General features: G+C 72.3%; 52 protein-coding genes, 7 tRNA genes and 1 pseudogene (2 of these 60 only partly in view). 21 read left to right on the plus strand and 39 right to left on the minus strand.

Translation table 11 applies throughout. The features are described from left to right. Both ACWDZ4_RS17435 and ACWDZ4_RS17440 read left to right on the plus strand, forming a co-directional pair. Positions 1-99: the final stretch of an elongation factor G-like protein EF-G2 gene (locus ACWDZ4_RS17435; protein ID WP_451509266.1), read on the plus strand. The gene continues 2112 nt to the left of window position 1, outside the view; 99 of the gene's 2211 nt are visible here — the last part of the coding sequence; its start codon lies off the left edge, out of view; its stop codon occupies positions 97-99. 172 nt (positions 100-271) lie between these two features. After that, on the plus strand, positions 272-1927 hold the full coding sequence (locus ACWDZ4_RS17440) for a hypothetical protein (protein ID WP_451509267.1): 1656 nt from the start codon (positions 272-274) through the stop codon (positions 1925-1927). A 39-nt stretch (positions 1928-1966) separates the two neighbouring features. Here ACWDZ4_RS17440 and ACWDZ4_RS17445 read toward each other — a convergent pair whose 3' ends face one another. Then, on the minus strand, positions 1967-2527 hold the full coding sequence (locus ACWDZ4_RS17445) for an HIT family protein (RefSeq protein ID WP_451509268.1): 561 nt from the start codon (positions 2525-2527) through the stop codon (positions 1967-1969). 133 nt (positions 2528-2660) lie between these two features. On the opposite strand from ACWDZ4_RS17445, the pseudogene ACWDZ4_RS17450 reads away from it, so the two are divergent. Then, positions 2661-3070: pseudogene (locus tag ACWDZ4_RS17450) on the plus strand (potassium channel family protein); the annotation flags it as partial. A gap of 70 nt (positions 3071-3140) precedes the next feature. Here the strand turns inward: ACWDZ4_RS17450 and thrS are convergent. From thrS to ACWDZ4_RS17465, 3 genes are all read right to left on the minus strand, one after another. Further along, positions 3141-5117 carry a threonine--tRNA ligase gene (gene thrS, locus ACWDZ4_RS17455; RefSeq protein ID WP_451509269.1) on the minus strand — a complete coding sequence of 659 codons (1977 nt, stop codon included), beginning with the start codon at positions 5115-5117 and terminating at the stop codon, positions 3141-3143. A 90-nt stretch (positions 5118-5207) separates the two neighbouring features. Further along, positions 5208-6452, minus strand: coding sequence for a hypothetical protein (locus tag ACWDZ4_RS17460; RefSeq protein WP_451509270.1), 1245 nt, complete (start codon positions 6450-6452; stop codon positions 5208-5210). Beyond that, a complete protein-coding gene (locus ACWDZ4_RS17465; protein WP_451509271.1) occupies positions 6452-7018 on the minus strand; it encodes a DUF4365 domain-containing protein in 567 nt (188 codons plus the stop codon). The genes ACWDZ4_RS17460 and ACWDZ4_RS17465 overlap by 1 nt, the downstream gene beginning before the upstream one ends. A gap of 187 nt (positions 7019-7205) precedes the next feature. Between ACWDZ4_RS17465 and ACWDZ4_RS17470 the strand changes: the two genes are divergently transcribed. Further along, positions 7206-7934 carry an exonuclease domain-containing protein gene (locus tag ACWDZ4_RS17470; RefSeq protein WP_451509272.1) on the plus strand — a complete coding sequence of 243 codons (729 nt, stop codon included), beginning with the start codon at positions 7206-7208 and terminating at the stop codon, positions 7932-7934. Positions 7935-7983: 49 nt separating this feature from the next. Here ACWDZ4_RS17470 and ACWDZ4_RS17475 read toward each other — a convergent pair. Together ACWDZ4_RS17475 and ACWDZ4_RS17480 are read right to left on the minus strand one after the other, a co-directional pair. Next, positions 7984-8055: transfer RNA gene (locus tag ACWDZ4_RS17475), tRNA-Val, on the minus strand. A gap of 39 nt (positions 8056-8094) precedes the next feature. Further along, entirely contained in the window at positions 8095-8538 is a 444-nt protein-coding gene (locus tag ACWDZ4_RS17480; protein WP_451509273.1) for an SRPBCC family protein, read from the minus strand. Between the two features lie 93 nt (positions 8539-8631). Here ACWDZ4_RS17480 and ACWDZ4_RS17485 point away from each other — a divergent pair, with 93 nt between their 5' ends. Next, positions 8632-11097, plus strand: a complete 2466-nt coding sequence (locus tag ACWDZ4_RS17485) for an SCO7613 C-terminal domain-containing membrane protein (RefSeq protein WP_451509274.1) — start codon at positions 8632-8634, stop codon at positions 11095-11097. A 95-nt stretch (positions 11098-11192) separates the two neighbouring features. Here ACWDZ4_RS17485 and ACWDZ4_RS17490 read toward each other — a convergent pair. Together ACWDZ4_RS17490 and ACWDZ4_RS17495 are read right to left on the minus strand one after the other, a co-directional pair. Then, positions 11193-11264, minus strand: a tRNA-Val gene (locus ACWDZ4_RS17490). A gap of 68 nt (positions 11265-11332) precedes the next feature. Beyond that, complete coding sequence (locus ACWDZ4_RS17495; RefSeq protein ID WP_451509275.1) at positions 11333-11788, minus strand: TIGR02611 family protein; 456 nt, start codon at positions 11786-11788, stop codon at positions 11333-11335. 190 nt (positions 11789-11978) lie between these two features. Between ACWDZ4_RS17495 and ACWDZ4_RS17500 the strand changes: the two genes are divergently transcribed. Both ACWDZ4_RS17500 and ACWDZ4_RS17505 read left to right on the plus strand, forming a co-directional pair. Beyond that, positions 11979-12392 carry an SsgA family sporulation/cell division regulator gene (locus ACWDZ4_RS17500; protein WP_003987206.1) on the plus strand — a complete coding sequence of 138 codons (414 nt, stop codon included), beginning with the start codon at positions 11979-11981 and terminating at the stop codon, positions 12390-12392. Positions 12393-12583: 191 nt separating this feature from the next. Then, the gene (locus ACWDZ4_RS17505) at positions 12584-13141 is read left to right on the plus strand and encodes a CGNR zinc finger domain-containing protein (RefSeq protein WP_451509276.1); all 558 of its coding nucleotides are present in this window, start codon (positions 12584-12586) and stop codon (positions 13139-13141) included. Between the two features lie 4 nt (positions 13142-13145). On the opposite strand, the gene ACWDZ4_RS17510 is transcribed toward ACWDZ4_RS17505, so the two are convergent. Then, on the minus strand, positions 13146-13298 hold the full coding sequence (locus tag ACWDZ4_RS17510) for a hypothetical protein (RefSeq protein WP_167368049.1): 153 nt from the start codon (positions 13296-13298) through the stop codon (positions 13146-13148). 190 nt (positions 13299-13488) lie between these two features. After that, the gene (locus ACWDZ4_RS17515) at positions 13489-13947 is read right to left on the minus strand and encodes a hypothetical protein (RefSeq protein ID WP_451509277.1); all 459 of its coding nucleotides are present in this window, start codon (positions 13945-13947) and stop codon (positions 13489-13491) included. A gap of 156 nt (positions 13948-14103) precedes the next feature. Here ACWDZ4_RS17515 and ACWDZ4_RS17520 point away from each other — a divergent pair, with 156 nt between their 5' ends. Further along, positions 14104-14610: a DsbA family protein gene (locus ACWDZ4_RS17520; protein ID WP_451509278.1), complete on the plus strand. Its 507-nt coding sequence runs from the start codon at positions 14104-14106 to the stop codon at positions 14608-14610. 36 nt (positions 14611-14646) lie between these two features. Here the strand turns inward: ACWDZ4_RS17520 and ACWDZ4_RS17525 are convergent, their stop codons facing one another. From ACWDZ4_RS17525 to ACWDZ4_RS17535, 3 genes are read right to left on the minus strand one after another with little or no spacing between them, the layout of a single operon-like run. Further along, positions 14647-15486, minus strand: a complete 840-nt coding sequence (locus tag ACWDZ4_RS17525) for a GNAT family N-acetyltransferase (protein ID WP_451509279.1) — start codon at positions 15484-15486, stop codon at positions 14647-14649. Positions 15487-15538: 52 nt separating this feature from the next. After that, positions 15539-16360, minus strand: coding sequence for an aminotransferase class IV (locus ACWDZ4_RS17530; protein ID WP_451509280.1), 822 nt, complete (start codon positions 16358-16360; stop codon positions 15539-15541). Beyond that, positions 16357-17415: a chorismate-binding protein gene (locus ACWDZ4_RS17535; protein WP_451509281.1), complete on the minus strand. Its 1059-nt coding sequence runs from the start codon at positions 17413-17415 to the stop codon at positions 16357-16359. Before ACWDZ4_RS17535 ends, ACWDZ4_RS17530 begins: the two co-directional genes overlap by 4 nt. A gap of 144 nt (positions 17416-17559) precedes the next feature. On the opposite strand from ACWDZ4_RS17535, the gene ACWDZ4_RS17540 reads away from it, so the two are divergent. The 5 genes from ACWDZ4_RS17540 to ACWDZ4_RS17560 all read left to right on the plus strand — a co-directional run bounded on the left by ACWDZ4_RS17540 (position 17560) and on the right by ACWDZ4_RS17560 (position 18040). Beyond that, positions 17560-17632 (plus strand) — tRNA-Gly (locus tag ACWDZ4_RS17540). Between the two features lie 39 nt (positions 17633-17671). Beyond that, positions 17672-17745: transfer RNA gene (locus tag ACWDZ4_RS17545), tRNA-Cys, on the plus strand. Between the two features lies 1 nt (position 17746). Next, positions 17747-17818 (plus strand) — tRNA-Val (locus ACWDZ4_RS17550). A 38-nt stretch (positions 17819-17856) separates the two neighbouring features. Further along, a tRNA-Val gene (locus ACWDZ4_RS17555) sits at positions 17857-17928 on the plus strand. A gap of 37 nt (positions 17929-17965) precedes the next feature. Next, positions 17966-18040 (plus strand) — tRNA-Val (locus ACWDZ4_RS17560). A 53-nt stretch (positions 18041-18093) separates the two neighbouring features. Here ACWDZ4_RS17560 and ACWDZ4_RS17565 read toward each other — a convergent pair. From ACWDZ4_RS17565 to ACWDZ4_RS17575, 3 genes are all read right to left on the minus strand, one after another. Further along, on the minus strand, positions 18094-18384 hold the full coding sequence (locus tag ACWDZ4_RS17565; protein WP_451509282.1) for a TFIIB-type zinc ribbon-containing protein: 291 nt from the start codon (positions 18382-18384) through the stop codon (positions 18094-18096). A gap of 68 nt (positions 18385-18452) precedes the next feature. After that, entirely contained in the window at positions 18453-19469 is a 1017-nt protein-coding gene (locus ACWDZ4_RS17570) for a phosphotransferase family protein (RefSeq protein WP_451509283.1), read from the minus strand. 281 nt (positions 19470-19750) lie between these two features. Next, a complete protein-coding gene (locus tag ACWDZ4_RS17575) occupies positions 19751-19957 on the minus strand; it encodes a hypothetical protein (RefSeq protein WP_451509284.1) in 207 nt (68 codons plus the stop codon). 643 nt (positions 19958-20600) lie between these two features. Here ACWDZ4_RS17575 and ACWDZ4_RS17580 point away from each other — a divergent pair. Then, entirely contained in the window at positions 20601-22034 is a 1434-nt protein-coding gene (locus ACWDZ4_RS17580) for a protein kinase domain-containing protein (protein ID WP_451509285.1), read from the plus strand. A 19-nt stretch (positions 22035-22053) separates the two neighbouring features. Here ACWDZ4_RS17580 and ACWDZ4_RS17585 read toward each other — a convergent pair whose 3' ends face one another. The 9 genes from ACWDZ4_RS17585 to ACWDZ4_RS17625 all read right to left on the minus strand — a co-directional run bounded on the left by ACWDZ4_RS17585 (position 22054) and on the right by ACWDZ4_RS17625 (position 34720). Next, positions 22054-22872 (minus strand): TrmH family RNA methyltransferase, encoded by an 819-nt coding sequence (locus ACWDZ4_RS17585; protein ID WP_451509286.1) that lies wholly within the window; start codon positions 22870-22872, stop codon positions 22054-22056. Between the two features lie 92 nt (positions 22873-22964). Further along, a complete protein-coding gene (gene cobA / locus ACWDZ4_RS17590; RefSeq protein ID WP_451509287.1) occupies positions 22965-24239 on the minus strand; it encodes a uroporphyrinogen-III C-methyltransferase in 1275 nt (424 codons plus the stop codon). A gap of 537 nt (positions 24240-24776) precedes the next feature. Further along, entirely contained in the window at positions 24777-28430 is a 3654-nt protein-coding gene (gene cobT / locus ACWDZ4_RS17595) for a nicotinate-nucleotide--dimethylbenzimidazole phosphoribosyltransferase (RefSeq protein WP_451509288.1), read from the minus strand. A 340-nt stretch (positions 28431-28770) separates the two neighbouring features. After that, on the minus strand, positions 28771-30006 hold the full coding sequence (gene cbiE / locus ACWDZ4_RS17600) for a precorrin-6y C5,15-methyltransferase (decarboxylating) subunit CbiE (RefSeq protein ID WP_451509289.1): 1236 nt from the start codon (positions 30004-30006) through the stop codon (positions 28771-28773). A gap of 119 nt (positions 30007-30125) precedes the next feature. Continuing rightward, positions 30126-30773, minus strand: coding sequence for a GNAT family N-acetyltransferase (locus ACWDZ4_RS17605; protein WP_451509290.1), 648 nt, complete (start codon positions 30771-30773; stop codon positions 30126-30128). A 161-nt stretch (positions 30774-30934) separates the two neighbouring features. Further along, a complete protein-coding gene (locus ACWDZ4_RS17610; RefSeq protein WP_451509291.1) occupies positions 30935-31798 on the minus strand; it encodes a MetQ/NlpA family ABC transporter substrate-binding protein in 864 nt (287 codons plus the stop codon). An 81-nt stretch (positions 31799-31879) separates the two neighbouring features. Next, entirely contained in the window at positions 31880-32551 is a 672-nt protein-coding gene (locus tag ACWDZ4_RS17615; RefSeq protein ID WP_451509292.1) for a methionine ABC transporter permease, read from the minus strand. Beyond that, positions 32548-33609: a methionine ABC transporter ATP-binding protein gene (locus ACWDZ4_RS17620; protein WP_451509293.1), complete on the minus strand. Its 1062-nt coding sequence runs from the start codon at positions 33607-33609 to the stop codon at positions 32548-32550. Before ACWDZ4_RS17620 ends, ACWDZ4_RS17615 begins: the two co-directional genes overlap by 4 nt. Positions 33610-33997: 388 nt before the next feature. After that, entirely contained in the window at positions 33998-34720 is a 723-nt protein-coding gene (locus ACWDZ4_RS17625) for an HAD family hydrolase (RefSeq protein ID WP_451509294.1), read from the minus strand. An 88-nt stretch (positions 34721-34808) separates the two neighbouring features. On the opposite strand from ACWDZ4_RS17625, the gene ACWDZ4_RS17630 reads away from it, so the two are divergent. Together ACWDZ4_RS17630 and ACWDZ4_RS17635 are read left to right on the plus strand one after the other, a co-directional pair. Further along, the gene (locus ACWDZ4_RS17630) at positions 34809-35168 is read left to right on the plus strand and encodes a hypothetical protein (RefSeq protein WP_451509295.1); all 360 of its coding nucleotides are present in this window, start codon (positions 34809-34811) and stop codon (positions 35166-35168) included. 2 nt (positions 35169-35170) lie between these two features. Further along, positions 35171-35599 (plus strand): hypothetical protein, encoded by a 429-nt coding sequence (locus ACWDZ4_RS17635; protein WP_451509296.1) that lies wholly within the window; start codon positions 35171-35173, stop codon positions 35597-35599. A 96-nt stretch (positions 35600-35695) separates the two neighbouring features. On the opposite strand, the gene ACWDZ4_RS17640 is transcribed toward ACWDZ4_RS17635, so the two are convergent. From ACWDZ4_RS17640 to ACWDZ4_RS17650, 3 genes are all read right to left on the minus strand, one after another. After that, complete coding sequence (locus tag ACWDZ4_RS17640) at positions 35696-36199, minus strand: GNAT family N-acetyltransferase (protein ID WP_451509297.1); 504 nt, start codon at positions 36197-36199, stop codon at positions 35696-35698. Positions 36200-36236: 37 nt separating this feature from the next. Then, complete coding sequence (locus tag ACWDZ4_RS17645) at positions 36237-36800, minus strand: sigma-70 family RNA polymerase sigma factor (RefSeq protein ID WP_451509298.1); 564 nt, start codon at positions 36798-36800, stop codon at positions 36237-36239. Between the two features lie 87 nt (positions 36801-36887). After that, positions 36888-38048: a glycerophosphodiester phosphodiesterase gene (locus ACWDZ4_RS17650; protein ID WP_451509299.1), complete on the minus strand. Its 1161-nt coding sequence runs from the start codon at positions 38046-38048 to the stop codon at positions 36888-36890. Between the two features lie 250 nt (positions 38049-38298). Between ACWDZ4_RS17650 and ACWDZ4_RS17655 the strand changes: the two genes are divergently transcribed. Continuing rightward, entirely contained in the window at positions 38299-38970 is a 672-nt protein-coding gene (locus ACWDZ4_RS17655; RefSeq protein ID WP_069929641.1) for a lysophospholipid acyltransferase family protein, read from the plus strand. A gap of 72 nt (positions 38971-39042) precedes the next feature. On the opposite strand, the gene ACWDZ4_RS17660 is transcribed toward ACWDZ4_RS17655, so the two are convergent. From ACWDZ4_RS17660 to ACWDZ4_RS17675, 4 genes are all read right to left on the minus strand, one after another. Then, the gene (locus ACWDZ4_RS17660) at positions 39043-40593 is read right to left on the minus strand and encodes an MFS transporter (RefSeq protein ID WP_451509300.1); all 1551 of its coding nucleotides are present in this window, start codon (positions 40591-40593) and stop codon (positions 39043-39045) included. After that, complete coding sequence (locus tag ACWDZ4_RS17665; RefSeq protein WP_451509301.1) at positions 40590-41141, minus strand: TetR/AcrR family transcriptional regulator; 552 nt, start codon at positions 41139-41141, stop codon at positions 40590-40592. Before ACWDZ4_RS17665 ends, ACWDZ4_RS17660 begins: the two co-directional genes overlap by 4 nt. 159 nt (positions 41142-41300) lie before the next feature. Beyond that, positions 41301-42728 (minus strand): argininosuccinate lyase, encoded by a 1428-nt coding sequence (gene argH, locus ACWDZ4_RS17670; RefSeq protein WP_451509302.1) that lies wholly within the window; start codon positions 42726-42728, stop codon positions 41301-41303. 84 nt (positions 42729-42812) lie between these two features. Next, the gene (locus ACWDZ4_RS17675) at positions 42813-44006 is read right to left on the minus strand and encodes an argininosuccinate synthase (protein ID WP_451509303.1); all 1194 of its coding nucleotides are present in this window, start codon (positions 44004-44006) and stop codon (positions 42813-42815) included. Between the two features lie 343 nt (positions 44007-44349). Between ACWDZ4_RS17675 and ACWDZ4_RS17680 the strand changes: the two genes are divergently transcribed. Then, on the plus strand, positions 44350-45708 hold the full coding sequence (locus ACWDZ4_RS17680) for an NAD(P)/FAD-dependent oxidoreductase (RefSeq protein ID WP_451509304.1): 1359 nt from the start codon (positions 44350-44352) through the stop codon (positions 45706-45708). Positions 45709-45793: 85 nt separating this feature from the next. Here the strand turns inward: ACWDZ4_RS17680 and ACWDZ4_RS17685 are convergent, their stop codons facing one another. From ACWDZ4_RS17685 to argC, 6 genes are all read right to left on the minus strand, one after another. Beyond that, positions 45794-46060, minus strand: coding sequence for a hypothetical protein (locus tag ACWDZ4_RS17685; protein ID WP_451509305.1), 267 nt, complete (start codon positions 46058-46060; stop codon positions 45794-45796). A gap of 247 nt (positions 46061-46307) precedes the next feature. After that, positions 46308-46850, minus strand: coding sequence for an arginine repressor (locus ACWDZ4_RS17690; protein WP_069929634.1), 543 nt, complete (start codon positions 46848-46850; stop codon positions 46308-46310). A gap of 5 nt (positions 46851-46855) precedes the next feature. Then, on the minus strand, positions 46856-48013 hold the full coding sequence (locus ACWDZ4_RS17695) for an acetylornithine transaminase (RefSeq protein WP_451509348.1): 1158 nt from the start codon (positions 48011-48013) through the stop codon (positions 46856-46858). A gap of 38 nt (positions 48014-48051) precedes the next feature. Beyond that, a complete protein-coding gene (gene argB, locus ACWDZ4_RS17700; RefSeq protein ID WP_451509306.1) occupies positions 48052-48957 on the minus strand; it encodes an acetylglutamate kinase in 906 nt (301 codons plus the stop codon). Continuing rightward, positions 48954-50123, minus strand: coding sequence for a bifunctional glutamate N-acetyltransferase/amino-acid acetyltransferase ArgJ (gene argJ / locus ACWDZ4_RS17705; protein WP_451509307.1), 1170 nt, complete (start codon positions 50121-50123; stop codon positions 48954-48956). Before argJ ends, argB begins: the two co-directional genes overlap by 4 nt. Further along, entirely contained in the window at positions 50120-51148 is a 1029-nt protein-coding gene (gene argC, locus ACWDZ4_RS17710) for an N-acetyl-gamma-glutamyl-phosphate reductase (protein WP_451509308.1), read from the minus strand. Before argC ends, argJ begins: the two co-directional genes overlap by 4 nt. Before the next feature lie 612 nt (positions 51149-51760). Between argC and ACWDZ4_RS17715 the strand changes: the two genes are divergently transcribed. The 3 genes from ACWDZ4_RS17715 to ACWDZ4_RS17725 all read left to right on the plus strand — a co-directional run bounded on the left by ACWDZ4_RS17715 (position 51761) and on the right by ACWDZ4_RS17725 (position 53948). Then, positions 51761-51883, plus strand: coding sequence for a hypothetical protein (locus tag ACWDZ4_RS17715; protein WP_451509309.1), 123 nt, complete (start codon positions 51761-51763; stop codon positions 51881-51883). A 68-nt stretch (positions 51884-51951) separates the two neighbouring features. Then, positions 51952-52737: a VOC family protein gene (locus ACWDZ4_RS17720; protein WP_451509310.1), complete on the plus strand. Its 786-nt coding sequence runs from the start codon at positions 51952-51954 to the stop codon at positions 52735-52737. 53 nt (positions 52738-52790) lie between these two features. Further along, on the plus strand, positions 52791-53948 hold the full coding sequence (locus tag ACWDZ4_RS17725) for a methyltransferase (protein ID WP_451509311.1): 1158 nt from the start codon (positions 52791-52793) through the stop codon (positions 53946-53948). 26 nt (positions 53949-53974) lie between these two features. On the opposite strand, the gene ACWDZ4_RS17730 is transcribed toward ACWDZ4_RS17725, so the two are convergent. Then, positions 53975-54062 carry the 3' portion of an aminotransferase-like domain-containing protein gene (locus ACWDZ4_RS17730; protein WP_451509349.1) on the minus strand. Its footprint extends 1442 nt past the window's final position, so 88 of the gene's 1530 nt are visible here — the last part of the coding sequence; its start codon lies beyond the right edge, outside the window — the gene reads right to left on this strand; its stop codon occupies positions 53975-53977.

Genomic DNA, 54062 nt, shown 5'->3' on the forward strand with positions numbered 1-54062 from the left:
CACGGCACCGGACGCTTCAGCCGCTCGTACGTCCGCCACGAGCCGATGCCGCCCCAGCTGTCGGGCAAGATACGCGAACAGGCAGAAAAGGGATCATAATTCACCGGCCTCCCGTCCAATTGCCTTGCGGCGGGCGGCATTTCACTGTCCCATGACGGGCAGGAACACCCTGGACCCGCTGGATACGCTGGGGGCCAGCTCAGAAGGTGTGCCGGGCACGGCAGTCGAGGACAGGCCGCAGGATCGGTTGCGCGCGGCGATGGGGGCAGTAGTGGCGGATGACGGGTTCGACTTCTCACCGGGGGCACAGGTCCCGCTCCAGGGTTCCGCGGGCCAGACCGCCGCGACCCAGGCCCTCGCCTCGGCGGCGTACCGCGACAGCCCGGTGACCGAGATCCTCAAGGCCAACAGCGAATGGCACAAGTCCGAGGTCAAGAAGGGCAGACTCTCCCTGTTCGAACCGAACCTGGGTGAGGCCTTCTCGCGCGCCGTCCAGGTACGCATGCTCGGCGGGGCCCGCAAGGCGCTCATCCAGTCCTTCGGCACCGAGCCGCAGACCGTCGTCGAGCACTGCCTCGCCGCGAGCCGCATCCGCAAGGAGCGGGACGCCAAGCTCACCGGCGTCATGGCGCTCTTCGGCCTGGTCTTCCTGCCCGGCATGCTCATCTGGCTGGGCGTCTTCCAACTGCGCCGTACGATCGCCGGCTCCAAGGACAAGCGGGCCGGCGCCCTCGCCACCGCCGCCCTGGTCGCCTTCGGCGGGCTCGCCGTGATCGCCCTCCTCATGCTGCCCTTCGGCGGATTCTGGGCGGTCTACCTGCGGGCGATGCTCGTCGCCCCGGTCATCGGCTGGCTGTGGGCCAAGCGGATCAGCGAGTCCACGGCCAAGGACCTGCGAGCCCGCTGGGAGGGCCTGCTGTCGGGCGGCGGCGTGGGGGCCAAGATCCCCGAGGCCGTACCGCGCGACCCCAACGAGTCCGCCGCCGAGCAACTGCGCCAGTCCCTCGTCAAGCTCACCGCCGAGCAGCACAGCAACTCGGTCTTCTACGCGGGCCCCAAGGGAATACTGGGCATGGGCACCCGCTGGGGCAGCTGGCAGCTCGCCGAAGAGCTCGTCCCACGGGACCCCGGCAAGGAGATCCACGGATTCCGCAGCTGGGACGTCGTACGCGCCATCCACGACCAGCTCCGCATGCTGGAGCGCGGCCCGCTCCACACCGGCGGCTTCCCGACCCCCTCCGTGCGCCACTGGATCGTCGCACCGATCGGCGAGAACGCGGACGAGGTGTCCAGGCCCGGCGGCGAGAGCGTGGACGCCTTCCAGATCAAGGGCCACGAAATACAGCGGATCTGCAACGAGCAGCAGTTCGGCGCCGGAAACCGGCACTACCTGGGCGTGCAGTTCACCCTCTGGGACGGCCAGCTGGTCATCACCATGCTGATCACCGTCACCGTGCTGCACGAGACGCTGCGCATCGAGGTCACGGGCCACGCCCTGGGCCCGGTCCACTCGCTCTTCACCACCAAGCCCAAGCCCAAGACGGTGACGGTCAGCAAGACGGTCAGATTCTGGGAGACCGTCGACAAGCACCAGCCGCTCGTCGACGCCAACGAAGTGGTACGCCTGGCCGTCCGCGCGCCCCTCACCTGGTTCCCGCCGCTCCTCGACTTCTTCGGCGGCAAGATCGCGCTCCCCGAGCCCTTCGGGCTGCGGCACGCCTGGGCCGAGAAGCCCTGGCGGCACCGCTTCATGGCCGACGACGCGATGCGCGCGGCCACGCCCGTACTGCGCGTGGTCCACGCCGCGGCCATCCGCGTGCTCGACGACCACGGCGTGGACACCGACCGCTTCAGCAACCGCTCCCTGATCCTCAGCGGCCTGGTCCAGGACCCGGCGCCGAGGAAGGCCGACGTCTACGACGCGTAACGCTCGGGGGCGCCCGCCGCGGTCGGGGCGCCCGTGGGGTCAGGCGGTGGGCCAGGCGCCGGCCAGCAGCTTGCGGGTGTCCCCCAGCAGCTGCGGCAGCACCTTCGTGTGCCCCACGACCGGCATGAAGTTCGTGTCGCCGCCCCAGCGCGGCACCACGTGCTGGTGCAGGTGCGCCGCGATGCCGGCCCCGGCGACCGCGCCCTGGTTCATCCCGATGTTGAATCCCTGCGCCCCGGAGGCCGTGCGCAGCGCCGACATGGCCTGCTTGGTGAGCAGGGCGAGTTCGGCGGTCTCGGCGTCGTCCAGGTCCGTGTAGTCGGCGACGTGCCGGAACGGGACGACCATCAGGTGTCCGCCCGTGTAGGGATACAGGTTGAGCACCGCGTACACGTGCTCGCCGCGCGCGACGACCAGCCCGTCCTCGTCGGACTTCGCCGGGATCGAGCAGAACGGGCAGCCGTCCTCGGCCCCCGGACCGGTCGGCTTGTTCTCCCCCTGGATGTACGCCATCCGGTGAGGCGTCCACAGGCGCTGGAACGCGTCCGGCGTCCCGACTCCGATCTGCTGCTCCGGCTCAATCGTCATGGAGTGCAGCATATGACGTGGTACCCGCCGAACGTGTCGCCGGGGCAAGCCCGGCGGCCTTCCGGCCGTGCACGCGGTCCGGGTGCCGGTCCACGGCCTGCCCGCGGCCCGGCGGAACGCGTGCGCGGTGGTGATCCTGGTCCTGTGGAGCCTGTTCGCCGCCGACCACCCGGTGCGGTGGCGGCTGACGGGACGGCGGCTGGGTCTCGTCCGTACGCACTGGCTGGACACCCTCGTCCTGCTGGTGCCGCTGGTGCGCCCGCTGCGCATGGTGCGGGTCCACACGGCGGTGCAGAGTTGCTGGGCCTCGCCGGCGCGCTCGCCGTCCACCAGCAGGAACACGCGGCTCCCGGCGCCACGATCCGTACCTTCCCAGACGCCGTGTGGCAGGTCTGCCCGACGCTGACGGCGGTCGGGTACGGCGATGCGGCACCGGTGGCCTGGAGCGGGCGGACCGTCGCGGGCGGCCTGAGGGCGGGCGGCCTGGCGCTGCTCGGGGCGGTGACGGGTTCGTTCTCGTCCTGGCTGATCCAGACGTTCCGCCGGGAGGACGAGGACGCGGAGGGGCCCGCGGAGGGCCGGTGCCCGCCGCGGGCCCTCGAACCCCGCTCGCGCGGGGAACGCATCACACCTGCACGCGCCGCTCCACCACGTCGACGAGCTTCGCCAGCGCCTGGTCGCGCGGGATGCCGTTCTCCTGCGACCCGTCGCGGTAGCGGAACGACACCGTGCCCGCGCTCATGTCCTCGTCACCGACGATGATCATGAACGGGACCTTCTGCTTCTGCTGGTTCCTGATCTTCTTCTGCATACGGTCCGAGGAGGCGTCCACCTCGACCCGCAGGCCCTTCTTCTTCGCCTCGGCGGCGAACTCCTGAAGGTACGGAATGTGCGCGTCGCCGATCGGAATGCCGACCGCCTGCACCGGAGCCAGCCACGCCGGGAACGCGCCCGCGTAGTGCTCCAGGAGCACCGCGAAGAAGCGCTCGATGGAGCCGAACAGGGCGCGGTGGATCATCACCGGGCGCTGCTTGCTGCCGTCGGGGCCGGTGTACTCCAGGTTGAAGCGCTCGGGCAGGTTGAAGTCGAGCTGCACGGTCGACATCTGCCAGGTCCGGCCGATGGCGTCCTTGCACTGGACGGAGATCTTCGGACCGTAGAAGGCGGCGCCGCCCGGGTCCGGGACCAGCGGCAGGCCCTGCTTCTCGGCGACCTGGCGCAGGGTCTCGGTGGCCTCTTCCCAGATCTCGTCCGAGCCGACGAACTTCTCCGGGTCCTTGGTGGACAGCTCCAGGTAGAAATCGGTCAGGCCGTAGTCGCGCAGCAGGCCGAGGACGAAGGTGAGCGTACGGTCGAGCTCCTCCGCCATCTGCTCCTTGGTGCAGTAGATGTGCGCGTCGTCCTGGGTGAAGCCGCGGGCGCGGGTCAGGCCGTGCACCACGCCGGACTTCTCGTACCGGTACACGGTCCCGAACTCGAAGAGGCGCAGCGGCAGTTCACGGTAGGACCGGCCCCGCGCGTCGAAGATCAGGTTGTGCATCGGGCAGTTCATGGGCTTGAGGTAGTAGTCCGTGCCCTCGTCGAGCTGCATGGGCGGGTACATGCCGTCGGCGTACCAGTCCAGGTGGCCCGAGGTCTCGAAGAGCTTCCCCTTGGTCGCGTGCGGGGTGTAGACGAACTCGTACCCCTCCTCCTCGTGCCGGCGGCGCGAGTAGTCCTCCATGACCCGGCGGATGATGCCGCCCTTGGGGTGGAAGACCGCGAGGCCGGAGCCGATCTGCTCCGGGATGGAGAAGAGGTCCAGCTCGGAGCCGAGCTTGCGGTGGTCGCGCTTCTCGGCCTCGGCGAGGAACTCCAGGTGCGCCTTCAGCTCGTCCTTCGACGGCCACGCGGTGCCGTAGATGCGCTGGAGCATCGGGTTCTTCTCGCTGCCGCGCCAGTAGGCGGCTGCGTTGCGCATGAGCTTGAAGGCGGGGATGTTCCGGGTGGTGGGCAGGTGCGGGCCCCGGCAGAGGTCCTTCCAGCACAGGTCGCCGGTCTTGGCGTCGAGGTTGTCGTAGATGGTCAGCTCGCCGCCGCCCACCTCGACGTTCGCGCCGTCGTCGGTCGACGCGGAGCCCTTGATGCCGATGAGCTCCAGCTTGTACGGCTCGTCCGCCAGCTCCTCGCGCGCGGCCTCGTCGGTGACGACGCGGCGCGAGAAGCGCTGCCCGCGCTTCTGGATCTCCTGCATCTTCTTCTCGACGGCCTTGAGGTCCTCGGGGGTGAACGGCCTCTCGACGTCGAAGTCGTAGTAGAAGCCATCCTTGACCGGCGGGCCGATGCCGAGCTTCGCCTCGGGGAAGAGCTCCTGCACGGCCTGGGCCATGACGTGCGCGGTGGAGTGGCGCAGGATGTTCAGGCCGTCCTCGGAGGAGATCTCGACCGGCTCGACCTCCTCGCCGTCCGCGACGACGTACGCCAGGTCCTTCAGCTCGCCGCCCACGCGCGCGGCGACGACGGTGCGCTCGCCGGGGAAGAGCTCCGCCGCCGTGGTGCCCGTGGTCACCACGCGCTCTTCCCGCTCGGAATCGCGTTGGATGAACACATGGACGTCCGACACCGGTCACTCCTGTCTGAGGGGGTCGCGCATAAAGTATTGCGCGCGCAGTTTTTTAACTCTACCGAGCCCGGCACCCCCGACGCGAAACGGTTAATCCCCGCCGCACGCCCCCTCGAAAAAGTCCAGGTTCTCCTGGAGCGACTTCATCAGCCGGTCCCGTTCCGCGTCGTCCACCTGCACGGGCACCACGCCGTTCGCCCCGGTGAGCCGCCGGAAGCCGCCCCGGCTCTCCAGCTGCCCGTGGACCCTGATCGGCAGCCCGACCAGGTGCGCGTGGCCCGCGATCCGGTACGCCTCCTCGTCGAGCACCATCCGTACGTGCGGCACCTCCGCGCCCGCCAGGACGCGCAGCCGCACCGTGCCGGCCCCGCGCGGCCCCGAGCGCCGCATCCGTACCACCGCGCCCGTGATCCGTACCGTCACGGAGGGCTCGACGAGCAGGTAGCGCGCGCCCGCCGCGCGCAGTGCCGGCAGGTCGCCCGGCGAGAACTCCACCGCTTCGGGGTGCGCCGCGCACCCCTCGGGCACCCCGGCGGCGGGCGACCACTCCAGGGCTATGCGCGCGCCCTCCGATCCGTGGACCAGCGCGATCACGGCGTCCGTGAGTTCGCGGCTCACACCGGCCTCGACCGCCGTGTCGAAGGCGTCCATGCCGCCGGTCGCCCGCTGGTAGTCGACGGCCTCGCGGGCGGCGTGCAGGGCGTGGTGCAGCCGTACGACGACACCGCGTCCCGCCGCCACCGGTACGAACGCGGTGAGGGCGCGCCCGCCCGGCGCGGGTCCCACCAGTACGCCCTCCAGGGACGCCCGCGCCTGCCGCCGGTGCCGCGCGCCGTAGTACCCGGCGCGCCCGCGCGCGGCCAGCGCCGCGGCGAGCAGCGTCTGGCGCGCGGCCGAGCGCAGCCGTTCCTGCGCGGTCCACGAGACGGCTCCCGAGGGGCCTTCCGGTACGTCGCGCCACCAGCGGATCTCGTCGCTGGGGACGGTGAGGGAGACGAGCACCTCGCGGGCGGAGGGCGCGGCGCAGCGGGCGAGCGCGGTCAGCGCCTCGCCCAGCAGGTCGTCGCTGTCGGGGAAGGCCCGGCTCTCGGGAACGAGCAGGCTCGTCCCGCCGCCGGACGGCCCGGGCGGGGTCCAGCGGGCGTAGCGGCCCGCCGCTCCCCCGCGCCGCCGCCAGCCGTGCCGGGCGAGCAGCACACCGAGCACGGCGGGGTCGACGTGGGCGGGATCGGGGCCCGCTCCGGCGTCCCAGATGCCGGGGCCCGTGGCGAAGCCGCTGTCGGGCTCCGTGCCCGGGTGCGGTCGCAGGGGTTCGTCGATCGGCCGGTGGTGCATCAGGGTCTCCCTCCCACCCCGACCCGGGTCATGATCTCGCAGAGGGCTCGGTCGTCGAATATCCGCGAGGTCGGGATCCGCACAGTGGTCCTGCGCCTGCCCGTCACCGGGTGTCCGGCCAGGTTGGTCCAGTAGCAGCAGTGCCGCAGGTCGAGGCCGTCGTGGCCGGCGCGCAGCCAGTCGTCCTGGGTCCGCGGTACGAGCATCACGACGAGGATCTTGTGCACCGACACCGGGGTGTGGGCGAGCTTCTCCAGATGGGCGTTGTCGAGCGTGAAGGAGAAGGCTCCCCCCGCCGGGTGCGGCGGGATCTGGTAGGTGCATTTGAGCTGGACCTTGATGGTGACTTCGTCATCGACGGTGTGCCCGGGAGCGCTGTGGCTCACGTGCCAGTCGATGCCGTTGTCCGGAAACGGCTGCGAGAGAGAACATCCCGCGGCCGCCGCGACCGCGTGCAGATAGCCCACCTGAAGAGTCTCCATGCAGGCAGTGGTGGCGAGTCCGCCGCGCAGCGGTGCGATCCGCTCGGGCAGCAGCCCGCCCGGTTCGGGCTGCGTGAGCGCCATGGCTGACGGTGCCTCCCGGGCTGTGCCGATCAGTTTCCCCTGACGGCCCGTCGACTTCACGCTCCGTCACTTGTGTTGTCTCCGCTGCGCATCCTCCTCAAACGGCGTACCGGACAAACGACCCGGGTATCACCGCTTCGGGCAGGGGACGCGCGCCATCTGCCAAGGGAGCAAGAGGAGTTCGGACATGACGTGCTGGTACGAAGGACCCCTGGCCGCTTTCGACACCGAGACGACGGGGGTGGATGTCGAGGAGGACCGCATCGTCTCCGCCGCGCTGGTCGTGCAGGACGCGCCGGGCGGGCGGGTGCGGGCGACGCGCTGGCTGGTGAATCCGGGGGTCCCGGTGCCCCCGGGGGCGACCGAGATCCACGGGCTGACGGACGATCACCTGCAGCGCAACGGCCGCTGGCCCGCGCCGGTCGTGGAGGAGATAGCCAGAGGGCTCGCCGAACAGAGCATCGCCCGCCGGCCGCTGGTGGTGATGAACGCGCCTTTCGACCTGACCCTGCTGGACCGCGAGCTGAGGCGCCACCGGGCGTCGTCGCTGGGACGCTACCTGGACAGCCGTCCGCTGTGCGTGCTGGATCCGCGCGTACTGGACAAGCATCTGGACCGCTACCGCAAGGGCCGCCGTACGCTCACCGATCTGTGTGCGCAGTACGAGGTGGAGCTGGACGGCGCCCACGACGCGGTCGCCGACGCGACGGCCTCGCTGGAGGTCGTACGCGCCCTCGGCCGCCGTTTCGCCTCGCGCCTGGAGCGGCTCTCGCCGGCCGAGCTGCACACCCTCCAGGCGGTGTGGCACGCGGCGCAGGCACGCGGCCTGCAGGCGTGGTTCGCGCGCAACGGCTCGGAGGAAGAGGTGAATCCGGCGTGGCCGCTGCGCCCCGGGGTGCCGGCGGCGGCCGCCTGAGGCGACATGAAAGAAGCCGGTCCGTCTGTGACGGACCGGCCTTCCCGGGTGGGCGATACTGGTTTCGAACCAGTGACCTCTTCGGTGTGAACGAAGCGCTCTCCCACTGAGCTAATCGCCCGGGAACGGACTGAACCATACAGCCCGCCGGGGGGTTGGTTCAAACCGCGAGGGCGGCCGAGAGCCCGCGCCGCCCGCCCCGCATCATCAGCGCGTGGTTGGCGACGAGGACGGGCCGTCCGGGTACGGCGAACCGGCGCACCAGCGCCTTGCGCACCTCCACTTCCTGCTCGTAGAGGACGCGCGCGCCGCTGCCGCGCGGCTGTACGGTCCAGCGCGCCCAGCCTTCGAGGTCTCCGGTCATGGCCACCTCCAGGACGCCGGCCTCCGGGGCGCGCCGTCTCTCCTGAGCGGTGACGACCAGTTCGTACGGCAGGAAGGAGCGGAACCGGGCGACGCCGGTGCGGTCGTCGAGACGGGTGACCTGCCGCACCTGCGGCCACCACCGCGGGTACTCGTCGACCCGTTCCAGCACGCCGTAGACCCTGCTGGGCGGGGCGGGCAGATCCCAGACGCTGCGAAAGCGGTAACGGCACCAGTCCATGCGCCCAGTCTGCGCGCTCCCGCACGTACTCACCGGGGATCTGAGTATCCGGACCCATGCCCCGCCGTGTGTCCCGCGCCACACTCCTCAACCATGGAGAACGCATTGCCGCCCGCGGAAGAACTGGTGGTCCTCGACCACGAGCTGGGCCTGCTCGAGGCCCGGCGCGCCCAGTTGCTCATCCGCAGGGCGTGGCTGCTCAGTGTCGTACGGCAGGCCCCGCCCGCCGCTCCGCGCGGTCCCCTGGCGCCGTACGCCGGGGCCTTCGGCGCCGCTCAGGTGCCGCGTGCGCCGCAGGACGCCTCGCCGCGCGGTGCGCAGAACGTGCTGCTGGCGCTCGGCGGCGTTCTGCTGACGGTCGCCGCGATCGCCTTCACGCTGGTGAGCTGGGGTCACCTGGGCATCGGCGGCCGCTCGGCGGTGCTGGGCGCGGTGACGGCCCTGGCACTGGCCGCGCCGGCCCTGCTGCTGCGCCGCGGTCTCGTCTCGACCGCCGAGTCGGTGGCGGCGCTGGGGCTGGCTCTCACGGTGCTCGACGCGTACGCCCTGCACCGCGTGGCGCTGCCCGGGACGGACCCGCTCGGGTACGCCGCGATCGGTTCGGCCGCGCTGGCGGCGCTCTGGGCGGCGTACGGTCTGGGGCTCGGCCGGCTGCGGATCCCGCTGCCGGCCGCGCTGATCACCGCTCAGCTCCCCATCGTCCTCTGGGCGCTGGCGGCCGGGCCGGGCCCGCTGTCGTTCGCCTGGGCGCTGGCGGCCACGGCCGCGATCGATGTCGCCGTGGCCCTGTGGGGCGCCGGCCGCGCGGTGCGTCCGCTCGCGTACGCCGGTGCCTGGCTGACGGGCGCGGGGGCGCTGCTCGGCGCCGGTGTCCTGTCGGTGGCGGCGGGCGGCCCGGCGGACGCGCTGCGGCCGGGCGTGCTGCTGGTGGCGGTCGGTGCCCTCGCCCTGTTCGCCGCCCTGCGCGCCCCGGCACCGCATGCCGTGGCGCCCTCGGCGGCGGCCGGTCTCGCGGCACTGGCGGCCGTCGGCGGGGTGGCGCGCCCCGCGGTTCCGGACGCGTGGGCGGTGCCCGTGTACGTGCTGTGCGCGGTGGCCCTGCTGGCCGTCGTACGGGTGAGCCTGCCGCGTCCCGTGACGGCCGGCCTGGCCGGTGCGTCCGGTGCGGTGCTGGCCGCGGGCGCCCTGTGGGCGCTGCCTCCGGTCGCCATCGGCCTGCTCGGCCCCGCCGCGCAGGCGGAGCGCGTCTGGTCCGGTGCCCCGGCCGGTGTCCGCGAGGCGCTCTTCCCCGGGCTCTCCCGGCCGTGGACGGCCGCGGTCCCGCTGGTCCTGCTGACCGTGGCCGCGGTTTCGGTCGCTGCCGCCGCGGTGGCGCGCCGCCGGGCCGCGTCCGGTCGCACCTGGCACGCCCCGGCGGCGTGCGCGGCCCTGGTCCTGGCGTGGGCGGCGGCGCACACCGTCCCGGCCGTACTGGACTTCGGCTACCCCGCGGCCGTAACGCTGCACCTGTTCCTGACCGCAGCGTCCCTGGCCCCGGCGGTACGCCCCGCCCTTGCCGGGACCGCCACGGCACCCCCCGCACCCCGCACGCCCCTCGCGCTCACGGCGCTCGCCTGCGCTCTCGCGTCGGCGCTCTCCGTGTCGCTGCTGTCGCTGGCCGCGCAGACCGCCACGCTCACCGTGCTCGGCGTCCTGACGGCGCTGTTCGGCACGGCCGCCGTGACCGCCGCGCCCTCCGGGGGAGCCGTCATGCCGGCCGCCTGCGCCGCCGCTGCCGTCGTGTACGCGACGGGGCTCACCGGCGCCGCCGCTGCCGCGCTCACACTCGCGCCCCACCAGGCCGCATGGGCGGTCCTCGCCGTGCCCGCGGCCACCGCCGCGCTCGCCGCCCGGGTGCGCGGCCACGCCACCGCCCTCCCCCTGGAGGTCGCGGGCGCCGCGGCGGCGCTGCTCGCGACCGGCCTCGCCGCGGGCCACGCTCCCGCCCTCGCGTCGGTCCTGGCGCTGTGCGGGGTCATCGCCGCGGGCACGGCCGTACGGGCGGACCGGCGCCCCGTCGGGTACGCGGCACTCGTGCTCTTCGTGCTGGCCGGCTGGGTCCGCCTCGCCGCCTCGGACGTCGCCGTGCCCGAGGCGTACACGCTGCCCGTCACCGTCGCGGCACTCGCCGTCGGTGCGCTGCGGCGGCGGCGCGACCCGCGGGCCTCGTCCTGGACGGCGTACGGTCCGGGGCTCGCCGCGACCCTTCTGCCGAGCCTGGTCGCGGCCTGGGGCGACGAGCACTGGCTGCGCCCGCTCCTCCTCGGGGCCGCGGCCCTGGCCGTGACCCTGACGGGCGCCGGGCGCCGGCTCCAGGCGCTGCTGGTGCTGGGCTCCGCCGTACTCGCCCTGGACGCGCTGCACGAGCTCGCGCCGTACGTCGCCCAGGTCGTCGGCGTACTCCCCCGCTGGCTGCCGCCGGCCCTCGCGGGCCTGCTGCTGCTGACCGTCGGAGCGACGTACGAGCAGCGTCTGCGCGACGCCCGCCGGCTGCGGGACACCCTGGGCCGGATGCGCTGAGGCCGGGCCGTCCGGAGGGCTCGGCCGGGGGCCCTGCGGGGCCGGGAAACGGCGAAGGCCCGAGAGACTTCCGTCTCTCGGGCCTTCGGTCCGGGTGGGCGATACTGGGTTCGAACCAGTGACCTCTTCGGTGTGAACGAAGCGCTCTCCCACTGAGCTAATCGCCCCGGCGCTCCGCACACATTACCCCATGTCAGCGGGGATCCCGAACCGATTGCCGGCCATCCCCCACCGGTCACTCCTCGATGTTCCACGGCATCTCGACACCGAACTCCCGGACGTAGATCCCGACCAGCACCGCGACGATCACCAGGCCGACCGTGGTGAGGATCATGTTCCGCCGACGGACCCTGGGGTCGAGCGCCTTCTGCGCCGCTTCGGTGACTTTCCGTTTCGTCCAGCGCAGCACCAGCTGCGCCCACACGAACTCGGTCGCCCAGATCGCCATGCCGCCGAAGATCACCAGCCAGCCGGGCCCCGGCAGCGGGAGCATGATCACGCCCGTGACCACGACCGCCAGGCCGATGACGAATACCCCGACCTGCCAGCTCAGATGCAGCGGTTTCGACGCCTTGATGAACTGCGGCGCCCGCGAACCCAGCTCCCGCTCGTCCTCGCTCGCGTCCCCCGTGGCGGGCACTGTGGCCGCCGGGTCGACGACTTCTTCCCGCTCGTTACTCTCCGCGTTCATGAGGCCCAACCTACCCGACCTGACCCCGCGGCCGTAATGCTCGTATCGCATCAAGTACCTCTCGGCCGTACGAGCTATCCGAAGCGCCGCAAAAAGGTCAGAGGGGTTTACAACGGCACCGTAGGTGGCATGTCGATTTCGCCGACGTGCGAATCCCCGAGCGCACACTGAGCGAAAGGCCCTGGCGCTTATGAACACCACGGTCAGCTGCGAGCTGCACCTGCGCCTCGTAGTGTCGAGCGAGTCATCACTGCCTGTACCCGCGGGCCTGCGGTATGACACGGCCGATCCCTACGCCGTGCATGCCACCTTCCACACCGGAGCCGAGGAGACCGTCGAGTGGGTGTTCGCTCGCGATCTCCTCGCCGAGGGCCTTCACCGGCCCACCGGTACCGGCGACGTCAGAGTCTGGCCGTCCCGCAGCCATGGCCAGGGAGTCGTCTGCATCGCCCTGAGCTCCCCGGAAGGAGAAGCCCTGCTCGAAGCCCCGGCGCGGGCCCTGGAGTCGTTCCTGAAGCGGACGGACGCCGCGGTGCCACCGGGCACCGAGCACCGTCACTTCGATCTCGACACGGAACTCTCACACATCCTGGCGGAGAACTGAGCCAGGCCGAGAGCCGCTCGACGCCGTCCGACTCGGGGCGACGGCGCGGGGCGGACAACCGCATACAGCACACACCGGCGCCGTCGCCGCGGGATCCACCGCGGAGACGGCGCCGGTGCGCCGTGCGCGCGAGCCGCTAAAGTCGGCCAGCATCGGCGGGCGCCCGCCCGCGGCAGGCCAGGGAGCGAATCGTGCTGATCCCCCACGACACCAGACGCGCCCTCGACGTCGTCGTCGATCTGGTGAACACGGCGCCGGAGAGCGACCAGAGCGACCGGCTCGCGGACCTCGAGGCGCTGTACGCGTTTGTGCGCCTCCATCACGTCAGCGACGTGGGTGAACTCGGCGAGGCCGACCTCAGAGCCCTACGGGACGTGCGAGCACGCTTCGCGGACGTGTTCGCGGCGCCCGGCCCCCGCACCTGCGCGGAGCTGATCAACCAGCTGGTGGCGGCGGCCGGCACCACACCGCGGCTGACCGACCACGACGGCTTCGGCTGGCACGTGCACTACTTCGCGCCCGGCGCCTCGGTCGCGGACCACCTCGCGGCGGACTGCGGGATGGCACTGGCCTTCATCGTGGTCTCCGGCGAGCACGAGCGGCTGCGCCGCTGCGAGGCCCCGGACTGCCGCCGGGCCTTCGTCGACCTCTCGCGCAACCGGTCCCGGCGCTACTGCGACAGCCGCACCTGCGGAAACCGGCTGCATGTGGCGGCGTACCGGGCGCGGCGCAAGGAAGCCGCGAGCTGAGACCTCACAGCAGGAAGAGATCGTGCATCGCGGCCATCAGCAGCAGGAAGCCGATCACCCCGAGGAAGATCATCAGGGGTGGCTGGGAAAGCGCGAAGAGGCAGCCGCGCGGTTCTTCGGTGGGTGCGGGGGCTTCGCCCCGGGAGGTGTCCAGCATCTCGGGGCGATGATGACGCAGCGCGGCCATCCCCGATGACCAACACGCCCACCTGCGCGGAGAGTTCGTCGGACCTTGGCCGTTCGTGATCTTTCGTTGATCACTTCGGCGTCCGAGTTGCCAGGTTTTCGGAGAGCCTGCCGGGGGTCCCGCTCGCGGCCGTCCGGGCTGTCCGGACCCCTCGGGCTGTTCAGATGCCGTGCTTCTTCAGGATGGCTTCGATGTCGCTGAAGTCCTCCCCCGCCCCGCCGGCCTTCGGCTGAGCCTCTGCCCGGGGCCGCTTCGGCTGCGCGGCCGCCGGACTCGCCGCGCCGAGCGGCGGCGCGGACGCCCGTGGAGCGACCTCCTCGCGCTGCGCGGCCCGCGCGGCCCTGCGCTCCTTGCGGGTGCCGCCGGTACGGCGCTCCACCGCCCTGGTCGTCATGAAGAGCAGCCAGGAGAGTCCGAGCAGACCGAAGCCCACCCACACCTCCGGTTTGAAGGCGATGCCCGAAACCCACTCGACGACGCCGGTCAGCACCAGGCCGACCGGTACCAGCGCGTAGGCGGCGATGCGCGTCGCGGCCAGGAATCGCTTGCGGTACGCGGCGATCGCGGCGATGCCCAGACCGGCCGCGGACGCCGCGGAACAGATCGTCTCTGCCAGCATCCGGTCCTCCAGCCCCAGGGATTGCGTTCCCCTCCATCCTGCACCGGGGGAGCCCGCCCGGGCCACGCCCCCGTACGACCTCAGGGACATCTCCGGGGCGGCCTCCTCCGCAGGTCCCGGTCGGAGACCTCTGCGGCGGGCTGGAAGACTGGCCCCATGACCGAATCCTCTCCCGCCCGCCCCGTCCTCCTCGACCTCTGGTGCGAGCTCCAGTGCCCCGACTGCCGTGCCGCACTGGACGACGTGCGCGCCCTGCGCGAGCGCTACGGCGACCGGCTCGACGTACGCCTGCGCCACTTCCCCCTCGACAAGCACCAGCACGCCTACGCCGCCGCACAGGCCGCCGAGGAGGCGGTCGACCAGGGCAAGGGCTGGCCGTACGTGGAGGCGGTCCTCGCCCGTACCGGGGAGCTGGCGGCGAAGGGCGAGCCGTTCCTGCTGGAGGTCGCCGGCGAACTGGGGCTGGACGCCGAGGAGTTCGACACCGCCCTGATCGACGGCCGGCACCTCCTGATCGTCGACGCCGACCAGGCCGAGGGCAGGGCCATCGGTGTCACGGGCACGCCGACCTACGTCATCGACGGCGAGCGGCTGGACGGCGGCAAGAGCCAGGAGGGGCTGCGCGGGCGCATCGAGGAGATCGTCGACCGGCTGCTCGCCTGAACCGCCGCCGGGAACCGCCGCACAGCCGCCCGGACCTCAGAGCAGCTGCTTGCAGAGGTGGTACGTCACCGGCTCGTAGCCGAGCGACACGTACAGCCGCAGGGCCGGCGTGTTGTCCGTGAAGACGTTGAGCCCGATGCGCCCGGTCCCCGCCGCCAGTGCCTCGCGCTCGGCGAGCAGCAGCAGCGCACGGCCGAGCCCCTGCCCCCGGTGCTCCTGCGCCACCTCGACGTCGAAGACGTACGCACCGCTCTGGCCGGGGTGCGGGTGGCGCAGCGCCAGCCAGAGCGTGCCCACCACCGCACCGCCCCGGGTCAGGACGCCCAGGTACGTGCCCGGGGTGGCGGCTCCGCCGGCGAGAGCGGCCGCGTGGTCGGCCTCGGTCTTGGCCCACGCCGCCTCCTCGGAGAAGCCGCGCAGGGTCAGGGACCGCGCGTAACCGGCCTTGGTGTGGGGCAGCCAGGTCTCGAATTCGCTTCCGCTCATCGGCCTGCCCACGACGCCCCCGGGCAGCACGGGGGCCTGCGCGGGCAGGGGTTTGCTCATGACGCGGTTGCGTTCGGTGTAGCCGAGGGCGGCCGCCATGCGCCGCGCGCCCTGCGCACCGGCCGGGACGGAGATCTCCACGCGGCCGCACCCCCAGCCGCGCAGCACCTCCTCGGCCGCGAGCGCGGCGACCGTCGCCCTCCCCCGGCGCCGGTCGGCCTCGTCGATGCGCAGTCCGGCGATACGGCCGACGCCGGCCCCCATGCGGGGGTCCGTGGAGAGTTCGACCGTACCGACGGACCGGCTGTTCACGCACACCGCGTAGGTACGCGACGTGGCGCCGTCGGCGCCTTGCTGGAGCGGCGCGGTCGGCCGCAGGGTTGTGGTCATCAGGGGAGTTGTACCCACCGGACGGTCCGCCGTCATCCGAATTCCCGGTGCTTTACGGGTCCAGGTCCGAGGCGGCCCGCTCGTCGAAGACGCGCATGGCCTTGGCGGTCACGGGGCCCGGCGCGCCCGGCAGTTGGCGCCCGTCGACGCGGTGCACCGCCTGCACGTCACGCAGCGTGGAGGTCAGGAAGACCTCGTCGGCCCGCTCCAGTACGTCCAGTGGCAGGTCGGCCTCCTGGGCGCCCGTCCATTCGACGGCCAGGGCGCGCGTGATCCCGGCGAGGCAGCCGGAGGAGACGGGCGGGGTGAGCAGCTGCCCGTCGAGGACGACGAAGACGTTGGAGCCCGTGCCCTCGCAGAGCTGCCCGACGGTGTTCGCGAACAGTGCCTCGGTCGCGCCCTCTTCACGGGCGCGCGCGAGCGCGACGACGTTCTCGGCGTACGACGTGGTCTTGAGCCCGGTGAGGGCGCCGCGCTCGTTGCGCGTCCAGGGGACGGTGATCACGGCGGTGCTGTCGGGGCGGCGGCCGGCCTCCCCGAGGGCGACGATCAGGGTGGGGCCGGCGTCGCCGCGCTCGGAGCCCAGCGGCGAGAGGCCGCCGGTGCAGGTGATCCGCAGCCGGCCGCGCTCCATGGGGTTGGCGTCCAGGACGGCGGCGCAGGCGCGGCGCACCTCGTCGAGGTCGGGCTCGGGCAGCCCCAGGCCACGGGCGGAACGGGCCAGCCGGTCCAGGTGCCGGGTGAGGGCGAAGGGCCGCCCCCCGGTCGCCTTCACCGTCTCGAAGATCCCGTCGCCCGCGGTCAGGCCGTGATCGAGTACGGACACCCTGGCGGTGGCCGCGTCCCGCAGCCCGCCGTCGACCCAAAGCTTCATGAAGCGGTCCTTCCCGTCTGCTGGTATGTGCCCGACGCTACCGCGAGCAGCCGGGAGGCCTTCAGCTCGGTCTCCTCCCACTCGCGCTCGGGGTCGGAGCCCCAGGTGATGCCCGCGCCCGTACCGAACCTGAGGACCGGGCCGCCGGGGGTGGCGCGGTCGATCCAGAAGGTGCGTATGCCGACGGCCAGCTCGCCGGTGGAGCGGTCGGCGTCGACCCAGCCGATTCCTCCGCAGTACGGGCCGCGCGGCGCGGTCTCCAGCGCCTCGATGACCGAGAGGGCGCTGGACTTGGGGGCGCCCGTCACCGAGCCCGGCGGGAACGTCGCGGCGAGCAGCGCGGCCCAGCCGGCGTCGGGCGCGAGCTCGGCACGGACGGTGGAGACCAGGTGGACGAGGCCGGGGTGCGGTTCGACCGCGCACAGCTCCGGGACGGTCACGGAACCGGCGACGGCGACCCGCCCCAGGTCGTTGCGGACCAGGTCCACGATCATCACGTTCTCCGCGTGGTCCTTCTCCAGGAGATCGTCCGCCGTCCGCCCGGTGCCCTTGATCGGCCCGGACTCGACGGTCCGCCCGTCCCGCCGCAGGTAGAGCTCGGGGGACGCGGTGGCTACCTCGACGCCGTGCGCGGGCAGGCGAATCGTTCCTGCGTACGGCGCCGGGTTGCCGCGGGCCAGCAGGGCGGTGAGCGCGTCGACGTCGGCGCCGGCCGGGCCGGGCAGCGGCGCGGTCAGGACGCGGCAGAGGTTGGCCTGGTAGACCTCGCCCGCCGCGATGTGCTCACGGATGCGGCGTACGCCCGCCGTGTACGCGGCGCGGTCCATCGACGACGTCCAGTCACCGGCGGCGGGCCCGCGCCAGGCTCCGGGCACCGGAGCGGGGACCGGCTCCGCGCGTACGTCACCGAAGCGGGCGCAGACGAGACGGCCCTCGAAGTCCGCGGTGACGGCCCAGAAACCGGTGGAGTCGAGCGCGGCGGGATCGCTGGTCACATCGCGCAGGTCGGAGGCGACGAGGCCGCCGAAGCGGGCCAGAGGGGGAAGGTCGTGCACGGCCCCGAGTCTAGAGCGGACCGCGATGACCTGCGTCGGAGCGGAGGCGGCGCAGCACGCTGCACAAACGCGTTTTTGTACTGGCACCGGAATCCGCTAGAGTTCAACACGTCGCCGGGATACGGAAACGCCCCGGCAAGACAAGCGGACGTGGCTCAGTTGGTAGAGCATCACCTTGCCAAGGTGAGGGTCGCGAGTTCGAATCTCGTCGTCCGCTCGGTGTGGGGGATCTTCCCGACCCCCTGTATGCACTCCTGGTGGAGTGGCCGAGAGGCGAGGCAACGGCCTGCAAAGCCGTCTACACGGGTTCAAATCCCGTCTCCACCTCCAAGGACGATTAGCTCAGCGGGAGAGCGCTTCCCTGACACGGAAGAGGTCACTGGTTCAATCCCAGTATCGTCCACTGGATCCCCGGTCGTACGTGACCGGATGGTCCGTCCCGCGCGATTAGCTCAGCGGGAGAGCGCTTCCCTGACACGGAAGAGGTCACTGGTTCAATCCCAGTATCGCGCACGCAGTTCGCAGTACCGCAGGACCAAGAGAACACCCCGCGCGATTAGCTCAGCGGGAGAGCGCTTCCCTGACACGGAAGAGGTCACTGGTTCAATCCCAGTATCGCGCACCATCAGCAAGAATCCCCCGGCCGGGGAAACGGCCGGGGGATTCTTCGTGCCCCGGTCAGGACGAGAAGAGCATCCGGCCGAAGCCCTTCTGGCGGTGATGGCCGCCGTGTTGACCGCCGTGGTGACCGTGTTGCGGGGCGCCCCAGGCGGGCGCGGGGGCGGCGGGGTAGCCCTGCGGGGCCGGCGGCGGGGGCGGCGCCTGCTGCGTCCACTGCGACTCGAGGCGGGTCAGCGACTCCAGCTCGCCGTAGTCGAGAAATATCCCGCGGCAACCGCTGCACTGCTCGATCTGGACACCATTGCGGTTGTACGTGTGCATGGGTGCGTGGCACTTGGGGCACTGCATGGTCGACTCAACTCCTCGCCGTCGGTTCGGCATCGCCGGAACACGTACCCGGCGACGGTGCATTCACCCTACGTCGTGGCTTCGGACACCAACTCGGGCGGTAGGGCCGCAATTCGGGCGCAGGATTCGATCATCATCTCCTCCACCTCGTCCAGCGGCCGGTTCCCGGCGGCGGACTTGGCGAGGGCGAGAGCGGCGGTCTGGGCCGTCAGGGCACGGGCGGGTACGTCGAGTTGGGGCCAGGGGTCGCCGTCCGGACGTACGGCCGTACCGCCCGCGACCCGGTACGCGCCGAGGAAACGGTCCCAGATGTCCGGCGCGAGCAGGCCCGCGGCGTACCAGGCGGCAGGGCGGGCCAGGTCCCAGGCGGGGTCGCCGGTGCCCATGTCGTCCACGTCGATCAGCAGCCAGGGTCCGTCGGGTGCGGGGTGGCGGACGAGCTGGCCGAGGTGGAGGTCGCCGTGGCAGAGGGCCGCGCGCTCGTGCGGCGGCGGGGCTTCGTCGCGGGCCCAGGCCGGGAGCCCGGCCCAGGCGCGGAGCACGGGGGCCGCGGCGGGGTGGGGGCCCGCGGCCCGCATGCGCGCGATGGCACGGGCGGCTTTCGCGGGGCCGCGCATGGGCGGGAGCGGCGTGGGGAGTTGGAGTGCGCCGGGGGCGACCGCGTGCAGCCGGGCGAGGAGGGTCGCGGCGTCCTCCCAGGGGGCGGCGTCGGGCGCCTCGGGGTCGACGGGGGCTCCGTACGGCCACAGGCTCAGGGGCCGGCCGTGCAGCAGGGTGGTGAAGGTGCTTCCCGCTGCCGGTACGGGCAGGGGCGGCAGGAGGAGGCCGGCGAGGAGGGGGTCCGCGGCGGCGGCGATGCGTGCGGTGAGGGCGGCGGCGTCGGTGTCGGGGGCGTGGGACTTGGCGACGACGTCGCCGTGGCGTACGACCGTGCCGTCCGGGCGGTCCGCGAGGACGTCGGGGCGCGCGCAGGGGCAGGGGGCGGCCGATGCGCTGAGGGGGCGCCGCAGACGTGGCCGGGGCTGGAGCCGGGGTGCGGCGTCGTGCGCGACGGCGCTCAACGCTTGCGCGACGGATGCGGTCACGGTCTCCCCCGGTGCTGTGCTGTGAGGTGCTGTGAGGTGCTGGACGATGCAGTGCGGTGCGGTGTGTCGGTACCGCGAGGGAGCCTACGTGGCGCGGCGGGGCCGGCGGCGGGGCGGTTCTTTCCCTGTCCCGCCCCTGGTGGGTGGAGAAAAAGGCGTTGCCCGGACAGCTCCCCAGCTGTCCGGGCAAACGCAGTCGCCCGCCGCACCCCCGTCCCCACGGGGTTATGAGATGGCCGGATACCCTGGCCCGGTCCGCTCTACCGGGCCGTGGGCGCCGCTCAGCGCCCGAGCATCACACCCACGGACGACGCCTGTGTGACCACTGCTTCCCAGCCTCCGAAGAGGACGACGAGCAGCGCCGCGAGGGGAAGGACCATGGCCGTCGCCACCAGGGGGTGGCGCGTGCCTGACGGACGGCCGCCGAACGAGGCGAATGCCCTGCGTCCCTGCGTGCGGATCACCGTCCGCGATGCCGTGTCCGCCATGGCCCCTCTCCTGTCGTGTATGGGCAGCGGCGGGTGTCTGGCCTCGGGGGACGAGTGCTCCACCCGCCGCTTGACTTCAACATTAGGGGCGCGTCGAGGCCGGGGCGTCATGCCCGCGTACCGATTGCCGGGCCTCCCCGAGGATGAGCGACCGTCCCGCGGCGTACTCCCCAGGGTGGAGAGGCCGCCCTGCGTCCCGGGGTCTTCCCGGAGGGGACGCTCCTGGTGTTCGGAGGTGCCCTCCCTGGGGACCGGCTCCCTTCAGGCCATGGGGGAGGGTGACTTCACTCACTTCGGCCACTCCCCTGCGCACCGCTGTTTCCACCCGTCGGCCTGCCCGGCCGGCCACCACTTCGTACGTACCCGGCGTGTCTCCCGCGTCGGCGGCTGTCTCCACGCGATCACCCCTCACTGATCCAATCCCCCTTCAGGGACGGACCTTTGAGATCTCTCACGGGCCGGGGGCGGCGGATCGGCCGCCCTCTGGCGACTTCCCGAGCTTCCCACTCGGCACTGACAATCGATCGATTCGCGAGGGCGCGGCCTATGAGCACACCGGGCCGCAGGTACGTAAGCTGTCCGACGTCGAACGGACCGGTCAGCAGCGGGGTGGGGGAGGCCCCACCGGAGGTAGGGGACGGACATGGCGATGATGCGGCTCCGGCGGGAGGACCCGCGTGTCGTCGGCTCGTTCAGGATTCACCGGCGGCTCGGGGCGGGCGGCATGGGCGTCGTCTACCTGGGCTCCGACCGGCGCGGCCAGCGGGTCGCGCTGAAGGTGATCCGGCCGGACCTCGCCGAGGACCAGGAGTTCAGGTCGCGCTTCGCACGCGAGGTGTCCGCCGCGCGGCGGATCCGCGGCGGCTGTACGGCGCGGCTGGTGGCCGCCGATCTCGAGGCCGACCGGCCGTGGTTCGCGACCCAGTACGTCCCGGGCCCCTCGCTGCACGACAAGGTCGTCGACGAGGGCCCGCTGGTGGCCGCCGAGGTGGCCTCGATCGGTGCGGCGCTGTCGGAGGGGCTCGTCGCCGTGCACGAGGCCGGGGTCGTGCACCGCGATCTCAAGCCGTCGAACATCCTGCTGTCGCCCAAGGGGCCGCGGATCATCGACTTCGGCATCGCCTGGGCGACCGGCGCGAGCACCCTCACGCATGTCGGCACGGCGGTGGGCTCCCCCGGTTTCCTCGCACCCGAGCAGGTGCGCGGCGCGACGGTCACACCGGCCACGGACGTGTTCGCGCTGGGTGCCACCCTGGCGTACGCCGCGACCGCCGACTCCCCCTTCGGGCAGGGCAGTTCGGAGGTCATGCTGTACCGCGTGGTACATGAGGAACCGCAGCTGTACGGCGTGCCCGACGCCCTCGCGCCGCTGGTGCGGGCCTGCCTCGCCAAGGACCCGGAGGAGCGGCCCAGCACGCTGCAGCTCTCGATGCGGCTCAAGGAGATCGCCGCCCGGGAGGCCCAGGGTCTCGGCGAGGCCAGGCCGTCGGTGCCCCGCGCCGATCAGGACCGGCCCACGGGGCGGCTCCCGGAGCGGTACGCCGAGGAGGAGACCCAGCGGGGGCGGACCGCGGGTACGTCCGGGGCGCGTGCGCAGGCTCCGCGCGCCTCGTTGCCGCGCTCGGGATCACGGCCCTCGGCGGCGCGCGATACGGCGCGTTCCGGCGGGCGGACGCACGGACGCACGGACGCGCGGACCGACGGACGCGCGGACCGGCGGACGGACGGACGGGCGGACCGGCGGACGGACGGACGGGCGGACGGGCGGACAGACGGGCGGACGGGCGGGCAGACGGGCGGGCAGACGGGCGGACGTACGAACGGACGTCCCGGCACCAGGCCGGGGATCAGGACGACATCGACCGGACGGCGTCCGGCGAATCCCAGGCTGCTGCGGCAGCGCATCGTCGTCTTCGTCGTGGTGACGCTGCTGGTGGCGCTGGGGATCGCGGCGGCCCAGGGGTGTCAGGGACCGGCCAGGAGTCTCGGCGTGTCTTCCGGTGCGGCTCCCGGCGTCTCTCCCGGTGCGTTTCTCGGCCCGGAGCAGCCGGGTTCCGAGGGTCCGCAGGCGTTCTGAGCCGCCGGAGCCGAACCGGTCAGGACTGCGGGCGGCCCGTCGCCACCGCGTAGAACGCGACCGCTGCGGCGGCGCCCACGTTCAGCGAGTCGACGCCGTGTGCCATCGGGATGCGCACCCACTCGTCGGCGGCGGCGAGTGCCTTCCCGGACAGGCCGTCGCCCTCCGCGCCGAGCATCAGGGCCACCCGGTCGAGGCGGTGCGGGGCCATGTCGTCGATCGCCGACGCCTTCTCGTCGGGGGTGAGGGCGAGGAGCTCGAAGCCCGCCTCCCGTACCTGCTCCAGATCCTTGGGCCAGGATGCGAGGCGGGCGTACGGCACCGAGAAGACCGCGCCCATGGAGACCTTGACCGACCTGCGGTAGAGCGGGTCGGCACAGTCCGGGGAGAGCAGCACCGCGTCCATGCCGAGCGCGGCGGCGCTGCGGAAGATCGCGCCGATGTTGGTGTGGTCGTTGACCGCCTCCATGACGACGACCCGGCGGGCCCGGGCGAGCAGGTCGCCGGCGGCCGGGAGGGGCCTGCGCTGCATCGAGGCGAGCGCGCCGCGGTGGACGTGGTAGCCGGTGACGCGTTCGGCGAGGTCCGGGCTCACCGTGTACACCGGGGCCGGGGCCTCGTCGATGACGTCGCGCATGACATCGACCCACTTGGCGGAGAGCAGCATCGAGCGCATCTCGTAGCCGGCCTGGCGGGCGCGCCTGATGACCTTCTCGCCCTCGGCGATGAAGAGCCCCTCGGCGGGCTCGCGCCTGCGGCGGAGTTCGACGTCGGTCAGGCCCGTGTAGTCGCTCAGGCGCGGGTCGTCGGGGTCGTCGATGGTGATGAGATCGGCCACAGGGTTACTGCCTTGTCGTGGGTGCGGTGCCAACGGCTGGTTGCCGGGGGTCACGGGTGCTCGCGGGCTGGACCAGTGCGGCCTTGCTTCGCTTACTGCGTCTTCGCCTTCGTCTGCGCCTGCGCCTGCGCCTGTCCTACGGTGACCACGTCGCCGATGACGATGACGGCCGGCGGGCGCACGTCCTCGGACCTGGCCTTCTCGGCGACGGTCGCGAGCGTCGCGTCGACGCGGCGCTGGGCGGCCGTCGTGCCCTCCTGGATGATCGCCACGGGTGTCTCGGGCGAGCGGCCGTACGCCGTCAGGGCCGCGGCGATCGCGCCGATCCGCTCGACGGCCATGAGGAGCACGAGCGTGCCGCGCAGGCCCGCGACCGCCTTCCAGTCGACGAGAGAGCGCGGGTCCTCGGGGGCGACGTGACCGCTGATCACCGCGAACTCGTGGGCAACGCCTCGGTGCGTGACGGGGATGCCCGCCGCGCCGGGGACGCTGATGGAGCTGGAGATGCCGGGGACCACGGTGCACGGGATGCCGGCCTCGGCGAGGGCTTGAGCCTCCTCCATGCCCCGGCCGAAGACGAACGGGTCGCCGCCCTTGAGGCGTACGACCGCCTTGCCTGCTTTCGCGTGCTCGATGAGCGCGTTGTTGATGGCCTCCTGGGCCATGAAGCGGCCGTACGGGATCTTCGCGGCGTCGATCACCTCGACGTGCGGCGGAAGTTCGTCGAGGAGGTCGCGCGGACCGAGGCGGTCGGCGATGACGACGTCCGCCTCGGCGAGGAGGCGCCGGCCGCGGACCGTGATCAGGTCCGGGTCGCCGGGACCGCCGCCGACCAGGGCGACGCCGGGGGTGCGGGTGCGGTGGTGGGGAGCGACGAGGGTGCCGTCGCGCAGGCCCTCGACGATGGCGTCGCGTACGGCGGCGGTGCGGCGGGGGTCGGGGCCGCCGCTGGTGAGGACGGCCACGGTCACGCCCTCGGAGCGGCCGGTGGCGGGGGTCCAGGCGGTGGCGGCCTCGGCGTCGTCGGAGCGGACGCACCAGGTGCGGGTGCGTTCGGCCTCGGCGGAGGCTGCGGCGTTCGCCGCGCTGTCGGTGGACGCGATCAGGGCGTACCAGGCTTCGGCCAGGTCCCCTTCGGCGTACGGGCGCCGCTCCCAGCGGATCTCGCCCGCTTCGGCCATCGCCTCCACGGAGGGGGTGGCGGACGGCGATACGAGGACGATGTCGGCGCCGGTCGCGATGAGCGCCGGGAGGCGTCGCTGGGCGACCTGGCCGCCGCCGATGACGACGACGCGCCGCCCGGCGAGGCGGAGTCCGACGGGGTAGGCGGGGTACGGGTCGCCTGCGGCGGCGTGCGGCGCGGTCATGGCGTGCGGCTCCTCGGGGCGGGGAGGTGGCGGGGAGGTGGGTGCGGCTTGCGGCTTCGCCGCTCTGTGGCTTGGCGGCCCCGGCTTGGGGGCCTTGCGCCGCTGCGACGGTGAAGCGGCTGGTGGGGCGGGCATCGGGGCCCCGCGAATACCTTACGGGCCGGGGGCTGCGGGGTCATCGGCGGCCGGGGGCGGTTGTGGCGGCGGGGCCCGGGGGCGGAGCCACCCCGCGCACGGGGTCGGTGCCGCGTCGTGGCGTCTCCTCGGGTGCCGAACGTTCGGGTACGTCGGTTTGTTCGGGCGTGTTGCGTTCGACACCCTGCGGGGAGCGCCCCGCCACGTCCCCTCCCGGCACCGTGAGAGGCGGAGCACGCGTGGCCATGACCCCGCCTGCGCGGCGCGGACGGCGAGCGCGAGCCCTACACGGGCCACGTGCGGTGCGGGGCGCCTCGGCACGGCCGTGCCCCCCGTGCGGGAGAGCGCGAGGGGCACGGCACACGCCCGCCCGGGACCGCTGGGGGCGGGGCGCGTGGCGGGTTACTTTTCGGTTACTCCGGCCGAGTCGAACGTGGCCACCTCGTGCATCGCCCTCGCCGCGCTCTGGACCACCGGGAGCGCCAGCAGGGCTCCCGTGCCTTCGCCGAGGCGGAGGTCGAGGTCGACCAGAGGGCGCAGGCCCAGCTTGTTCAGGGCGGCCACGTGGCCCGGTTCCGCGCTGCGGTGGCCCGCGATGCAGGCCGCGAGGGCCTCGGGGGCGATCGCGCGGGCGACCAGTGCCGCCGCTCCCGCGCTCACCCCGTCCAGGATGACCGGCGTACGGAGGGACGCGCCACCGAGCAGGAAGCCGACCAGCGCCGCGTGCTCCAGGCCGCCGACCGCAGCCAGGACGCCGATCGGGTCCGCCGGGTCCGGCTGGTGGAGTTCCAGGGCGCGGCGCACGACGTCGACCTTGCGGGCGTGCATCTCGTCGTTGATGCCCGTGCCCCGGCCGGTGATCTCGGCCGGGTCCTGGCCGGTGTAGACGGCGATGAGAGCGGCCGAGACCGTGGTGTTGGCGATGCCCATCTCACCGGTGATCAGCGCCTTGTTGCCCGCCGCCACCAGATCGCGCGCCGTTTCGATGCCCACCTCGATCGCGGCGAGCACCTCCTCGTGGGTGAGGGCCTTCCCCGTGGTGAAGTCGGCCGTGCCCGCGCGCACCTTGCGGGGCAACAGGCCCGGGGTGGAGGGGAGTTCGCCCGCCACGCCCACGTCCACCACGCAGACCTCCGCGCCGACCTGGCTCGCGAAGGCGTTGCAGACCGCGCCGCCGCCGAGGATGTTGGCGACCATCTGGGAGGTCACCTCCTGCGGCCAGGCCGTGACGCCCTGGGCGTGCACGCCGTGGTCGCCCGCGAAGATCGCGACCGCCGCAGGCTCGGGGACGGGGGGCGGGCACATCCGGGAGAGACCGCTGAGCTGGGCCGAGATGATTTCGAGCATGCCGAGCGCGCCGGCCGGCTTGGTCATGCGCTTCTGGCGTTCCCATGCCTCGCCGAGCGCCTTGGCGTCGAGGGGGCGGATGTTGGAGACGGTCTCCTGGAGGAGGTCGTGCGGCTCCTCGCCGGGCAGGGCGCGGCGGCCGTACGTCTCCTCGTGGACGACCCAGGCGAGCGGGCGGCGCCTGGACCAGCCCGCCTGCATCAGCTCGGGCTCTTCCGGGAACTCGTCGACGTAACCGACGCAGAGGTACGCGACTACTTCGAGGTGCTCGGGCAGGCCGAGGGCGCGGACCATCTCCCGCTCGTCGAAGAAGCTGACCCAGCCCACACCGAGTCCCTCGGCGCGGGCCGCGAGCCACAGGTTCTCGACGGCGAGGGCGGAGGAGTACGGCGCCATCTGCGGCTGCGTGTGGCGGCCCAGGGTGTGGCGGCCGCCGCGGGTGGGGTCGGCGGTGACGACGATGTTCACCGGGGTGTCGAGGATGGCCTCGATCTTCAGTTCCTTGAACTGCTTGGCCCGGCCCTTGGGCAGCGACTTGGCGTACGCGTCGCGCTGGCGCACGGCGAGTTCGTGCATCGTCCGGCGGGTCTCGGCGGAGCGGATGACCACGAAGTCCCAGGGCTGGGAGTGGCCGACGCTCGGTGCGGTGTGCGCGGCTTCGAGGACGCGGAGGAGAACCTCGTGCGGGATGGGGTCGCTGCGGAAGCCGTTGCGGATGTCGCGGCGCTCGCGCATCACGCGCAGGACCGCCTCGCGCTCGGCGTCGTCGTAGCCGGGAGCGGGGGCGGAGGCAGGGGCGGGGGCAGAGGTGGAGGCAAGGGCAGGGGCAGGGGCAGGGGCAGGGGCGGTTTCGGAAACCTCGGGCTCGGGAGTCGTCTCCGAGGCCGCTTCGGGCTTGGGGGCCGTGGTGACTTCGGCTGCGGGCTCCGGCTCCGGTTGCGGTTCCGGGTGCGGTTCCGCGTGCGGCTGGACCGGCAGTTCGGCGGCCGGAACGGTGGCCACAGGCTCGGGTTCCGGCTCGGGCTCGGTTGCAGGCTCGACGAGCTGTTCCTGGACCGGCTCGGGCTCCGGCTCCGGCTCCGCAATCGGGACCGGCGCCGGCTCGATGACGGTGGCTACCGGTTCGGCTACCGGCTGCTCGGCCGGGAGCTCTTCCGGGGCCGGTACCGCGACGGGTGCCGGTTCTGGGGCAGGAGCAGGGGCCGGCGCCGGAGCCTCGGCAGGTTCCGGAATCGGTACGGGTACGGGCGCTGCCCCCGCTTCCGGCGCTTCGGGCTCGGGCGCCACGACGGGGACGGCGACGGACTGCGGCTGCGGTTGCGGCTCAGTGGCGGGTTCTTCGGGCGGCAGCGGGGCCACATGCGGCGCGACCGGGAGCGAGCCCTCGACCGGGACGAACTGGCTGACGGGCTGCGGTTCCTGAAGTACCAAAGGCGGTTGCGGTTGCGGTTGCCCGGGCTGCTCCGGCTCGGCGACGGCGACTGGTTCGGGAGCGACGGGCTCGACGGCGACCGGCTCGGAAGCGGCAGGTTCGACGGCGACCGGCTCGGAAGCGGCAGGTTCGACGGCGACCGGCTCAGAAGCGGCAGGTTCGGGGGCAACGGGCGGCACGGGCGCGACCGGCTCCGGCTCCGGCGCGACCGGCTCCGGCTCGACGACGGCGGTGGCCGGTTCCGGAGCGACCTGCTCCGTTTCGATCGGGGCGCTCACGGGCTCCTCCGCGACCGGCGCCGGCGTCGGCGCGGGCACGGCCTCGGCCGCGGCTTCGGGCACCACCTCGACCTGCGGTTGCGGATCTACAGCTTCCGGAACGACCGTTTCTGCTGGGGCCTCCTGAGGCATCTGAGGCGCCTGGGGCTGAGGCCAGGGCGCAGCTGCCTGCGACGGGATCACGCCGAGCTGCGGGCCGGGCAGCGCAGCCGCCTCGTCACGCGGAATATCGAGGTACTCGGGGCCGATGGCCGGCGGTCCCGCGTGTCGTGCGGGCGCAGGGTTCTGCGGCATCGTCACCGCGCCGGTCGCAGGCCCGCGGTCGGCCAGCGAGCGTACGACGCCGCCGGTCGTCTCGGGCATCGGCGGGCCGAGGTGCAGCGGGCGGCGGGCCGGGGAAGGCGCCTGGGCGGAGACGGGCGCCGGCGGAACGCGTACGCCGCTGAGGTCGACGGAACCGGAGTCACGGCCACCGGCTTCGTGCGCGCCGGGCCCGCTCCCCTGAGACAGCTGCGGCTGCGGTTGCGGCTGTGCCTGGGTTTCGGCCTGCGCCTCGGTCGCCTGAAGGTCCTGCGGCGCGCTCTGCGCCTCCGGGACGGAGGAGAGCTGGAAAGCCGGCTGCGGCTCGGCGGTCCCGGGCGCCTGGGGCGCGTGCTGCGTCTGCGCCGCCTGCGGTGCTCCGGAGGCATGCTCCGGCAGTGGCGCCTGCGGCATCTCGGAGGTCTGGAGCATGTGCTGCTGCTGTGCCTGCGACTGTTGCTGCGGCGCCTGGTGTATGGGCGGCGCCTGCTGCACCTGCGGCATCTCCGCCGTCGGCGCGGCCTGGTGGTCGCTCCACGCACCCTGCGCGCCCGGCATCAGCAGCAGGTCGTCGTCCTCGGCTGCGCTCTCGGAGGGTTCGAGGAAGGTGTACGCGTCCGGAGCGGGGATGCCCGGCTGCGCCACCATGCCTGCGTCCTCCGGCAGTCCCTCACCCGGGACCCAGCCGGTGTCAGTCATGCGTACCCCTTGCCCATCCATCGCTTGTGCTCCTTCGGCCCTTCGCCGGTGACGTCTGCTCGCGGCACGTCCGGCACCCGTTCAAACAAGAACGAGCGTCCCTGTCGCGCGGCACGAAAACCCCGCGGACACCATGCATTCTCGCGGCCGTTCGCCGCCAGGGCAGGAAGTCCCGCCACGGCCCGCTGTGGGCTGCGCCACGTTGCGCCGCCCCCGGTTGCGCCGTACCACAAAGAGCTCCAAAAAGGGCCCCGTTTCCGGACATTGGCGAACGAAGCGCCGAACGCCCGGCTGCGGTACAACGATCGGCCAGCCTACCCCGCGCCGCGCAGCGGCATCATCACGGGGCGCGATCCAGGTGGGTCGCGGAGAGCAGGAAGACCACCGAGCGGTCGCGTTCCGTCCAGGCGCCGGTGTCGAGTTCGACGGACTGGAGCAGTTCGCATGCGACCGCGTAACCGCCCTCGGCGAGCGCCCGGCCGATCGCCTCCGCCTCGTCGCGCGTGGACGCGTGCGTCACGATGCGCTCGGGCCTGCGGTCGGCGCACGCCGAGACGACGGGCACTCCGCCGCCCCCGATGCGTACGACATCCGGCTCGGGCAGGTCCTCCAGGATGTGCGGCGCCCGCCCGTGCACCACATGGAGCTGGACCCCGAAACGCCGGGCAGCGGCTGTGGTGCGGCCGCACGCGTCCGGGTCGCTGTCGACGGCGATGACCGCCGCGCCGAACCTGGCCGCCTCCACCGCGAGCGCCCCGCTGCCCGAGCCGATGTCCCAGACCAGGTCGCCGGTACGCGGCCCGAGGCGGGCCAGCTGCGCGGCCCGCAGGCCGGCGTACTCGCCCTCCCCGGTGCCCGGCTCGTCGCCGTACTCCCGCGCGGGCAGCGCCCAGCCGCGCAGGGCGGGCGGATAGCCGGGGTCGCGGCCGCTGATCCAGCCGCTCGAAGGGGCGGCGGGGGAAGCGGGTCCGGTGCTGCCTCCGATGACGATGACGACATTGGGGTCGCGCCAGACGTGGTCGGCGGCCTTGTCGGAGGTGAGGACGGTGACCTGCTCGCGTGCCGTGCCCAGTTCCTCGCAGATGACGAAGGTGCGGTGGACCCCTTCGAGGAGCAGGGCGAGCTCGGCGGGGCCGGCGCCCGGTGAGGTGAGCACGGCGACCTTGGTGTGCGCACGGCAGACGTTGACGGCGCGGCGCAGTGTGCGGCGGTGGGCGACGACGATCCGGGCGTCGTCCCAGGGCATCCCGGCGCGGGCGAACGCGGTGGCCACCGGCGAGACGGCGGGCACCACTTCGACCTCCAGGCCGTGCTGGGGCGCGCGCAGGGTCCGTACGACTCCGAAGAAGCCGGGATCTCCGTCGGCGAGGACGACGGCGCTGCCCCGGTGCCCCGCGATACGGCGGGCGGCGAGGTCGACGCTGCCGAGGCGGATGTGCTCGGCTCCCGGCGGTACTTCGGGGAGCGACAGGTGGTGCGCGGCGCCCGCGACGAGGGTCGCGGCCGCGAGGGCGGACCTGGCCGCTGCGGTGAGGGGCGAACCGTCCCAGCCGATCACCGTGACCCGGTCGGCCATCCTTGTCAGTCTCCTGGAGTCGTCGTGGGTTGCGGCGGTGGTGCGGGGAGGCCCGGGGCGGCGGCGCGGGCAGGGTGAGAGTACCTGGTACGGACCACGGATGCGCCGGGGAGCGGGGGTCAGTTCCAGTCGTTGTACGAGCCGTAGCCGCCGGCGCCGGCCATCCGGTCGGCGACACCTTCGAGGTCCTCGGGGAGCAGGCTCCAGACGATCAGGTCGGTGCGGATGTCGGTCCAGCCGCCGTCCGCGCCGTTCTCGGTCCGGGTCCGCGCTATCCAGGCGTTGCGCAGAACGCCTTCGCTGACGCAGCCGATCTTCTGCGCGACCTGCTGGGACGCGGTGTTGTCGGCGGCGGTGCGCAGTTCCAGGCGCTCGAACCGCTGGTCGCGGAAGATCCACTGGGCGACGGCGAGCACCGCCTCGGTGGCGTACCCCTCGCCGCGCGCCCAGGGGGCCGTCACATAGGCGGCCTCGGTGGCGCGGGTGCGCCAGTCGGTGTGCCGGAGATGGACGGTCCCGACGAGACGCTGGGTGAGGAACTCGGTGACGGCGAGGGCGATTCCGCGGCCCTGGGTGCGCTCCGCGGGAGCGATCCTGCGGACCCAGCGCTCGGCGTCGGTCGTGGTGTAGGGGTGCGGCGCGGAGGCCCAGGCGACGACCATCTCGTCGTTCATCATCTCGATGAGCGCCGGGATGTCCGACTCGTCGAAGGGGCGCAGCACCAGCCGGTCCGTGCTGATGGAGATGTCCGGGAAGGTGGTAGTCATGCGCAGCTCCATGCCGTGGACCGTCGGGTAGGCCGTAAAGGCACAGCATGCAGCATCATGGCCGCCGTGCGCATGGCCGGGTGGTGGCGGCCCGGGAGCGCGAAGGCCCCGCGCACCCGGCGGGGCGGACGGGGCCTTCGCTCACAAGGACCGTACGGGCGTCAGGACTTGACGGCACCGAAGGCCGGCACGATCGAGCCGGCGTACTTGTCCTCGATGAACTTCTTGACCTCGTCGGAGTTGAGGAGCTCGGCGAGCTTCCGCACCCGCGCGTCCTTCTCGTTGCCCTTCTTGACCGCGAGGAAGTTGGCGTACGGGTTGCCTTCGGCCTCCTCGATCGCCAGCGAGTCCTCGGCGGGCTCGAGGTCGGCCTCGATGGCGTAATTGCCGTTGATGACCGCGGCGTCGACGTCGTCCAGGGCGCGGGGCAGCGTGGCCGCCTCCAGCTCCTTGAACTCCAGGCCCTTCTTGTCCTTGATGTCGGACAGCTTGGCGTCCTGGCCCGCGCCGTCCTTCAGCGTGATGAGGCCGTTGTCCGCGAGCAGCTTGAGCGCACGGCCCTCGTTGGTGGTGTCGTTGGGCACCGCGACCGTCTGGCCGGGCTTGATGTCCTTGATGTCCTCGGCCTTCTTGGAGTAGAGGGCCAGGGGCTCCAGGTGGACATCGACGACGGGCACGATGGTGGTGCCCTTCTTCTTGTTGAAGTCGTCGAGGTACGGCTTGTGCTGGAAGAAGTTGGCGTCGACCTCGCCGCTCTGGGTGGCGGTGTTCGGCAGGACGTAGTCCGTGAACTCCTTGACCTCGAGCTTCAGGCCGGCCTTCGCCGCCAGGTTGTCCTTGACGTAGCCCAGGATGTCGGCGTGCGGCGTCGGGGACGCGGCGACGACGAGCGCCTTGGACGTGTCGGCCTTGCCGCCGGACTCGGTCTTGGCGCCCGGGTCGGAGGCGGTGCCGCAGGCGGTGAGGCCGAGGGCTATGGCGGCGGAGGCGGCGGCAGCCGCGGTGGTCTTGATGTTCTTACGCACGAAAAGTGCCTCTTTCTGGTGGTGCGGGTGACAGCCCGGACAAGGAGTGCGGGCTTGCTGGGGAAGGAAGTCGGGGAAGTCCTAGGAGGCGGTGCGTCCGCGGCGCGCCAGCAGCCGGATCGCGCCGTCGCCGATGAGCTGCACCACGGTCACGATCGCGATCAGGACGACCACGGTGACGAGCATGAACTCGGTCTCGAAGCGCTGGTACCCGTACGTGACGGCCTTGGAGCCGAGGCCCTCGCCGCCGACGGCGCCCGCCATCGCCGAGTAGCCGACGAGCACGATCACGGTGGTGGTGATGCCGGAGATCAGGGACGGCAGGGACTGCGGCAGCAGGACCTTGAAGACGACGGTCGGTACGCCGCCGCCCATCGCCTGGACCGCCTCGACCAGGCCGTGGTCGACCTCGCGGATCGCGGTCTCGACGAGCCGGGCGAAGAACGGGATGGCGCCGATGGCGAGCGGCACGATCATCGCGCTGGGACCGATGAAGGTGCCGACGACCAGCGTCGTGAAGGGGATCAGGGCGATCAGCAGGATGATGAACGGCAGCGAGCGGCCGATGTTCACGATCACGCCGACGACCTTGTTGACGGCCACGTTCTGGAGCAGTCCGCCCTTGTCCGTGAGGACGAGCAGGATACCGAGCGGCAGGCCGCCGAGGACCGAGACGACGGTGGACCACAGCACCATGTAGAGGGTGTCGACGGTTCCCTGCGTCAGCAGCGGCTGCATCTCCGACCAGTTCACTTGGCACCTTCCTTCACCAGGGCGGGGGCGGCGGTCTGCGCCGGTACGTTCGCGGGCTCGTCGACGACCTCCACCTGGAGTCCCTGCTCGCGCAGGAAGCCGACGGGGACGACGTTCTCCTCGTACAGGCCGGGCAGCTCGATGCGCATCCGGCCGATCTGCCTGCCGCCGACGGTGTCCATCGCGGCGCCCAGGATCGAGATGTCGATGTTGTACGTACGGGAGAGCTGGGAGATCACCGGCTGCGTCGCGGCCTCGGCGTGGAAGGTGACGTCGACGACCGTGCGGCCGGGGCCCGACGCCTGGCCGCCCACCGGGAAGAGTTCGTGCGCCAGCTCGGAGCCCGGCGTCGCCAGGAGCTCGCCGACCGTGCCGGACTCGACGATCCGGCCCTTCTTCATCAGCGCGGCCGAGTCGCAGATCGTCTTGACGACGTCCATCTCGTGCGTGATGAGCAGGACGGTCAGGCCGAGCTGCTGGTTGAGGTCGCGCAGCAGCTGGAGGATCGAGCGGGTGGTCTCGGGGTCGAGCGCCGAGGTGGCCTCGTCGGAGAGCAGCACCTTGGGATCGCCGGCCAGGGCGCGGGCGATGCCGACGCGCTGCTTCTGGCCGCCGGAGAGCTGGGCGGGGTAGGCCCTCGCCTTGTCGGCGAGACCGACCAGGTCGAGCAGTTCCAGCGCCTTGCGGGAGCGCTCCTGTCCGGACACGCCGAGGATTTCGAGCGGCAGCTCGATGTTGTCCTTCACGGTGCGCGAGGAGAGGAGGTTGAAGTGCTGGAAGACCATGCCGATGCGGCTGCGCGCCCGGCGCAGCTCCTTGCCCGCGCGGCGGCCGCGGCCGGCGAGCGCGGTGAGGTCCCGGCCGTCGACGGTGACCGTGCCGGCGGTGGGGCGCTCCAGCAGGTTGACGCAGCGGATCAGGGAGGACTTGCCGGCGCCGCTCTGGCCGATGACTCCGTACACCTCGCCCTCGCGGACGTGCAGGTCGACGCCGTCCAGGGCGGTGACTTCGCGGCCACGCGATGGATAGACCTTGGTGAGGCCCGTAGTGGTGATCACAGGGTTTCCGTCACTGTCGAGTGCGCGACGCAGTGTCCGCCGGGCACGGGGCATTCGTCTTGTGGACGTGGCACGGCTGGGTCGGTGGGTACCGGAGGCAACGCGTGCGCGGGGCAGGCGGGCCCGGTCCTTCGAGTACGTACGCACTCGGGGACGCGGGGCGCGGCTGTCGGGTCTCGCTTCGGGGCGCGAGGCTCAGGCAGGGGCCCTCAGAAGGCGCACATTCGACACATACAACGAGCACCGGGCGTCGTCGTCGCCTCGGTCGCAAGGGTGCGGCTGCTCGTCGTGGTCATGCGACGAGTAAACCAGACGCGCGCATGTACCGATCAACATGGTCCGTATAGCGGACACTTCTGTCTCACGGAGGGACGCGGCTCGAGGGCGCTCAGCCCTCCGTGACGATCTCCACGCCGCCGCCCGTGGCCTGCAGGGACACCGCCGAGAGATTCTCCACGACGATGTCCGCGACCAGTTGCGAACGGTCGTGCGTTGTGGCCAACGCCACGGTCTTCATCCCCGCCGCACGGCCGGCCCGCAGCCCGGCGGGAGCGTCTTCGAAGACCACGCAGCGCGCCGGGTCGACCCCGAGCCTGCGGGCCGCCAGCAGGAACGGCTCGGGGTCGGGCTTGCCGCGCGTGATGTCGTCGGCGGCGATCAGCGTCGTGGGGTGGATGCCGGCCTCGGCGAGGCGCGCCTCGGCGAGCCTGCGGGAGGCGGAGGTGACCACGGCCCAGCGCATGGGGGCGCCTCCCCGTTCGCCTTCCTGTTCGTCCGTCTGTTCGCCCGTCTGCCCGGGCGAAGCCGAGAGCCCGGGGGAAGGGAGTGAGGCGAGCAGCTCCGCGGTGCCGGGAAGGATCACGACGCCCCCGGCCACGTCCTCGACTTCCAGCTCTTCGATACGGGCCACCGCGCCCGGCACCGCGCCGGCGGGCAGCAGATCCGCGACGATCTCGGCCGCGGGGCGGCCGTGCAGCTCCACGGCCGCGAACTCCTCCGCCGATATGCCGTACTCCTGCGCCCAGCGGGTCCAGCAGCGGATCACCGACTCCATGGAGGAGAGCAGCGTTCCGTCGTTGTCGAACAGCAGGGCCTCGGCGTCGATCTTCATGGTGACCGACCCTACGCCCGGCCGTGCGCCCGCCCGTACGCCCGCCCCTGCGCTCACCCGCCGTCCGGGCCGTAATACGCTCGTCGTCATGCTTGACGCCCTGACGGTCACGGTCTCCGTGGCCGCGCTCGCACTTGCCGCGTGGTGCGGTTACGCCGCTTGTCGCGATCAGCCCACCAAGGACTGGCACTTCATCGGCATGGCCGTGGTGTCCCTGCTCGCGCTCGCCCAGCTGGTGGTCGGCATCGTGCGGCTGGCGCGCGGCGAGAAGCCGGACGAGGGCGCGGTGATCTTCGTTTCCTACCTCGTCGGAGCGCTCGCCGCCGTGCCCGCGGCCGGCTTCCTGTCGCTGGCGGAGCGGACCCGCTGGGGGTCGGTGACGGTCGCGGCGGGCGCGGTCGTGCTGGCCGTGCTCGAAGTCCGGCTCCACGACATCTGGGGAGGGTGACGATGAGCGAGCCCGTCACCGGAGAGGGGCAGGACCGCTCCCGCACCCGGCTGGTGAAGGGGCCCGGGCTGCTGCTGGTCTGGCTGTACGGCGTCATGTCGGTCGGCGCCGTGTCCCGTTCGGTCTACCAGATCGCCACGGAGTACGACCGGGCGCCGCTCGCCTACACGCTGTCCGCCGTGGCCGCGGTGGTGTACGCGTTCATTACGTACACCCTGGTGCGGGGCGGGGAGACGGCTCGCCGGGCGGCGCTGGTGTGCTGCGCGGCGGAGCTGGTGGGCGTGCTGGTCGTCGGGACCTGGACGGTGATCGATCCGGCGGCGTTCCCGGATGCGACGGTGTGGTCGGCGTTCGGGAAGGGGTACCTGTTCATCCCGGTGCTGCTGCCGGTCACGGGCGTGATGTGGCTGCGGAGGGCACGGCGCGCGTAGGAGAACGCCCGCGGTGGGCCTTCTCCCCGCCCCGCCCCTTCCCGAACCGGGGGAAGTCCTCAGGCCCCCGGACGGGCTGGAGCTGCCGCAGGCGGTCTACGCGCTCGCGGCGTACGCCTTCACCGCCGTCTCCTTCTGGAGGGTGACCAGGGAGAAGCCCGGAGCGATCTGCTCGGTGGCGACCGGGACGTAACCGTGACTGCGGTACAGCCGCAGGTTGCCCTCGCTGCGGTGACCGGTGAAGAGCTGGAAGCGCTTGGCGGCGGGCTCCCCGGCGACGTACGCCTCGATGGCGTCGAGCAGCCGGCCGCCGAGCCCGTGCCGCTGCATCCGGGGGTGCACGACGAGCCTGGCGATCCGGGCGGTCCCCGCCTCGTCGACGGCGGCGCGCACCGACGCGACCACCTCCTCGCCGAGCCGGGCCACCAGGGTGTGGCTGCGGCCGAGTTCGGCCCGCAGGTCGTCGAGGGTCTGGGTGAGCGGCTCGATGGTGTAGTCGCCGTAGAGCTCGGCCTCGCTCTGGTAGCACAGGTACTGCAACTTGAGGATCTGCTCGGCATCCTGCGCCGTTGCCGCTGAGATGGTCACACTCATGCCCATGTGTGCATGCCTCCCGCTCGCCTGATACGCCGGTTGCTTACCGCTCCCTTCCCCTTCGCCCGGGAGCCGCAACCTCCGCTGCCAGCATTCTGCGCAGGCATCCCAGGCAACGGGAACGCATCGGCCCCAAACTCCCTTGTGACATTCCCAACTCCCCTGCGATTTCCTGGTAGGTGGGATCGGCCGGCGACAGCATCGCGTCCAGCAGCCGTGGACACCTGCCGGGCAGCCTGCCGACGGCCTCGCGCAGCACGCGGTGCCGTTCCGCGGTCAGCGCGGCGCGTTCCGGGCAGGCGGTGTCCGTGGTCGCGGCGGGCGGGGCGGGGTGCGGCAGTTCGCGCCGCGCCGCACGGCGGGCCAGGCGGGCCTCGGCCCGTACGGCGCGCAGCAGCCAGTCCGCCGGGTCGGGCGGCGGGCCCGCTCCGTCCAGGAGTTCGAGGAGCCGTAGCCATACGGTCTGTTCGAGGTCGCCGGGATCGACTCCCCCGCCGGCCGCCTCCGCGCCGGCCTCGGCGGCCAGCAGGGGGCGCAGCGTGCTGAAGAGGTGGGACGAGGCGGTCCCGGACGGGGCGGGCGGGGCAGCGGGCACGGTGGGGGTCATGCCAGGCGGGACGTGGTGCCGGCGGCCGGCGGTTGCCGCACGGCGGGACCGTCACCCGTCCGTGGGCATCCGCCGCCCCACCCCGCGTCAGCGGCGCGTGAAGTCGGCGGCCGCCAGCAGCGCCGTGTCCGGGTTGTCGGAGAAAATCCCGTCGATGCCCTGCTCGAAGTACGCCTTGAGGGCCCCGAAGACGTCTCCGTACGCCGTCGGGTCGGTGCCGCGCCTGAAGTCCGCGGGCAGGAAGGTGTTCTCGTTGCGCAGCGTGTACGGGTGGAGGATCAGGCCCCGCGCGTGCGCGTCCCGTACCAGCGTCGTCGGCTTGCCCAGCCGGCCCGCCGCGTCCCTGGGGATGATCAGGTTCAGGGTCGGGCCGATCCCCTGGGCGAAGCCGGCGATCCACTCCAGCCCCTCGGGCCCGACCAGGTCGGCGACGGTACGCGGGTCGCCCGCCTGGACGAAGTCCCAGGGCCGGGTGGACGCGGCGTCCAGCAGGACGACGCGCGGAGCGGCGACGAGCTCCGCCATGCGCCGCATGCTGCTGGGCTCGAAGGACTGGAGGAAGTTCGGCGCGTCCTTCTTGTGGCGGCCGTACGTGCGCAGCAGTCCGGCGAGCGGCTCTTCGAGGCCGAGACCGAGACCGCGGAAGTAGGTGGGGTGCTTGGTCTCGATGTGGAGCCAGATCCGCCGGCCGCGGGCCCGCCCTTCCCGCTCGGCCCAGCGCAGCACCTCTTCGAGGGTGGGAACGGTCCAGCGGCCGTCGTACGGCGTGTTCTGCTGCCGGGTGCCGGGGATCCGCTCCTTGGCGCGGAGCGTCTTGAGCTCGGCGAGCGTGAAGTCCTCGGTGAACCAGCCGGTCAGGGAGACGCCGTCGACGGACTTGGTCACCTTGCGGTCGGCGAACTCGGGGTGGGCCGCGACGTCCGTGGTCCCCGTGATGTCGTTCTCGTGCCGGCAGACGAGATGCCCGTCCTTGGTGGGGACGAGGTCCTGCTCGATGACGTGCGCGCCCATGTCCAGGGCCAGCTGGTACGAGCCGATGGTGTGCTCGGGGCGGTAGCCGCTGGCTCCGCGGTGCGCGACGACGGTCGGTACGGGAAGGTCGCGGTACCCGCCGCGGCCCTTGCCGCCGGCTCTCGCCGTGCCCGGCAGTCCGAGGGTGAGGCCGCCCGCGCCGAGCGCGGCCGCGCCGAGTCCGGCCGCGCCGAGAACCGTGCGCCGCCCGGGGTTCGTCTGTCCGCCCTGTGTCATGAACGCTCCTTCTGTGGTGTCCCGTACCCGCCGAAAGCGAAGGCCCGATCGTAGGCGTCTACGTCTTACGCGGACGAGGCTCTGGACGGAACGCGGTGGAAACACACATCAACACTGCGTATCGAAGTGATGAACCCGATGTGCGGTCGCACGGTGCCCGCGAGTATCGTCCTCACCTGCACAGATTTCGTTCAGAAAAGAATCAGGCCAGGCCAGGCAGGCCCGCCCGGCCACGACACCGGAGGAACCGTTGTCCCGTCTCGCGCTCATCAAGGCAGTGCTCGGACCGATCCTGCGCCTGATGTTCCGCCCGCAGGTGGAGGGCGCTCAGAACATTCCCGGGACCGGACCGGTCATCCTGGCGGGCAACCACCTCACGTTCATCGACTCGATGATCATGCCGATCTGCTGCGACCGGCAGGTCTACTACATCGGCAAGGACGAGTACGTCACGGGCAAGGGGCTCAAGGGCCGGCTGATGGCCTGGTTCTTCACCAGCTGCGGCATGATCCCGGTGGACCGGGACGGCGGCCGCGGCGGTGTCGCGGCGCTGATGACGGGCCGCCGGGTCCTCGAAGAGGGCAAGATCTTCTCGATCTACCCGGAGGGCACCCGCTCCCCCGACGGCCGCCTCTACCGCGGCCGTACGGGCATCGCCCGCCTCACGCTGATGACCGGCGCGCCGGTCGTGCCGTTCGCGATGATCGGCACGGACAAGCTCCAGCCGGGCGGTGCGGGCCTGCCGCGCCCCGGCAAGGTGACGGTGCGCTTCGGCGAGCCGATGGAGTTCTCGCGCTACGAGGGCATGGACCGCGACCGCTATGTGCTGCGCGCGGTCACGGACTCGGTGATGGCCGAGGTCATGCGGCTGTCCGGCCAGGAGTACGTGGACATGTACGCGACGAAGGCCAAGGCCGCCTGAGGCTGCTCGGGCGTACGGGTGAGGGGTCGTGCCGCCGACGGGTGGCACGGCCCCTTCGTCGTACGCCCTCCCTCAGTGCAGGTCCTCGACGATGCCTTCTGCCAGCTTCTGGCCCCGCAGCGTGAACCACGCCGCGGCCGCTGTCGCGAACAGCACCACGGAGCCCACCCACGCCGCCGCCTGGAAGCCGTCGGTGAACGCCTCCTGCGCCGCGGAGATCAGCGCGGCGGCCTGTTCGGGGGGCAGGGCCGCCGCCGACTCCACGGCTCCGCCGAGCGAGTCGTGGGCCGCGTCCGCCACCTCGGCGGGGGTGCCCGCCGGAGAGGTGAAGCCGCGGTAGATCCCGGTCACGATCGAGCCGAGCAGGGCGATGCCGAGCGCCGCGCCCAGTTCGTACGCCGTCTCGGAGACGGCCGAGGCGGCGCCGGCCTGCTCCTTGGGGACGCTGGACAGGATGACGTCCGCCGTCACGGTGAAGGCCAGGCCCGCCCCGATGCCGCCGATGACCATGGCCGCCACCAGCAGGGGCACACCGGTGTCCGCCGTGGCGATGGTGCAGGTCAAGAGGCCGAGCCCGAGCGCCATCAGACCGCCGGTCACCGCGATGCGGACCGAGGCCCTGCGCGCCACGTAACCGGCCGTCAGACCGGCCGCCACCGCGCCGGCCGCGGCGGGCAGTTCGATGAGTCCCGCCTCCAGGGGCGTGCGCTCCTGGACGAGTTGCAGGAACTGCGAGAGGAAGAAGACCAGGCCGGACAGGCCGAGGATGGTCAGCAGGTCGGCGAGGACCGCGCCGGAGAAGCCGCGGTGGTGGAACAGCCGCATGTCCAGCAGCGGCGCGGGAAGCGTGAGCTGGCGCCGTACGAACCAGAAGAGCGCGGCCACACCGGCCACCGCCGTGAGCCCGATGTCCCAGCGGAAGCCGTGCGCCGCCGCCTCCTTGACGGCGTACACGACGCAGACCAGGCCGACGAGCGAGAGGACGACGCTGAGCAGGTCCCACGGGCCGGGCGCCGGGTCCTTCGACTCGGGCAGCAGCTTGATGCCGACGAGGACCAGGACCAGCATCACGGGCACGTTGATGAGGAAGACCGAGCCCCACCAGAAGTTCTCCAGGAGGAAGCCGCCGACGACCGGGCCGACGGCGGCGCCGGCCGAGGCCGCGGCGCCCCAGACACCGATGGCGAAGCTGCGTTCCTCGGGATCGTGGAAGATGTTGCGGATCAGCGCGAGCGTGGACGGCATCAGCGTCGCACCGGCCACGCCGAGCAGCGCGCGGGCCACGATCATCATCTCGGGGCTGGTGGCGTACGCGTTGAGCACGGAGACCGCGCCGAACGCGACCGCGCCGGTCAGCAGCAGCTTCTTGCGGCCGATCCGGTCGCCGAGACTGCCCATGGAGACGAGCAGGCCGGCGATGACGAACGAGTAGACGTCGCCGATCCACAGCAGCTGGGTGCCGGAGGGCTGGAGGTCCTCGCTCAGGAAGGGCGTCGCGAGGCCGAGCACGGTCGCGTCGACGGCGACCAGCAGCACGGCGAGCACGAGGACGCCGAGCGCCAGCCAGCGGCCGGGATGGCGGACGGCGCTCCGCGCCACCTGGTGCCGGCCGCTACTCGTCATTGCTCCACGTTCCGACGTGCTCCGCCGAGCAGCAACTCGACGATCATGTACTGGAAGTCCTTTGCCGCCACCCGGCCGTCCTGGACGGCCCACGCGCCGGTGCCGATGAGCCCGTACAGGGCTTCGGTCAGCCAGGCCGGGGTGAGGTCGATCCGGAACTCGCCCTGCTGCTGTCCGCGCCGGAAATGCGCGGAGACCCGCGCGTCCAGACGGCCCCATCCCTCGTTGACGTGGGCGCCCTCGAAGAGCTGGTTCTCGGTGACGAGGAAGGAGAGCAGACCGGCGGCGGGCTCGATCTCCGCGACGAGGCGGCGCAGCCCTTCCTCGGCGGATCCCTCGTCGAGCCGGGCGGCGTCGAGCGCCGCCTCGAACTCGCGGATGCCGAGCACTTCGAGCGCCTTGACCAGGGCGTCCCGCCCGGCGAAGTGGCGGTGCAGAGTGGCCCGGCCGATGCCGGCCGCTCTGGCGACCTCGTCCATGGTCGCGGTCGCCTTGCGGGAGAGGAGGGCGGCCGCGGTGCGGAGCACCTGCTCGCGATCGACAGTCATGGGACGACCATAACCCCGAATGAGACATCAATGTCTCGCAAGGCCGTGACGCGCCCGCCCCGCGCGAGCGGCGCCCAGCGGTTCGTGGGCGCGCTCGCGCGGGGCGGACGGGGCGGGCGGGATGGTGTCCGGGGGCGTCCGGGTGGCGTCCGGAGCGGCTCAGCTCTTGGCGGTGGCCCAGGCGTGCTGGGCTGCCAGGTCCGCCTTCACCTCGGCGAGCTGGACCGCGACCGCGGAGGGGGCGGTGCCGCCGCGGCCGTTGCGGGAGGCGAGGGCGCCGGCGACGTTCAGGACCGTACGCACCTCGGGGGTCAGGTGCGGGGAGATCTCGGCGAACTGCTCGTCGGTGAGCTCCTCGAGCTCGATGCCGTGCTGCTCGCACTCCTTGACGCACTCGCCGGCGACCTCGTGCGCGACCCGGAACGGTACGCCCTGCCTGACCAGCCACTCGGCGATGTCGGTGGCGAGCGAGAAGCCGGCCGGGGCCAGTTCCTCCATGCGCGCGCGGTTGACGGTGAGCGTGGCCATCATGCCGGTGAAGGCGGGCAGCAGGACCTCGAGGGTGTCGCAGGAGTCGAAGACCGGCTCCTTGTCCTCCTGGAGGTCGCGGTTGTACGCGAGCGGGAGGGCCTTCAGGGTCGCCATCAGGCCGGTGAGGTTGCCGATGAGGCGGCCGGACTTGCCGCGCGCGAGCTCGGCGATGTCCGGGTTCTTCTTCTGCGGCATGATCGACGAGCCGGTGGAGAAGGCGTCGTGGAGGGTGACGAAGGAGAACTCCTTCGTGTTCCAGATGATGATCTCTTCCGCGATCCGGGAGAGGTTGACGCCGATCATCGCGGTGATGAAGGCGAACTCGGCGACGAAGTCGCGCGACGCCGTGCCGTCGATGGAGTTGGCCGAGGAGCCGTGCTCGAAGCCGAGGTCGGCGGCGACCGCCTCGGGGTCCAGGCCGAGGGACGAACCCGCCAGGGCCCCCGATCCGTACGGCGACACGGCCGTCCGCTCGTCCCACTGGCGCAGCCGCTCGGCGTCCCGGGACAGGGACTGGACGTGGGCCAGGACGTGGTGGGCGAAGAGGACGGGCTGGGCGTGCTGGAGGTGCGTACGGCCCGGCATGGCGACCTCCGGGTGCGCCTCGGCGAGGCCGACGAGCGCGTCCTGGAGCTCGGCGACCAGGCCGCCGATGATGCGGGCGTGGTCGCGCAGGTACATCCGGAAGAGCGTGGCGACCTGGTCGTTGCGGGACCGGCCGGCGCGCAGCTTGCCGCCGAGGTCGGCGCCCAGGCGCTCCAGGAGGCCCCGTTCCAGGGCGGTGTGGACGTCCTCGTCGGCGATGGTGCCGGTGAAGGAGCCGTCCGCGACGTCGGCCTCCAGCTGGTCGAGACCGGCCAGCATGCGGTCCAGCTCGTCCTCGGTGAGCAGCCCCGCCTTGTGGAGCACGCGCGCGTGGGCGCGGGAGCCGGCGATGTCGTACGGCGCCAGACGCCAGTCGAAGTGGACGGACGCGGACAGCTTGGCGAGGGCCTCGGCGGGCCCGTCGGCGAAGCGGCCGCCCCAGAGCCTGACGTCACCGTTGTTGCTGCTCACAGCTACTGCTCCTCAAAAAGTGGGGATGTGCGCCCGCCTCCCCGCCGCGGAGGGCCGGGGAGACGGCTGTCGAACGAGTTCCGGTTACGCCAGGTCACGCCGCGCGGCGATCTTCGACGACAGGCCGAAGATCTCGATGAAGCCCTGCGCCTTGGACTGGTCGAACGTGTCGCCCGAGTCGTACGTCGCCAGGTTGAAGTCGTACAGCGACTCGTCGGACTTCCGGCCGGTGACGACGGCGCGGCCGCCGTGCAGGGTCATCCGGACGTCGCCGGTGACGTGCTGGTTGGCCTCGTTGATGAAGCCGTCCAGGGCGCGCTTGAGCGGGGAGAACCACAGGCCGTCGTAGACCATCTCGCCCCAGCGCTGCTCGACCTGCCGCTTGTAACGGGCCAGCTCGCGCTCGACGGTGACGTTCTCCAGCTCCTGGTGGGCGGTGATCAGGGCGATCGCGCCGGGGGCCTCGTACACCTCGCGGGACTTGATGCCGACCAGCCGGTCCTCGACCAGGTCGATCCGGCCGACGCCCTGGGCTCCGGCGCGCTCGTTGAGCTGCTGGACGGCCTGGAGGACGGTGACCGGCCTGCCGTCGACGGCGACCGGGACGCCCTCCTTGAAGGAGATGACGACCTCGTCGGCCTCGCGGGGGGTGGCCGGGTCCGCGGTGTACTCGTAGATGTCCTCGGTCGGGGCGTTCCAGATGTCCTCCAGGAAACCCGTCTCGACGGCGCGCCCGAAGACGTTCTGATCGATGGAGTACGGGGACTTCTCGGTGGTCGCGACCGGGAGGTTCTTCTCCGCGCAGAAGGCGATCGCCTTGTCGCGGGTCATCGCGTAGTCACGGACCGGGGCGATGCACTTCAGGTCGGGACCCAGCGCGGAGATGCCGGTCTCGAAGCGGACCTGGTCGTTGCCCTTGCCGGTGCAGCCGTGGGCGACGATGCCGGCGCCGTGCTTGCGGGCGGCGGCGACGAGGTGCTTGACGATGGCCGGCCGCGAGAGCGCGGAGACCAGCGGGTAGCGGTCCATGTAGAGGGCGTTGGCCCTGATCGCCGGGAGGCAGTACTCCTCGGCGAACTCGTCCTTGGCGTCCGCGACCTCGGCTTCCACCGCACCGCAGGCGAGCGCGCGCTTGCGGATGACGTCCAGGTCCTCGCCGCCCTGGCCGACGTCCACGGCAACGGCGATGACCTCGGCGCCCGTCTCCTCGGCGATCCAGCCGATGGCGACGGAGGTGTCCAGACCGCCCGAGTAGGCGAGTACGACGCGCTCGGTCACGGGTTTCTCCTTGTGATGCATGCGGCGATGAGCATAATTATGCACTCCACCGTATGTTTCGTCAAAGCCGGAGCGTGCGGCGGCACGGCCCCGCCGAGCGGCACGTCCCGGTGGTGCACGGCATGCTGCGGGAGAATCTGCCGTACGCCGCCCCGGACGCCGGGGCGGCAGGTGGAGGGGCCCGGGGTCCGCGGCGCCCGGCGCCGGTGATCCGGGTCCCGGTCCGGGCGCGCGCCGGAGTTCCGCCCCCCGAATGCACCTCGTCGGCGGGCGGCCGCCGCTTCGAACGCCGAAGGTGGGGGAAGGAACAGCCGTCGGCAGCCGTAAGGAGCAGTGGACACCTATGACGCGACCGAAGATCCTCGTGGTCGGCGCGGGTTTCGCCGGGGTCGAGTGCCTGCAGCGGCTGGAACGGAAACTGTCTCCCGGCGAGGCCGAACTGGTGCTCGTGTCGCCCTCGGACTACCAGCTCTACCTGCCGCTGCTGCCGCACGTGGCGGCCGGGGTCCTCACCCCGCAGTCCGTCGCGGTGTCGCTGCGCCGCCGGCTGCGCCGCACCCGCATCTGCCCCGGTGGCGCCATCGGCATCGACGCCAAGGCCAAGGTGTGCGTGATCAGGAAGGTCACGGGCGAGGTGATCGCGGAACCGTACGACCAGCTCGTCCTCGCCGCCGGATCCACCACCCGGACCTTCGACATCCCGGGTCTGAAAGAGCACGCGCGCGGCATGAAGTCCCTGGCCGAGGCGGCGTGGCTGCGCGACCACGTCATCGCCCAGCTCGACATCGCCGCCGCCACCTCCGACGAGGCCGACCGCGCGGCGCGGCTGCAGTTCGTGGTGGTCGGCGGGGGCTACGCCGGCACCGAGACCGCCGCCTGCCTGCAGCGTCTCACCTCCGCCGCCGTCAAGCGCTACCCGCGCCTGGACCGCGCGCAGATCAAGTGGCACCTGGTGGACGTGGCCCCGCGGCTGCTGCCGGAGCTCGGCGAGAAGCTGGGCGAGAAGGCCATGGCGATGCTGCGCTACCGGGGCATCGCGTTCTCCCTCGGCACCTCGGTCGCCTCCGTCGACGCGACCTGCGTCAAGCTCACCGACGGCCGTACGCTGCCGTCGCACACCCTGATCTGGACCGCCGGAGTCGCCGCGAGCCCCCTGGTGGCCACGCTGGGAGCGGAGACCGTACGCGGCCGTCTCGTCGCCACGCCCCAGCTGACCGTCCCCGGCTTCGACGGCCTGTTCGCGGCGGGCGACGCGGCGGCGGTCCCCGACCTCGCGAAGGGCGGTGACGCGATGTGCCCGCCGACCGCCCAGCACGCCCAGCGCCAGGGCAAGGCCCTGGCCGCGAACATCGTCGCCCGGCTGCGCGGCATGCCGCTGAAGCCGTACATCCACAAGGACCTCGGCCTGGTCGTGGACCTCGGCGGCCGGGACGCCGTCTCCAAGCCCCTGGGCATGGAGCTGCACGGACTCCCCGCCCAGGCGGTGGCCCGCGGCTACCACCTGCTGGCCCTGCCCACCATGACCGCCCGGACCCGGGTCATGACCAACTGGACGCTCAACGCCGTCGCGGGCGACGACTTCGTCCGTACGGACTTCCAGTCCCGGCGGGCGGGCACCCTCCAGGACTTCGAGAACACCTCGGTGTACCTCACCCCGGACCAGGTCCGTGAACACAGCAGGCCGCTGGCGGCCAAGTCCTAGGCCGTTCCACGTTCCATGTCCCGCCAGGTGGAACACCCGCCCTGGGCGGTCAGCCGGAGCACATGATCCGTGGCGTGGGAAAGCTCTACGCGCGCATGGACGGCCGGATCCGCACCGTCATCGAGGACCAGCCGGTCTTCTTCACCGCCATGGCTCCGCCGGCCGCCGACGGGCACGTGGGCGTGTCCCCCGAGGGCAGGGCCGGGACCTCGCCTTCACCGGACCGCCCAAGGTGCTGCGGGTGCACGGGCAGGGCGAGGCCGTGTTCCGGGACGGCCCGCGGCGGGCCGGGCCCATCACGCGGTTCGAGGACGTCGACGGGCCGAGCGCCCGCGCCATCGCCGTGCTCCACACGCGGCGCATCAGGACAGCTGCGGTTTCGCCGTCCCCCTCCTGGAGTACCGGGAGGAACGGACGCGGCACGCCGAGCACTTCACCCCCAAGACGGGCGAGGAGTCCGCGGCGTACTGCGGGAAGAAGGGGTACATCGGCGTGAGCCTGTGAGCCTGTGAGCCTGTGAGCCTGTGAGCCTGGACGGCCTGCCCGCGCTGCCGCCGGCGCTGCCCGCACGGGCGGACCGGGCCGAGTACCCGGCCCGGCTAACGGTCGTTCTGGGCCAGGCGCAGCAGGTGGTCGGCCAGCGCCTGGCCGCCCGCCGGGTCGCGGCTGATCAGAAGCAGCGTGTCGTCGCCCGCGATGGTGCCGAGGATCGCGTTCAGCTCGGCCTGGTCGATGGCCGAGGCCAGGAACTGGGCGGCGCCCGGCGGCGTACGCAGGACGACGAGGTTGGCCGAGGCCTCGGCGGAGATCAGCAGCTCGCCGGAGAGGCGCCGCATGCGCTCCTCCTTGGCGGACTCGCCGAGCGGCGCGTGCGGGGTGCGGAAGCCGCCCTCGCTCGGCACGGCGTAGATCAGCTCGCCGCCGGTGTTGCGGATCTTCACCGCGCCCAGCTCGTCCAGGTCGCGGGAGAGCGTCGCCTGGGTGACGCTCAGCCCGTCGTCGGCGAGGAGCTTCGCCAGCTGGCTCTGCGAGCGCACCGGCTGCCGGTTCAGGATGTCCACGATCCGGCGGTGCCTGGCGGTGCGGGTCTGCGGTACGGCCTGGCCGCCGTGCTCGTTGTCCTGCGCCTGCGCCTCGGTCATCGGTGTCATTCTCCGGATCGTCGGTCCCCGTGTGCGGTGTCGAGAACGCCGGGCAGTGCCTGGAGGAACGTTCCCACCTCGTCGTCTCCGACGAGATACGCCGGCATGAGCCGTACGACATCGGGGGCGGGCGCGTTCACCAGGAGACCGGCGTCCTGAGCCGCCTGCTGCACCTGGGGAGCGAGCGGCTCGGTGAGCACGATACCCAGGAGCAGGCCGGCGCCACGGACGTGGGAGACGAGCGGGTGCCCGAGCGACTCGATTCCGTCGCGCAGCTTCTCCCCCATCCGCTTGACGTGGTCGAGGAGTCCGTCGGCCGCGATGGTGTCCAGTACGGCCAGTCCGGCGGCGCAGGCGACGGGGTTCCCGCCGAAGGTCGTGCCGTGCTGGCCGGGCTTGAGGAGGTCCGCCGCGTCGCCGAAGGCGAGCGTCGCGCCGATCGGGAGTCCGCCGCCGAGTCCCTTGGCGAGGGTGACGATGTCGGGCTCGACGCCGTCGTGGCCCTGGTACTCGAACCAGCGGCCCGTGCGCCCGACGCCCGTCTGGACCTCGTCGAGGACGAACAGGGTGCCGGTGGCGCGGGTGATCTCACGGGCGGCCCGCAGGTAGTCCTCGGGCGGGACGACGACACCGAGCTCGCCCTGGATCGGCTCGATGATCAGCAGCGCGGTCTCGGTGGTGACGGCGGCGCGCAGCGCCTCGACGTCTCCGAACGGTACGTGCGTCACGTCGCCGGGGAGCGGCAGGAAGGGGGTGCGCTTGCCGGACTGGCCGGTGAGCGCGAGGGCGCCCATGGTGCGGCCGTGGAAGCCGCCCTCGGTGGCGACCATGTGCGTACGGCCGGTGAGGCGCCCGATCTTGAAGGCGGCTTCGTTGGCCTCGGCGCCGGAGTTGGAGAAGAACACGCGGCCGGGGCGGCCGGAGATCTGGATCAGCCGCTCGGCGAGGGCCACGGGCGCCTCGGCGACGTACAGGTTCGAGACGTGGCCGAGGGAGGCGATCTGGCGGGAGACGGCTTCGACGATCGCGGGGTGGGCGTGGCCGAGGGCGTTCACGGCGATGCCTCCGACGAAGTCGGTGTACTCCTTGCCGTCGGCGTCCCAGACCTTCGCGCCCCGGCCGCGGACGAGCGGCAGCTTGGGCGTGCCGTAGTTGTCCGCCATGACGCCCTGCCAGCGCTGCGTCAGCTCCTGGTTCGCGGTCACGTGACTCCCCCTTCGTGCTCGTCGGGCACGACCATCGTGCCGATGCCCTCGTCGGTGAAGATCTCCAGCAGGATCGAGTGCTGCACGCGGCCGTCGATCACGCGGGCGGTGTTGACCCCGTTGCGTACGGCGTGCAGGCACCCTTCCATCTTGGGGACCATGCCGCTGGAGAGCTCGGGCAGCAGCTTCTCCAGCTCCTTGGCGGTGAGCCGGCTGATCACTTCGTCGCTGTTCGGCCAGTCCTCGTAGAGGCCCTCGACGTCGGTGAGGACCATCAGCGTCTCGGCGCCCAGCGCGGCGGCGAGCGCGGCCGCGGCGGTGTCGGCGTTGACGTTGAACACGTGGTGGTCGTCGGCGCTGCGGGCGATGGACGAGACGACCGGGATGCGGCCGTCGTCGAGCAGGGCCTGGATGGCGCCGGTGTCGATGGCGGTGATCTCGCCGACCCGCCCGATGTCGACGGACTCGCCGTCGATCTGCGGGAAGTGCTGGGTGGCGGTGATGGTGTGGGCGTCCTCGCCGGTCATGCCGACGGCGAGCGGGCCGTGCTGGTTGAGCAGCCCGACGAGCTCGCGCTGCACCTGGCCGGCGAGGACCATGCGTACGACGTCCATGGCCTCGGGCGTGGTGACCCGCAGCCCGGCCTTGAACTCGCTCACCAGGCCGTGCCGGTCGAGCTGCGCGCTGATCTGCGGGCCGCCGCCGTGCACGACGACCGGCTTGAGGCCGGCGTGGCGCAGGAAGACGACGTCCTGGGCGAAGGCGGCCTTCAGGTCCTCGTCGATCATGGCGTTGCCGCCGAACTTGATGACGACGGTCCGGCCGTGGTGGCGGGTGAGCCAGGGCAGCGCCTCGACGAGGATCTGGGCCTTGGGCAGGGCGGTGTGCTTGCGGGTGCTCATGAGCTGTACGCGCTGTTCTCGTGGACGTAGTCGGCGGTGAGGTCGTTGGTCCAGACGACCGCCGACTCGGTGCCCGCCGCCAGGTCCGCGGTGATCTTGACCTCGCGGTAGCGCATGTCGACGAGGTCCCGGTCGTCGCCGACCGAGCCGTTCCTGCAGACCCAGACGTCGTTGATGGCGACGTTGAGCCGGTCGGGGTCGAAGGCGGCGCGCGTGGTGCCGATGGCGGACAGGACGCGGCCCCAGTTGGGGTCCTCGCCGTGGAGGGCGCACTTGAGGAGGTTGTTACGGGCGATCGAACGGCCCACCTCCACGGCGTCGTCCTCGGACGCGGCGTTCACGACCTCGATCCGGATGTCCTTGCTGGCCCCCTCCGCGTCGCCGATGAGCTGGCGGGCGAGGTCGTCGCAGACGGTGCGTACGGCGGTGGCGAACTCGTCGTACTCCGGCGTCACTTCGGACGCGCCGGAGGCCAGCAGCAGCACGGTGTCGTTCGTCGACATGCAGCCGTCGGAGTCGACGCGGTCGAAGGTCCGGCGGGTGGCGTCGCGCAGCGCCTTGTCGAGGACGTCCGCTTCGACGTCGGCGTCGGTGGTGAGCACGACCAGCATGGTGGCGAGGCCGGGTGCGAGCATGCCCGCGCCCTTGGCCATGCCGCCGACGGTCCAGCCCTCGCCGCCCGCGACGGCCGTCTTGTGGACGGTGTCGGTGGTCTTGATGGCGATGGCGGCCTTCTCGCCGCCGTGCGCGGAGAGCTCGGTGGCGGCCTTCTCGATGCCGGGCAGGAGCTTGTCCATGGGGAGGGTGATGCCGATGAGGCCGGTGGAGGCGACGGCGACCTCACCGGCGCTGTGGCTCTCCAGGCCCCCCTTGTTCAGGACCTCGGCGGCCTTCTCGGCGGTGGCGTGGGCGTCCTGGAAGCCCTTGGGGCCCGTACAGGCGTTGGCACCGCCGGAGTTGAGGACGACGGCGGAGATCCTGCCGCCCTTGACGACCTGCTCGGACCACAGGACCGGCGCGGCCTTCACGCGGTTGGAGGTGAAGACGCCCGCGGCGGCGAGGCGGGGCCCGTTGTTGACCACGAGGGCCAGGTCGGGGTTGCCGCTGTCCTTGATCCCCGCGGCGATGCCCGCCGCGGTGAACCCCTTTGCTGCCGTGACGCTCACGGTGCCACTCCTGTCGTGGAAAGACCGGTGTCCTCGGGGAGGCCGAGGGCGATGTTCATGCTCTGCACCGCGCCGCCGGCGGTGCCCTTGGTGAGGTTGTCGATGGCGCTGATCGCGATGACGCGGCCGGCGGCCCCGTCGTACGCGACCTGGATCTGGACGGCGTTGGAGCCGTACACGGAGGCGGTCGCGGGCCACTGTCCCTCGGGGAGGAGGTGCACGAACGGCTCGTCGGCGTACGCCTTCTCGTACGCCGCCCGTACGCTCTCGGCGCTCGTCCCGGGCTTCGCCTTCGCGCTGCACGTGGCGAGGATGCCGCGGGACATGGGCGCGAGCGTCGGCGTGAAGGAGACGGTGACCCGCTCTCCGGCGGCGGCGCTGAGGTTCTGGATCATCTCGGGGGTGTGGCGGTGGCCGCCGCCGACGCCGTACGGCGCCATGGAGCCCATCACCTCGCTGCCGAGCAGATGCGGCTTGAGCGCCTTGCCCGCGCCGGAGGTGCCGGTGGCGGCGACGACCACGGCGTCGGACTCGGCGAGCTGGGCGGCGTACGCCGGGAAGAGCGCGAGCGAGACGGCGGTCGGGTAGCAGCCGGGGACGGCGACGCGCTTGGAGCCGGCGAGCGCGGCGCGGGCGCCGGGGAGCTCGGGGAGGCCGTACGGCCAGGTCCCGGCGTGCGGCGATCCGTAGAACGCCTCCCAGTCGGCGGCGTCCCGGAGCCGGAAGTCGGCGCCCATGTCGACCACGAGCACGTCGTCACCGAGCTGCTCGGCGACGGCGGCGGACTGGCCGTGCGGGAGCGCCAGGAAGACGACATCGTGTCCGGCGAGCACGTCCGGGGTGGTGGGCTCCAGCACGCGGCCGGCCAGCGGCAGCAGGTGCGGCTGGAGCGAACCGAGTCGCTGTCCCGCGTTGGAATGGCCGGTCAGGGCGCCGATCTCCACTCCGGGATGGGCGAGGAGCAGACGGAGCAGTTCCCCGCCCGCGTATCCACTCGCCCCTGCCACTGCTGCACGTACCGCCATCGAGCCCTCCTCGTCGATGGCATGACTATACGCAGCTCCGCAGTTTTATGCAAAGATTTTCCGTCTCCCCCCGCCGAGTGGGACTGAGCGGCCCGGTGGGGGCGTGCCGGGGATGACGGCGTCCGCTGCGGTGGTGGGGTGGTGCCGCAGACGCTGCCGGGACGAGGCCGGCGACCGAGCGTTGCGCTTGGCGGAACGGGCCAGCTCAAGCGCTCGGTCTCATCCGCGCCAGGAACCGGCACCCCGCGTCCGATGTCGTACCGGTCGTCCGGCTCGGGCAGCACTCAGCAGCCCTGCCCGAACGGTTCCAGCCACAGCTCCAGCAGCCTGTCACCGTCGTTCCGCACCGGCATCGGCGCCGGGTGCCCAGCTTCCGAACGGCCTCGTGGCCGAAGTCACCGGCTTCCGGCATGTCCCTCCTCAGCGGCGCTGTGATCCGCTCGGCCGGCGTGCGCTTGCCGTGCTTCCTCCTCCGCATGGCGATGATTCCGACCCCGGTCCGGACCGGACCGCGGCCCGGGTGGGGCCTTCATCGAGCCGGGCCATCGAGCCGGGGAAGCAGCCGGCCGGTGTCCGACTCCGTACTCGGACCACCGCGACTCCGCGACCCGGGTGGTCACCCGCCGCCTCATCCTCGCCATCGGCCTCCGCATCGGCGTGGCTACCGTGAAGGCGCACGTGGCGCGGCTCTTCACCACACCCGGCGCCCGCGACCGGGGAGAACCGGAGAAGTAGGCCGTGATCTGTCCTATACGCGCCCTAGGCTTGACGTACCCGGCCCCGAAACGGCACAGGAGCAGCGGATGAGTCTCGTCGTCGGCGACCAGCCGGATTCCACCCCCACCTGGATCGACCTCGAGGTTCCCGACCTCGAACGCGCGCAGGAGTTCTACGGCGCGCTGTTCGACTGGACCTTCGCCACCACCAGCGCCGCCACCTCGGCGACCGGCGGCTCCACCACGTGTCTGCTGCGCGGCCTGGCGGTCGCCGCGTTCCGGCCCGTCTCCGCGCCCGGCCCGGCCCCCGGCTTCTGGCGCATGTACTTCGCCGCACGGGACTGCGACGCCACCGCCCGGCGCGTCGTCGACGCGGGCGGCACCCTGACGCAGGGCCCGCTGGACGTCGGAGACCGGGGGCGGACGGCTCTCGCTTCGGACTCCGTCGGCGCCCGGTTCGGGCTCTGGCAGGGCGGCACGCACCCCGGCTGCCGGATCGTGAACGAACCGAGCTCCCTGGTCCGCAACGACCTGAGTACGCCCGAGCCGGGCCCAGCGCGGGACTTCTACACGGCGCTCTTCGGCCTCACCCTGGACGGCAACCAGGATCTCCCCGGCTTCGACTTCACCTTCCTGCGCCGGCCCGACGGCCACGAGATCGGCGGGATCTTCGGCGACCCGACCGCCGCCGCCTCCGTCTGGCAGACCACCTTCGAGGTGGCGGACACCGACGCGGTGGCGGAGCGCACCGTCGCGGCCGGAGGCACGGCCGGCGCCCCCTCGGACTCTCCGTACGGCCGGACGGCGGAGATCACCGATCCCTTCGGCACCGTCTTCCACGTGATCGCCAGGCCCCCGGCCCAGCGGGTGTGAGCCGGAGCGGGACGGAAGGGGGAGGAGCGGGGCTCCGTTAGCCTGAGGGCACAATGAACCATCTGACGACGTCACTGGGCGAGTACGACCTCGTTCGCTTCCCCGAGGACCCCCGCGACAGGCTCCGCGCCTGGGACGCGGCCGACGAGTACCTGCTGCGGCATCTCGGGGGAACCGGCGACGCTCCTCCCGTGGACCTGTCCGGCACCGTCGTCGTGGTGGGCGACCGCTGGGGCGCCCTGACCACCGCCCTCTCCGGCTGCCGCCCCGTGCAGATCACCGACTCGTTCCTCACCCAGCAGGCGACGCGGGTGAACCTGGAGCGCAACGGGGCCGACGCGTCGGGGGTACGGCTCCTCTCCACCCAGGAGCCCCCGCCGGGGCGCATCGACGTACTGCTGATCCGCGTGCCCAAGAGCCTCGCGCTCCTGGAGGACCAGCTGCACCGGCTCGCCCCGCACGTCCACGCGGGCACCGTCGTCGTCGGCACGGGGATGGTCAAGGAGATCCACACCTCGACGCTCAGGCTCTTCGAGCGGATCCTCGGCACGACGCGGACGTCCCTGGCGGTGCGGAAGGCGCGCCTCATCTTCTGCACGCCGGACCCCGGCCTCGCCCGGGGCAACGACCCGTGGCCGTACAGCTATGCGCTGCCCTCCGACGTCGGGGTGGTGTCCGGCCTCACCGTCACCAACCACGCGGGCATCTTCTGCGCCGAGCGTCTCGACATCGGCACGAGGTTCTTCCTGCGCCACCTTCCCGAGCGCCGCGGCCCCGAGCGCGTCGTGGACCTGGGCTGCGGCAACGGTGTGGTGGGTACGGCGGCCGCGCTGGCCAATCCGGAGGCCGAGGTGCTGTTCGTCGACGAGTCGTTCCAGGCGGTGGCGTCGGCACAGGCCACGTTCCGGGCGAACGCCGGGGCGGACAGCAAGGCGGAGTTCCTGGTGGGCGACGGCCTGTCGGGCGTACCGGAGGGGACGGTGGATCTCGTACTGAACAATCCGCCGTTCCACAGCCACCAGGCGACAACGGACGCGACGGCCCGGCGCATGTTCACCGGTGCGCGCGAGGCGCTGCGTCCCGGCGGCGAACTGTGGGTCGTCGGCAACCGGCACCTCGGCTACCACGTGGCGCTGCGCCGGATCTTCGGCAGCAGCGAACTGGTCGCGAGCGACCCGAAGTTCGTGGTCCTGCGGGCGGTGAAGCGGTAACACCGGGCGCGGCGGCGGCGCAGGGCCTAGCCCAGCAGCCCCTCGCACGCGCCCCGCAGCCGCCGCACGCCCTCGGTGATCTCGGCCGGCCCCGCCACCCCCGCGAAGCTCAGC

The sequence above is a fragment of the Streptomyces sp. NPDC003016 genome (genome assembly GCF_053591455.1).

What these genes read in the sequence shown, in the direction of transcription:
- ACWDZ4_RS17445 (WP_451509268.1), bottom strand. Translation starts at nt 2,527, where the DNA reads ATGCTGCACTCCATGACGATTGAGCCGGAGCAGCAGATCGGAGTCGGG.
- ACWDZ4_RS17460 (WP_451509270.1), bottom strand. Translation starts at nt 6,452, where the DNA reads ATGCACCACCGGCCGATCGACGAACCCCTGCGACCGCACCCGGGCACG.
- ACWDZ4_RS17465 (WP_451509271.1), bottom strand. Translation starts at nt 7,018, where the DNA reads ATGGCGCTCACGCAGCCCGAACCGGGCGGGCTGCTGCCCGAGCGGATC.
- ACWDZ4_RS17470 (WP_451509272.1), top strand. Translation starts at nt 7,206, where the DNA reads ATGACGTGCTGGTACGAAGGACCCCTGGCCGCTTTCGACACCGAGACG.
- ACWDZ4_RS17480 (WP_451509273.1), bottom strand. Translation starts at nt 8,538, where the DNA reads ATGGACTGGTGCCGTTACCGCTTTCGCAGCGTCTGGGATCTGCCCGCC.
- ACWDZ4_RS17485 (WP_451509274.1), top strand. Translation starts at nt 8,632, where the DNA reads ATGGAGAACGCATTGCCGCCCGCGGAAGAACTGGTGGTCCTCGACCAC.
- ACWDZ4_RS17495 (WP_451509275.1), bottom strand. Translation starts at nt 11,788, where the DNA reads ATGAACGCGGAGAGTAACGAGCGGGAAGAAGTCGTCGACCCGGCGGCC.
- ACWDZ4_RS17500 (WP_003987206.1), top strand. Translation starts at nt 11,979, where the DNA reads ATGAACACCACGGTCAGCTGCGAGCTGCACCTGCGCCTCGTAGTGTCG.
- ACWDZ4_RS17510 (WP_167368049.1), bottom strand. Translation starts at nt 13,298, where the DNA reads ATGCTGGACACCTCCCGGGGCGAAGCCCCCGCACCCACCGAAGAACCG.
- ACWDZ4_RS17515 (WP_451509277.1), bottom strand. Translation starts at nt 13,947, where the DNA reads ATGCTGGCAGAGACGATCTGTTCCGCGGCGTCCGCGGCCGGTCTGGGC.
- ACWDZ4_RS17520 (WP_451509278.1), top strand. Translation starts at nt 14,104, where the DNA reads ATGACCGAATCCTCTCCCGCCCGCCCCGTCCTCCTCGACCTCTGGTGC.
- ACWDZ4_RS17525 (WP_451509279.1), bottom strand. Translation starts at nt 15,486, where the DNA reads ATGACCACAACCCTGCGGCCGACCGCGCCGCTCCAGCAAGGCGCCGAC.
- ACWDZ4_RS17530 (WP_451509280.1), bottom strand. Translation starts at nt 16,360, where the DNA reads ATGAAGCTTTGGGTCGACGGCGGGCTGCGGGACGCGGCCACCGCCAGG.
- ACWDZ4_RS17565 (WP_451509282.1), bottom strand. Translation starts at nt 18,384, where the DNA reads ATGCAGTGCCCCAAGTGCCACGCACCCATGCACACGTACAACCGCAAT.
- ACWDZ4_RS17575 (WP_451509284.1), bottom strand. Translation starts at nt 19,957, where the DNA reads ATGGCGGACACGGCATCGCGGACGGTGATCCGCACGCAGGGACGCAGG.
- ACWDZ4_RS17580 (WP_451509285.1), top strand. Translation starts at nt 20,601, where the DNA reads ATGGCGATGATGCGGCTCCGGCGGGAGGACCCGCGTGTCGTCGGCTCG.
- cobA (WP_451509287.1), bottom strand. Translation starts at nt 24,239, where the DNA reads ATGACCGCGCCGCACGCCGCCGCAGGCGACCCGTACCCCGCCTACCCC.
- cobT (WP_451509288.1), bottom strand. Translation starts at nt 28,430, where the DNA reads ATGACTGACACCGGCTGGGTCCCGGGTGAGGGACTGCCGGAGGACGCA.
- cbiE (WP_451509289.1), bottom strand. Translation starts at nt 30,006, where the DNA reads ATGGCCGACCGGGTCACGGTGATCGGCTGGGACGGTTCGCCCCTCACC.
- ACWDZ4_RS17605 (WP_451509290.1), bottom strand. Translation starts at nt 30,773, where the DNA reads ATGACTACCACCTTCCCGGACATCTCCATCAGCACGGACCGGCTGGTG.
- ACWDZ4_RS17625 (WP_451509294.1), bottom strand. Translation starts at nt 34,720, where the DNA reads ATGAAGATCGACGCCGAGGCCCTGCTGTTCGACAACGACGGAACGCTG.
- ACWDZ4_RS17630 (WP_451509295.1), top strand. Translation starts at nt 34,809, where the DNA reads ATGCTTGACGCCCTGACGGTCACGGTCTCCGTGGCCGCGCTCGCACTT.
- ACWDZ4_RS17635 (WP_451509296.1), top strand. Translation starts at nt 35,171, where the DNA reads ATGAGCGAGCCCGTCACCGGAGAGGGGCAGGACCGCTCCCGCACCCGG.
- ACWDZ4_RS17640 (WP_451509297.1), bottom strand. Translation starts at nt 36,199, where the DNA reads ATGGGCATGAGTGTGACCATCTCAGCGGCAACGGCGCAGGATGCCGAG.
- ACWDZ4_RS17645 (WP_451509298.1), bottom strand. Translation starts at nt 36,800, where the DNA reads ATGACCCCCACCGTGCCCGCTGCCCCGCCCGCCCCGTCCGGGACCGCC.
- ACWDZ4_RS17650 (WP_451509299.1), bottom strand. Translation starts at nt 38,048, where the DNA reads ATGACACAGGGCGGACAGACGAACCCCGGGCGGCGCACGGTTCTCGGC.
- ACWDZ4_RS17660 (WP_451509300.1), bottom strand. Translation starts at nt 40,593, where the DNA reads ATGACGAGTAGCGGCCGGCACCAGGTGGCGCGGAGCGCCGTCCGCCAT.
- ACWDZ4_RS17665 (WP_451509301.1), bottom strand. Translation starts at nt 41,141, where the DNA reads ATGACTGTCGATCGCGAGCAGGTGCTCCGCACCGCGGCCGCCCTCCTC.
- ACWDZ4_RS17680 (WP_451509304.1), top strand. Translation starts at nt 44,350, where the DNA reads ATGACGCGACCGAAGATCCTCGTGGTCGGCGCGGGTTTCGCCGGGGTC.
- ACWDZ4_RS17690 (WP_069929634.1), bottom strand. Translation starts at nt 46,850, where the DNA reads ATGACCGAGGCGCAGGCGCAGGACAACGAGCACGGCGGCCAGGCCGTA.
- ACWDZ4_RS17695 (WP_451509348.1), bottom strand. Translation starts at nt 48,013, where the DNA reads ATGGCGGACAACTACGGCACGCCCAAGCTGCCGCTCGTCCGCGGCCGG.
- argB (WP_451509306.1), bottom strand. Translation starts at nt 48,957, where the DNA reads ATGAGCACCCGCAAGCACACCGCCCTGCCCAAGGCCCAGATCCTCGTC.
- argC (WP_451509308.1), bottom strand. Translation starts at nt 51,148, where the DNA reads ATGGCGGTACGTGCAGCAGTGGCAGGGGCGAGTGGATACGCGGGCGGG.
- ACWDZ4_RS17720 (WP_451509310.1), top strand. Translation starts at nt 51,952, where the DNA reads ATGAGTCTCGTCGTCGGCGACCAGCCGGATTCCACCCCCACCTGGATC.
- ACWDZ4_RS17725 (WP_451509311.1), top strand. Translation starts at nt 52,791, where the DNA reads ATGAACCATCTGACGACGTCACTGGGCGAGTACGACCTCGTTCGCTTC.